Source organism: Actinoplanes sp. NPDC051405 (assembly GCF_055586185.1).
Genome location: NZ_JBVJIR010000006.1, coordinates 132518 through 190188, shown reverse-complemented (window position 1 = coordinate 190188; position 57671 = coordinate 132518). Strand labels below are relative to the sequence as shown.

At 71.9% G+C, this 57671-nt stretch carries 49 protein-coding genes; 26 read left to right on the top strand and 23 right to left on the bottom strand.

The window, feature by feature from the left end; all coding sequences use genetic code 11:
* Window positions 1-505: 505 nt before the first annotated feature.
* Genes ACZ6S4_RS15510 through ACZ6S4_RS15495 form a run of 4 tightly spaced genes read left to right on the top strand, consistent with a single transcriptional unit; the run spans window position 506 to window position 3635 of the window.
* Window positions 506-1525, top strand: a complete 1020-nt coding sequence (locus ACZ6S4_RS15510; RefSeq protein ID WP_465475571.1) for an extracellular solute-binding protein — start codon at window positions 506-508, stop codon at window positions 1523-1525.
* Window positions 1513-1800, top strand: coding sequence for a hypothetical protein (locus ACZ6S4_RS15505; RefSeq protein WP_465475570.1), 288 nt, complete (start codon window positions 1513-1515; stop codon window positions 1798-1800). The genes ACZ6S4_RS15510 and ACZ6S4_RS15505 overlap by 13 nt, the downstream gene beginning before the upstream one ends.
* Window positions 1801-1806: 6 nt before the next feature.
* The gene (locus ACZ6S4_RS15500) at window positions 1807-2775 is read left to right on the top strand and encodes a carbohydrate ABC transporter permease (protein ID WP_465475569.1); all 969 of its coding nucleotides are present in this window, start codon (window positions 1807-1809) and stop codon (window positions 2773-2775) included.
* Complete coding sequence (locus ACZ6S4_RS15495) at window positions 2772-3635, top strand: carbohydrate ABC transporter permease (protein ID WP_465475568.1); 864 nt, start codon at window positions 2772-2774, stop codon at window positions 3633-3635. Before ACZ6S4_RS15500 ends, ACZ6S4_RS15495 begins: the two co-directional genes overlap by 4 nt.
* 31 nt (window positions 3636-3666) lie before the next feature.
* On the opposite strand, the gene ACZ6S4_RS15490 is transcribed toward ACZ6S4_RS15495, so the two are convergent.
* From ACZ6S4_RS15490 to ACZ6S4_RS15480, 3 genes are read right to left on the bottom strand one after another with little or no spacing between them, the layout of a single operon-like run.
* Window positions 3667-4527, bottom strand: a complete 861-nt coding sequence (locus ACZ6S4_RS15490; protein WP_465475567.1) for a CE1 family esterase — start codon at window positions 4525-4527, stop codon at window positions 3667-3669.
* Entirely contained in the window at window positions 4455-4934 is a 480-nt protein-coding gene (locus ACZ6S4_RS15485; protein ID WP_465475566.1) for a hypothetical protein, read from the bottom strand. Before ACZ6S4_RS15485 ends, ACZ6S4_RS15490 begins: the two co-directional genes overlap by 73 nt.
* 31 nt (window positions 4935-4965) lie before the next feature.
* Complete coding sequence (locus ACZ6S4_RS15480) at window positions 4966-6249, bottom strand: extracellular catalytic domain type 1 short-chain-length polyhydroxyalkanoate depolymerase (RefSeq protein WP_465475565.1); 1284 nt, start codon at window positions 6247-6249, stop codon at window positions 4966-4968.
* Window positions 6250-6468: 219 nt separating this feature from the next.
* Here ACZ6S4_RS15480 and ACZ6S4_RS15475 point away from each other — a divergent pair, with 219 nt between their 5' ends.
* Complete coding sequence (locus ACZ6S4_RS15475; protein WP_465475564.1) at window positions 6469-7419, top strand: PaaX family transcriptional regulator; 951 nt, start codon at window positions 6469-6471, stop codon at window positions 7417-7419.
* A 16-nt stretch (window positions 7420-7435) separates the two neighbouring features.
* Here ACZ6S4_RS15475 and ACZ6S4_RS15470 read toward each other — a convergent pair whose 3' ends face one another.
* Window positions 7436-7708, bottom strand: coding sequence for a hypothetical protein (locus ACZ6S4_RS15470; RefSeq protein ID WP_465475563.1), 273 nt, complete (start codon window positions 7706-7708; stop codon window positions 7436-7438).
* Between the two features lie 83 nt (window positions 7709-7791).
* The gene (locus ACZ6S4_RS15465; protein WP_465475562.1) at window positions 7792-7941 is read right to left on the bottom strand and encodes a hypothetical protein; all 150 of its coding nucleotides are present in this window, start codon (window positions 7939-7941) and stop codon (window positions 7792-7794) included.
* A 57-nt stretch (window positions 7942-7998) separates the two neighbouring features.
* Here ACZ6S4_RS15465 and ACZ6S4_RS15460 point away from each other — a divergent pair, with 57 nt between their 5' ends.
* Entirely contained in the window at window positions 7999-8388 is a 390-nt protein-coding gene (locus tag ACZ6S4_RS15460; RefSeq protein WP_465475561.1) for a DUF302 domain-containing protein, read from the top strand.
* 30 nt (window positions 8389-8418) lie between these two features.
* On the opposite strand, the gene ACZ6S4_RS15455 is transcribed toward ACZ6S4_RS15460, so the two are convergent.
* Together ACZ6S4_RS15455 and ACZ6S4_RS15450 are read right to left on the bottom strand one after the other, a co-directional pair.
* The gene (locus ACZ6S4_RS15455; protein ID WP_465475560.1) at window positions 8419-9303 is read right to left on the bottom strand and encodes a fructosamine kinase family protein; all 885 of its coding nucleotides are present in this window, start codon (window positions 9301-9303) and stop codon (window positions 8419-8421) included.
* 44 nt (window positions 9304-9347) lie between these two features.
* On the bottom strand, window positions 9348-9716 hold the full coding sequence (locus ACZ6S4_RS15450) for a cupin domain-containing protein (protein ID WP_465475559.1): 369 nt from the start codon (window positions 9714-9716) through the stop codon (window positions 9348-9350).
* A gap of 85 nt (window positions 9717-9801) precedes the next feature.
* Between ACZ6S4_RS15450 and ACZ6S4_RS15445 the strand changes: the two genes are divergently transcribed.
* From ACZ6S4_RS15445 to ACZ6S4_RS15415, 7 genes are all read left to right on the top strand, one after another.
* Window positions 9802-10800 (top strand): GlxA family transcriptional regulator, encoded by a 999-nt coding sequence (locus ACZ6S4_RS15445; RefSeq protein WP_465475558.1) that lies wholly within the window; start codon window positions 9802-9804, stop codon window positions 10798-10800.
* Window positions 10801-10869: 69 nt separating this feature from the next.
* The gene (locus ACZ6S4_RS15440) at window positions 10870-11745 is read left to right on the top strand and encodes an oxidoreductase (RefSeq protein WP_465475557.1); all 876 of its coding nucleotides are present in this window, start codon (window positions 10870-10872) and stop codon (window positions 11743-11745) included.
* Between the two features lie 52 nt (window positions 11746-11797).
* On the top strand, window positions 11798-12652 hold the full coding sequence (locus ACZ6S4_RS15435; protein WP_465475556.1) for a helix-turn-helix domain-containing protein: 855 nt from the start codon (window positions 11798-11800) through the stop codon (window positions 12650-12652).
* 57 nt (window positions 12653-12709) lie between these two features.
* The gene (locus ACZ6S4_RS15430; protein WP_465475555.1) at window positions 12710-14329 is read left to right on the top strand and encodes a serine/threonine-protein kinase; all 1620 of its coding nucleotides are present in this window, start codon (window positions 12710-12712) and stop codon (window positions 14327-14329) included.
* Window positions 14326-14871 (top strand): hypothetical protein, encoded by a 546-nt coding sequence (locus tag ACZ6S4_RS15425; protein ID WP_465475554.1) that lies wholly within the window; start codon window positions 14326-14328, stop codon window positions 14869-14871. Before ACZ6S4_RS15430 ends, ACZ6S4_RS15425 begins: the two co-directional genes overlap by 4 nt.
* Window positions 14872-15093: 222 nt before the next feature.
* The gene (locus ACZ6S4_RS15420) at window positions 15094-16896 is read left to right on the top strand and encodes an ABC transporter ATP-binding protein (RefSeq protein ID WP_465475553.1); all 1803 of its coding nucleotides are present in this window, start codon (window positions 15094-15096) and stop codon (window positions 16894-16896) included.
* Window positions 16889-18676 carry an ABC transporter ATP-binding protein gene (locus ACZ6S4_RS15415; protein ID WP_465475552.1) on the top strand — a complete coding sequence of 596 codons (1788 nt, stop codon included), beginning with the start codon at window positions 16889-16891 and terminating at the stop codon, window positions 18674-18676. The genes ACZ6S4_RS15420 and ACZ6S4_RS15415 overlap by 8 nt, the downstream gene beginning before the upstream one ends.
* Window positions 18677-18720: 44 nt before the next feature.
* On the opposite strand, the gene ACZ6S4_RS15410 is transcribed toward ACZ6S4_RS15415, so the two are convergent.
* The 14 genes from ACZ6S4_RS15410 to ACZ6S4_RS15345 all read right to left on the bottom strand — a co-directional run bounded on the left by ACZ6S4_RS15410 (window position 18721) and on the right by ACZ6S4_RS15345 (window position 33597).
* Window positions 18721-19983: a glycosyltransferase gene (locus ACZ6S4_RS15410; protein WP_465475551.1), complete on the bottom strand. Its 1263-nt coding sequence runs from the start codon at window positions 19981-19983 to the stop codon at window positions 18721-18723.
* A 29-nt stretch (window positions 19984-20012) separates the two neighbouring features.
* The gene (gene ssuE / locus ACZ6S4_RS15405; RefSeq protein ID WP_465475550.1) at window positions 20013-20573 is read right to left on the bottom strand and encodes an NADPH-dependent FMN reductase; all 561 of its coding nucleotides are present in this window, start codon (window positions 20571-20573) and stop codon (window positions 20013-20015) included.
* 116 nt (window positions 20574-20689) lie between these two features.
* Window positions 20690-22039 (bottom strand): DUF455 family protein, encoded by a 1350-nt coding sequence (locus ACZ6S4_RS15400; protein WP_465475549.1) that lies wholly within the window; start codon window positions 22037-22039, stop codon window positions 20690-20692.
* Between the two features lie 11 nt (window positions 22040-22050).
* Window positions 22051-23007, bottom strand: a complete 957-nt coding sequence (locus ACZ6S4_RS15395; protein ID WP_465475548.1) for a GNAT family N-acetyltransferase — start codon at window positions 23005-23007, stop codon at window positions 22051-22053.
* Entirely contained in the window at window positions 23004-24155 is a 1152-nt protein-coding gene (locus ACZ6S4_RS15390; protein ID WP_465475547.1) for a DegT/DnrJ/EryC1/StrS family aminotransferase, read from the bottom strand. Before ACZ6S4_RS15390 ends, ACZ6S4_RS15395 begins: the two co-directional genes overlap by 4 nt.
* Window positions 24145-24927: a methyltransferase domain-containing protein gene (locus tag ACZ6S4_RS15385; RefSeq protein WP_465475546.1), complete on the bottom strand. Its 783-nt coding sequence runs from the start codon at window positions 24925-24927 to the stop codon at window positions 24145-24147. The genes ACZ6S4_RS15390 and ACZ6S4_RS15385 overlap by 11 nt, the downstream gene beginning before the upstream one ends.
* Window positions 24924-26264, bottom strand: a complete 1341-nt coding sequence (locus ACZ6S4_RS15380) for a hypothetical protein (RefSeq protein ID WP_465475545.1) — start codon at window positions 26262-26264, stop codon at window positions 24924-24926. Before ACZ6S4_RS15380 ends, ACZ6S4_RS15385 begins: the two co-directional genes overlap by 4 nt.
* Window positions 26261-27160, bottom strand: coding sequence for an LLM class flavin-dependent oxidoreductase (locus ACZ6S4_RS15375; RefSeq protein WP_465475544.1), 900 nt, complete (start codon window positions 27158-27160; stop codon window positions 26261-26263). The genes ACZ6S4_RS15380 and ACZ6S4_RS15375 overlap by 4 nt, the downstream gene beginning before the upstream one ends.
* A gap of 2 nt (window positions 27161-27162) precedes the next feature.
* Window positions 27163-27879 (bottom strand): HAD family hydrolase, encoded by a 717-nt coding sequence (locus ACZ6S4_RS15370; RefSeq protein WP_465475543.1) that lies wholly within the window; start codon window positions 27877-27879, stop codon window positions 27163-27165.
* Window positions 27876-28856, bottom strand: coding sequence for a Gfo/Idh/MocA family protein (locus ACZ6S4_RS15365; RefSeq protein ID WP_465475542.1), 981 nt, complete (start codon window positions 28854-28856; stop codon window positions 27876-27878). The genes ACZ6S4_RS15370 and ACZ6S4_RS15365 overlap by 4 nt, the downstream gene beginning before the upstream one ends.
* The gene (locus tag ACZ6S4_RS15360; RefSeq protein ID WP_465475541.1) at window positions 28853-30028 is read right to left on the bottom strand and encodes a DegT/DnrJ/EryC1/StrS family aminotransferase; all 1176 of its coding nucleotides are present in this window, start codon (window positions 30026-30028) and stop codon (window positions 28853-28855) included. Before ACZ6S4_RS15360 ends, ACZ6S4_RS15365 begins: the two co-directional genes overlap by 4 nt.
* Window positions 30025-31245, bottom strand: a complete 1221-nt coding sequence (locus tag ACZ6S4_RS15355; RefSeq protein WP_465475540.1) for a hypothetical protein — start codon at window positions 31243-31245, stop codon at window positions 30025-30027. Before ACZ6S4_RS15355 ends, ACZ6S4_RS15360 begins: the two co-directional genes overlap by 4 nt.
* Window position 31246: 1 nt before the next feature.
* A complete protein-coding gene (locus ACZ6S4_RS15350; RefSeq protein WP_465475539.1) occupies window positions 31247-32521 on the bottom strand; it encodes a DNA polymerase subunit beta in 1275 nt (424 codons plus the stop codon).
* A gap of 848 nt (window positions 32522-33369) precedes the next feature.
* Window positions 33370-33597 (bottom strand): phosphopantetheine-binding protein, encoded by a 228-nt coding sequence (locus ACZ6S4_RS15345; RefSeq protein ID WP_465475538.1) that lies wholly within the window; start codon window positions 33595-33597, stop codon window positions 33370-33372.
* A gap of 177 nt (window positions 33598-33774) precedes the next feature.
* Between ACZ6S4_RS15345 and ACZ6S4_RS15340 the strand changes: the two genes are divergently transcribed.
* The 11 genes from ACZ6S4_RS15340 to ACZ6S4_RS15290 are packed head-to-tail and all read left to right on the top strand — an operon-like array spanning window position 33775 to window position 50540.
* Window positions 33775-35673 carry a hypothetical protein gene (locus tag ACZ6S4_RS15340; protein ID WP_465475537.1) on the top strand — a complete coding sequence of 633 codons (1899 nt, stop codon included), beginning with the start codon at window positions 33775-33777 and terminating at the stop codon, window positions 35671-35673.
* Between the two features lie 40 nt (window positions 35674-35713).
* Window positions 35714-35959 (top strand): phosphopantetheine-binding protein, encoded by a 246-nt coding sequence (locus ACZ6S4_RS15335; protein WP_465475536.1) that lies wholly within the window; start codon window positions 35714-35716, stop codon window positions 35957-35959.
* Window positions 35956-37473: an AMP-binding protein gene (locus ACZ6S4_RS15330; protein ID WP_465475535.1), complete on the top strand. Its 1518-nt coding sequence runs from the start codon at window positions 35956-35958 to the stop codon at window positions 37471-37473. Before ACZ6S4_RS15335 ends, ACZ6S4_RS15330 begins: the two co-directional genes overlap by 4 nt.
* Window positions 37470-38204, top strand: coding sequence for a thioesterase II family protein (locus ACZ6S4_RS15325; protein ID WP_465475534.1), 735 nt, complete (start codon window positions 37470-37472; stop codon window positions 38202-38204). The genes ACZ6S4_RS15330 and ACZ6S4_RS15325 overlap by 4 nt, the downstream gene beginning before the upstream one ends.
* The gene (locus ACZ6S4_RS15320; protein ID WP_465475533.1) at window positions 38191-39249 is read left to right on the top strand and encodes a GNAT family N-acetyltransferase; all 1059 of its coding nucleotides are present in this window, start codon (window positions 38191-38193) and stop codon (window positions 39247-39249) included. The genes ACZ6S4_RS15325 and ACZ6S4_RS15320 overlap by 14 nt, the downstream gene beginning before the upstream one ends.
* Window positions 39246-40532, top strand: coding sequence for an ATP-grasp domain-containing protein (locus ACZ6S4_RS15315; protein ID WP_465475532.1), 1287 nt, complete (start codon window positions 39246-39248; stop codon window positions 40530-40532). The genes ACZ6S4_RS15320 and ACZ6S4_RS15315 overlap by 4 nt, the downstream gene beginning before the upstream one ends.
* Complete coding sequence (locus tag ACZ6S4_RS15310) at window positions 40529-41833, top strand: MFS transporter (protein WP_465475531.1); 1305 nt, start codon at window positions 40529-40531, stop codon at window positions 41831-41833. Before ACZ6S4_RS15315 ends, ACZ6S4_RS15310 begins: the two co-directional genes overlap by 4 nt.
* Window positions 41830-42690, top strand: a complete 861-nt coding sequence (locus ACZ6S4_RS15305; RefSeq protein ID WP_465475530.1) for a class I SAM-dependent methyltransferase — start codon at window positions 41830-41832, stop codon at window positions 42688-42690. Before ACZ6S4_RS15310 ends, ACZ6S4_RS15305 begins: the two co-directional genes overlap by 4 nt.
* A gap of 22 nt (window positions 42691-42712) precedes the next feature.
* A complete protein-coding gene (locus tag ACZ6S4_RS15300) occupies window positions 42713-45844 on the top strand; it encodes an amino acid adenylation domain-containing protein (RefSeq protein ID WP_465475529.1) in 3132 nt (1043 codons plus the stop codon).
* Window positions 45841-47565, top strand: a complete 1725-nt coding sequence (locus ACZ6S4_RS15295; RefSeq protein WP_465475528.1) for a pyridoxal phosphate-dependent decarboxylase family protein — start codon at window positions 45841-45843, stop codon at window positions 47563-47565. Before ACZ6S4_RS15300 ends, ACZ6S4_RS15295 begins: the two co-directional genes overlap by 4 nt.
* Window positions 47566-47582: 17 nt before the next feature.
* Window positions 47583-50540, top strand: coding sequence for an amino acid adenylation domain-containing protein (locus ACZ6S4_RS15290; protein ID WP_465475527.1), 2958 nt, complete (start codon window positions 47583-47585; stop codon window positions 50538-50540).
* Here the strand turns inward: ACZ6S4_RS15290 and ACZ6S4_RS15285 are convergent.
* The gene (locus ACZ6S4_RS15285) at window positions 50527-51855 is read right to left on the bottom strand and encodes a KamA family radical SAM protein (protein WP_465475747.1); all 1329 of its coding nucleotides are present in this window, start codon (window positions 51853-51855) and stop codon (window positions 50527-50529) included. The genes ACZ6S4_RS15290 and ACZ6S4_RS15285 overlap by 14 nt on opposite strands.
* A gap of 330 nt (window positions 51856-52185) precedes the next feature.
* On the opposite strand from ACZ6S4_RS15285, the gene ACZ6S4_RS15280 reads away from it, so the two are divergent.
* Window positions 52186-55167: a glycine--tRNA ligase gene (locus ACZ6S4_RS15280; protein WP_465475526.1), complete on the top strand. Its 2982-nt coding sequence runs from the start codon at window positions 52186-52188 to the stop codon at window positions 55165-55167.
* Between the two features lie 67 nt (window positions 55168-55234).
* Here ACZ6S4_RS15280 and ACZ6S4_RS15275 read toward each other — a convergent pair whose 3' ends face one another.
* Window positions 55235-55939 (bottom strand): GntR family transcriptional regulator, encoded by a 705-nt coding sequence (locus tag ACZ6S4_RS15275; RefSeq protein WP_465475525.1) that lies wholly within the window; start codon window positions 55937-55939, stop codon window positions 55235-55237.
* A gap of 264 nt (window positions 55940-56203) precedes the next feature.
* Here ACZ6S4_RS15275 and ACZ6S4_RS15270 point away from each other — a divergent pair, with 264 nt between their 5' ends.
* Window positions 56204-57568, top strand: a complete 1365-nt coding sequence (locus ACZ6S4_RS15270; protein ID WP_465475524.1) for a ricin-type beta-trefoil lectin domain protein — start codon at window positions 56204-56206, stop codon at window positions 57566-57568.
* Window positions 57569-57671 lie beyond the last annotated feature (103 nt).

The window sequence follows — 57671 nt, the reverse complement described above, 5'->3', positions numbered from 1 at the left end:
CCGGGATACTCGCGGGCCTGAACCAGGTCGTCGAGCCACGCCTGGTCCGCGTCCCGGCGCCTGCTGCGTCGCACTGCCGGCTTCGCCGTCCCCTCCGGGATCGCCGATCCCGATTGGTCGCTTCCTGCTGACCGCCTGCCGGCCCTTTCCGGGACGACTTCAGTATCCGGATCGGCGTAACAGTTATTCAGAACCGGGGAATCGCACTATTCGCACGGGGTCACCGCCCATATCCGGGTGTCCGGCGCAGGCGCGGAACAGCAGGTCAACCGAGTTCTGGAAGTTTCGACAACAAGCCGGTTGTTGTGGCCGGAAGGTTTCGGAGAAGCGTCGGCTGCGCCGCGCGAACCCGGTCCGTGATTGGTCTTGACCGGCTGGATATGAACTCGTAACGTGCCGAATTAGCTTCCGATTTATATCGATCAATCTATGAAAGTTTCGCGGCTGGGTGGCCCGGCCGCCGGTCCACCGTGCGCCGGGAACGGCGTCGAAGGGGGAGTTGACCGTGAGAGATTCCGTACGGTTCAGCCGCAGATCGGTACTCGGACTGGCCGCCGCGGCCTCGGCCGGCACCGTCCTGGCCGGGTGCAGCGGCGACGAGGGCGGGTCGGGCTCGGGCAAGAAGATCCGGTGGTGGCACATCGCCAACGCCGATCCGATGCTGTCGGAGTGGGCCAAGATGGCCCGCCGGTTCGAGGCGACGCATCCCGGCGTCAAGTTCGAGATCACGCCGCTGGAGAACGAGGCGTTCAAGACCAAGCTCACCACCGTCGTGCAGGCCGGTGACCCGCCGGACATCTTCCACACCTGGGGTGGCGGCGTTCTTGCCCAGCAGGCCGACGCGGGCATGGTCAAGGACCTCTCCGCGGACGTCGCCCAGTGGAAGGACACGCTGATCCCGACCGCGCTGGACGCCTACACGATCGAGGGCAAGACGTACGCGTCCGCGGTCGACACGGGCATGGTCGGCTTCTGGTACAACAAGGAGCTCTTCGAGCGGGCCGGGGTGAGCAAGGCGCCGGTCACCTGGGCGGAGTACCTGGAGGCGGTCCGCAAGCTCAAGGCCGCGTCCATCACGCCGATCGCGCTGGCCGGCAAGGAGAAGTGGCCCGGCCACTACTACTGGGCCTACCTGGCCCTGCGGATCGGCGGCTTGGACGCGCTGCGGCAGGCGGCCGTGGACAAGGACTTCGCCAAGCCCGACTTCGTCGCCGCGGGCACCCGCCTGGCCGAGCTCGTCGCGCTGCAACCGTTCCAGACCGGCTACCTGGCCGCGGGCTACTCCACAGCGGACGGACAGGCCGCGACGGTGGGCAACGGCAAGGCGGCCATGGAGCTCATGGGCCAGTGGGCGCCGGTCGTCCAGCGCGACAACTCGGCCGGCAAGAAGGGCCTCGGCGAGCGGCTCGGATTCTTCGCGTTCCCGGCGGTCGACGGTGGCAAGGGCAAGATCACCGACGCGTTCGGCGGCGGTGGCGGCTTCGCCGTGGGCAAGGACGCACCGCCGGAGCGGTGGAGTTCCTGAAATTCATCGCCCAGCCCGAGAACGCCCGCATCGAGGCCAGGACCGCCGGTGTGCTGCCGGTCGTCAAGGCGGCGTCGGACGCCGTCACCGATCCCAACCTCAAGCTGGTGGCCGACACGATGAACCGGGCGACCGGCTTCCAGCTGTACCTGGACCAGGCCTACGCCCCGGCCGTGGGCCAGCAGGTCAACGACAGCGTGGCCGAGCTGCTGGCCGGCAAGTCGTCACCGGATCAGGTGGTCAAGGCCGTCACCACTGCGGCGAAACAGGGCTGAGCGGCGGTGCTCACCGACGAACGCCGGCCCGCGCCGGCTCCGCCGCAGCCGCCGGCCGGGCCCACCCCGCGCCGGCGGCGACCCTGGCCCACCGTGGTGGCGTTCCTGAGCCCCGCCCTGGTGCTGTTCGCCGTGCTGGTGCTCGCGCCGATCGTGATCGCGGCGTACGGCAGCTTCTTCGACTGGAACGGCTTCGGCGCGCCCACCGATTTCGTCGGCCTGGAGAACTTCCGCCGGCTGCTGACCGACGAGATCTTCGCCGGCGACCTGCAGCGGGCGCTGCTGCTGGTGGTGCTTTCCCTGGCCATCCAGCTGCCGTTCTCGCTGGCCCTGGCCATGCTGCTCAACCAGCCGCTGCGGGGCCGGCGCGCCTACCGGATGCTGTTCTTCACCCCGTACGTGTTGTCCGAGGTGGTCACCGCGGTCCTGTTCACGATGATTTTCTCGCCCAATCAGGGCCTGGCCAACCACGTCACCCGGCTGATCGGGCTGGGTGACCTGGGCGCCACCTGGCTGGCCGACCCCGACACCGTGATGTATTCGCTGTTCCTGGTGATCTCGTGGAAGTACTTCGGCTTCCACACGATCCTCTACCTGGCCGGCCGCCAGGGCATCCCGCAGGAGCTGCACGACGCCGCGGCCATCGACGGGGCCGGGCCGTGGCAGGCGTTCCGGCGCATCACCCTGCCGCTGCTGGGACCCACCATCCGGATCAGCGTGTTCCTGTCGATCCTCGGCACCATCCAGCTGTTCGACATGGTCTGGGTGCTCACCGGCGGCGGCCCGATCCGGTCCTCGGAGACCCTCGCCGTGACGATGTTCCAGGAGGGCTTCAAACGGTTCCACGTGGGTTACGCCAGCGCCATCAGCATGGCGATCTTCCTGATCAGCCTCACCTTCGGCCTGCTGTACCAGCGTTTTGTCCTGCGCCGGGACCTCGAGGGCGCGATCACCACGATCGGAGACCAGCGATGACCACGACCGCCGCCACCGGGCGAAGGCCTCGCAACCCACGCCGCGTCGCGCGTGCGGGCGCGCTGCACGTCGTCAGCATTCTCGTGGGCGCCGTCGTGGTGGTGCCGATCGTCTTCGGCGTCCTCGGTGGCTTCAAGGACAACGGCCAGCTGTTCGCCAACCCGTTCGGGCTGCCGGATCCGTGGGTCCCCGGCAACTATCTCGACACCCTCGGCTCGGGAGCCTTCTGGTTGCAGGCGACCAACAGCCTGAGCGTGGCCATCGCCAGCACGGTGCTGGTGGTACTGGTCGGCGCGATGGCCGCGTACATCTTTGCCCGCTATGCCTTCCCGGGCCGGGAGCTGCTGTTCATGCTCTTCGCGATCGGGTTGATGTTCCCGTTCGCCGTGGCGATCCTGCCGTTGTTCGTCCTGCTGCGCGAGATGAACCTGCTGAACAACCCGCTCGGGGTGATCCTGCCGCAGGCGGCTTTCGGCCTGCCGATCACCATCGTCATCCTGCGCAGTTTCTTCCGCACGATCCCGGCCGAGGTCGAGGAGTCCGCGGTGCTCGACGGCTGCGGCCCGTTCCGGTTCTTCTGGCGCATCCTGCTGCCGATGTCCCGGCCCGCCCTGGGCACCGTCTCGGTGCTCGCCGTGGTCGGCAGCTGGAACAACTTCCTGCTCCCGCTGATCGTCTTCAACGACTCGCGGTGGTGGACGCTGCCGCTGGGCGTCCAGCAGTTCCAGTCGCAGTACTCGGCGGACACCGCGCGGATCCTCGCCTACGTCACGCTGGCGATGCTGCCGTCGCTGGTGTGTTACGCGTTCGCCGAACGGCAGCTGATCAGCGGCCTCACGAGCGGGATCGGCAAGGACTGAGGTCCAGGTCACCCTGAACCTCAGCTCCCCGTCAGGCGGTGGTGCAGGCGGAGCCGTTGAGCGCGTACGTGCTCGGGGCTCCGCTGTTGCCGGTGTGGGTGGCCTGGAACCCGAAGCTGACCGACGCTCCGGGGGCCAGGCCCGCGTTGTAGCCGACGTTGGTCGCCGTGACCCGTCCGGACGTGGGCGAGTAGGTGGCGCTCCAGCCGCCGGTGATGGTCTGACCCGCCGGCAGGGTGAAGGCCAGGGCCCAGCCGTTGATGGCGGCGCTGCCGGTGTTCGTGACGGTGATGTTGCTCGTCAGCCCGTTGTTCCAGGCGTTGACGGTGGCGGTGGCCCGGCAGGCGCCGGTCTCGGGCGCCGGGGTGGTCGGTCCGGGCGTCGTGGGTCCGGGCGTCGAGGGCCCGGGCGTCGGGCTCGACGGCGGGGTGGTGTCGCCGAACTGGGTGAAGAACCGCCACACCTCGGCGGAGACCCAGGACGTCGAGGCGTTGCGGTCGGTCGGCAGCGGGACGTGGTCACCGTCGTGCGCGGCCCACTGGACCGGATATCCGGCCCGGCAGCCCGAGTACGCGGTGGTGATGTGCGTTCCGCCGCCCTGTGCCGGCTCCGGTGGGTTCTGCGGGGTGCAGCCGTTGGCGCGTACGAAGGTGTCCCGGATCGACCGGCCCTGGGAGATGTTCAGGACACTGTCGCGGATGCCGTGGATCCCGAAGTAGGCGACCGGCTGGGTGCCCCCGGCGCAGCCGCTGAGCTGGGCGCCGGCGATCGGGGCGACCGCCCGGAACACGGTGGGCCGGGCGCAGGCCAGGGCGTAGCTCATCGCGCCGCCGTAGCTGAAGCCCAGCGCGAACCGCTGCGCCGGGTCGACGCAGAGGTCGTTCTCGACCACCCGCAGGACGTCGTCGACCAGGGTGACGTCACGCCCGCCGGTGTTGGCCCAGCCCGCGTCGAGGCCCTGCGGGCCACGAAGATGGCGCTGGTCTCGGCGCGCTGCTGCAGGCCGTAGAAGCCGTTGCCGACGACGTCGTTGGCGCTGCCGTTGAGCCAGTGCAGCCCGACGACGAGCCGGTACGCCCGGTTGTTGCTGTAGTTGCCCGGCAGCCGCAGGATGTACGAGCGGTTCTGGCCACCGCTCTGGATCGTGTAGGTCCCGTCGCGCAGGGTCGGGGTCTTGCCGCAGCCCGCGGTGGCCGCCGAGGCGGTTCCCCCGGTCAGCCCCACGACTCCCGCGGCGACCAGGATCGTCCCGGCGGTGGCGGCCGCGGCGAGGAGCCGGCGCCATGGTCTCACTGTCATTGCTGTCTCCTGACTGGTGCGTCCGGACGGCTCACGCGACGGTGCAGGGCGTGCCGTTGAGGCTGAACGAGGGTGGCGGGCCGGTGCTGCCGGTGTGGGTGGCCTGGAACCCGACGGTGACCGCGCCGCCGGGGGCGATGGCCGCGTTGTGGCCGACGTTGCGGGCTGTCACCTGGCCGGTGGCGGGGGAGTAGGTGGCGTTCCACCCGGCGGTGATGCTCTGGCCACCGGGCAGGGTGAAGACCAGCGACCAGCCGTCGACGGCGGTCGCGCCGGTGTTGGTGATGGTGATGTTCGCGGTCAGGCCGGTGTTCCAGGCGCTGATCGTGTCGGTGACCCGGCACGCCCCGGTCGCGGGTGGGGTCGACGTCGGCGTCGACGGCGGCGTGGTGAGGCCGAAGAAGGCTATGGCGGCGGCGGCCATCCCGGTGCTGGGCAGGCTGTGCCCGGCACCCTGGATGCTGTACGCCTCGACCTGCACCGTGCCCGTGGCGTCGGCGTAGCGGCGGCGGTTCCAGTTGGCCTGCGGGGTGTCGCTGGACGACGGTGTCTGGCTGAGCCCGAACACGTTGGTCCACTGCTCGATCGACTCCTGGAGCAGGGAGTACGGCACCAGCGTGTCGTTGGTGCCGTGCCAGAGCTGCACCCTCGGACGAGCGCCGGAGTAGCCGGGTGAGGCCTGGCGGACAGCGTCACCCCACTGCTGCGGCGTGCGGTTCATGCTGCCACCCGTGCACTGACCGCCGGGCGGATAGTCGGCCGCGTTGGCGAAGCAGGTGAACGGCACGCCCATGAACGCCGCGCCGGCCTTGAACAGGTCGGGGTAGAGGGCGAGCATGTGCTGGGTCATCATGCCGCCGGACGAGCTGCCGGTGGCGTACACCCGGTTCTGGTCGCCGCCGTACTGCCGGCCGGCGTAGGCCACCATGGACGCGATCGAGACCGGGTCGCTGCCGCCGTTGCGCTGTTTGGCCGCCGCCGACCAGGTGTCGAAGCACTTGCCGAAGCCGGCTTCCTGCATCGCGGAGGGGTAGATCACGATGAAGCCGTACCGGTCGGCCAGCGAGGCGAACTCGCTGCCGGAGTAGAAGCCGGGACCGGAGCCGCCGCAGCCGTGCATGGCCACCACGATCGCCGGGTCGGCCGGGCGCGCGTCCGGGACGTAGATGTGCATGCGCATCCCGCCCGGGTTGCTGCCGAAGCTGGTCACCTCGGTCAACGAGGCCGCGTACGCGGGCCGGGCCGCCGGGACAGCGAGCCCGATGAGGGCCAGCGAGGTCGCGACGGACAGCAAGAGATGTCGTCTGAACTTCATGCCTTGTCACTCCTGGGGAAGGCAGAGCCGGCGCGCGCCGGATCAGCACGGCGCGCAACATCGTCGGAGACGTGCGCGTGACTGCCCTGGGTCACGGCATCTGTCGCGCGGCCCGGCGCGAACCCCGTCGTATGGCAGTTAGCGTGCACCCAGGACCGCAAACTGTCAATCGATGCTGATCAATCGAACGACGTCACCGGATGCCGTTACAGTCGGCGCGTGACAAGTCCGTACGACATCGAGGAGATCTTTCCGGATGACGCCGCGGAGGCGGTGCGGCTGCCCCGCCGGCAGGCGGGCAGCTCGCCGCAGGGGCTGACGGTGACCCTGCTGGCCGACTACACCCTGCGCAACCGGGCCTGGCTCCCGTCGGCGGCCATCGTCGCCCTGCTCGCCGAGGCCGGCGTCAGCCAGGCCGGGGCCCGGACCGCGATCAGCCGGCTCGCCCGGCGCGGCGTGCTGGAAGGCAGCCGGCAGGGACGGCGCAGCTCCTACCGGCTCACGCTGGCCGCCGCCGGCTTCCTGTCCACCGGCGGCAGCGCCATCGTCTCGCCCGTCGTGGCCGAACCGTGGGACGAGCTCTGGACGGTGCTCGCCTTCTCGCTGCCGCGCGACCAGGCGGCGCAACGGCGTGGGCTCCGCACGCAGCTGCGCTGGATGGGCTTCGCCCCGCTGTACGACGGTCTCTGGGTCTCCCCGCGCCGGTTCACCGGGAAGGCCCGGGAGCAGCTCGCCGCGTTCGGTGCCACCATGACTGTCTTCCGGGGCCGGCACCTCGACCTGGCGGCGGATACCGGCCGCTCACCCCTGGACGCGTGGGACACCGCGGCCATCGCCGGCCAGTACGAATCCTTCATCGCGAGGTGGCGGCCGGTGCTTCCCCGCCTGCACGCCGGGCGGATCAGCGGGCCCGAGGCGGTCCAGGCCCGTACCGAGATCATGGACACCTATCGGCGGCTGCCCATCCTCGATCCCGGGCTGCCCAGCCGGCTGCTCCCGCCGGGGTGGCTGCGCGAGCCCGCCCGCGACCTGTTCGTCGCCATCTACGACGGGCTCGCGCCCAACGCCCAGGATCACGTACGGGCGGTCGCCGCGGCCTGCACCGGCGAACCGCTCAGCGGCATCGGCGCTCACACCGTGGCCGAGCTGGCCGCCGGCCTGCCGGCGTGATGCTCGGACGCCTTGATCAGAGCGTCTCGGTGCCGGCCGGTCCGGCCTCACCCGGTCCGGTCTCGGCCGGTGCGCCGCTCTCGCCGCTCGTGCCGTCCTTCCAGGGGCAGTCGTCCTGCGCTGCCACGCCGGCGGCGCCGTCTGCCGCCGGTACGGCCGGACTCACCTCGGCCACGGCCGGCACCGGCGACTCGACGGGTTCCGCGGCCAGGGCGGAGCCGCCCAGCCCCGCCGCGACGACAGCGGCGCCGCCCGCGACGGCCAGTCCGATCACTGTTCTGATGCGCATGTGCCTGACTCCTGACTAATCGGTTCGTGGGACCAGACCAGAAGATCACTCGGGCCCGAAAAACCCGCGAAGAAACGATGCGGTCAGGACAGGACGGACTCCCGCAGCGCGTCCGGGTTGCCCTCGAGCCGGCCGATCCGGGTCCGGTAGGAGCTCACCGAGCACGGCGCGGCGATCCGCCCCGCCCTGGCCGAGCTGACCCGCTGGGCCGGGGACCACCTGCAGAAGGCCATCGCGTCCGGCCGGTGCAGCGGTCCCTGACGCAGCGGTCCTGATACGAAGGAGACGCCATGTCGGCTGCCCTGATCACCGCACGCTCCCGGTCCGACGTCGCGACGACGGTGCGGCAACTGACCGCCGCCCTGCAGCGACGCGGCATCACGTTGTTCGCGACCATCGATCACGGGGCCGGGGCTCGGGGCGTGGGCCTGGAGTTGTCCGACGAGGTGGTGCTGGTGTTCGGCAACCCTGCCGCCGGGACGCCGCTGATGCTGGCCGATCCGCGCGCCGGGATCGACCTGCCGCTGCGCATCCTGGTGTGGTCCGGCGACGACGGGACGCAGGTCGCGTTCCGGGACCCGCAGGCCATGGCCGAGGACTTCGAGCTGGCGGGACAGGCCGAGACGCTGGCCGGGCTCCGCGGTGTGCCGGACGCCTTGGTGGCCGAGGTCAGCGGCTGACCGGCGGACCGCGCCGCGGGTCGCGTCCGGTCAGCTCCGCGTCCGGAACGGGGCAAGAGTCGCCCGGATCTGCTCGGCCGCGCCCCAGTCGTCGTCGAACTGGGCCAGTACGGCCAGGTGCTGTCGCAGCTGGATGATCGGCATCCGGGCCGGCCAGCCGCTGTCGAGTGCGGTCAGCTCGGCGTAACGGGCGAAGAACCGCCCCGCCTCGGCCGGCGGCGAGGTGGACCACACGTGGGCGAGGTCGACCTCGGCCCACATGTAGGACACCGCCGGGTCGATCAGCGCGGGCTGGCCGTCCGCGGTGGACAAGACGTTCTGGGTCCACAGGTCGCCGTGGGTCAGGCAGGCCGGTCGGTCCGGGAGCAGGTCGGGCAGGCGCCGGCACAGCAGCTCCAGCGCCGCCCGGTCGCCCGCGCCGAGGGCCGCGTCGACGCGGGGCTGCCCGAGCCATCGCAGCAGGCGGTGCTCGGCGAAGAAGGCGAAACCGTCCTCGCTCCAGGTGTTGGTCTGCCGGCGGCGGCCCAGCCAGTTGTCGCGGTGCCACCCGAAACGCCCGTGGACGGTGCTCAGGTGCAGGCGGGCCAGCGCATGCGCCAGCTGCTCCCAGAAGTCCTCGTCGCGCGGTCGCGGCCGCAGCATCGACAGCACGAGCAGTTCCCGATCGGCCCGGATCACGTCGGGTGTCGCCACGCCGCCGGGCTCGCGCAGAGCCGTCAGCCCCTCGGCCTCCGCGGCGAAGACGTCGTCGTCCGGTGGGTCGGCGAAGGCCTTGACGAACACCGGCGGCGCGTCCCGGCGGGTCGCGATGCCCGCGAGCGCCGCCAGCCCGCCGGTCACCGGCTCGACCGTGACGACATCGCTGATCCCGGCCCGCTGCAGGCGGTCGAGGAGGAACGTCGCCGAGTGCGTCACGAAAGCTCCTCAGGTCCGCGGTGCCCGTTCGCCAGATCTTAGGGTCAGCTGTCCGGACCGGACGCCGGTGGCCGGCTCCAGGCGGGCTTGCCGCCGGCCTCGGTCGAGGTGACCTCCGGGCCGATGAGCAGGAACCGGGCCTCGCCCACCACCGTCGGGCAGTGCTCGACCCCGCGGGGGATGACCAGCAGGTCACCGGGCCGCAGGAGCACGTCGCCGTCCCGCAGCTGCACGGTGAGCTCGCCGCTGAGCAGCAGGAACGTCTCCTCCTGGTCCTCGTGAGCGTGCCAGGTGGTCGAGCCGGTGCCCTTGGCCACCTTGAACAGGTTCCCGTTCGCCGCCGCGACGACGCGCTGGGACCAGAACTCCGTCAGGCCGGCCGCCTCGTCCGCCACGGTGATCTTCTGCAGCATCGCACTGCTCCTCGCGCTCGCCGGGTCGCCCACGGCTTCGATCATGGCGTCGCGGCCGGGCCGCCGACAGTGCTAGGAATGGCCGATGTCGCAAGAATCCTCACCGCCGGGCGGGCGGCGCCCGCATCGCGTCGCCCTGATCGTGGACGAGCATTCCAACCCGTTCGAGGTGGGCTGCGCGTGCGAGATCTTCGGGGCGCCGCTGCGGCCGGAGATCGGCCGGGAGCTGTACCGGTTGCGGGTCGTGTCACCGCGGCGGCGGACCTCGATGCGCGACGGCCTGTTCGCGGTCAGCGCGCCGGGGACGCTGGCCGACGTGGACGAGGCGGACACGGTGATCGTCCCCAACCGGCCCGATGTCGAGACGCCGTCGCGGGCCGCGGTGCTCGCTGCTGTCGGGCGCGCGTACGAGCGGGGGGCCCGCCTCATCGGGCTGTGCACCGGCGCCTTCACCCTGGCCGAGGCCGGGCTGCTGGACGGGCGCCGGGCGGCGGTGCACTGGCAGCTCGCCGACGAGTTCCGCGAGCGCTTCCCCGCCGTACACCTGGAACCTGACGTCCTGTACGTCGACGACGGTGACCTGCTCACCTCGGCCGGCAGTGCCGCCGCCCTGGATCTCGGGCTGCACGTGGTCCGCCGTGACCACGGCGCCGAGGTGGCCAACCGGGTCAGCCGCCGGCTGGTGTTCGCCGCCTTCCGCGACGGCGGCCAGCGGCAGTTCGTGGACCGTCCGGTGCCGGTGCACGCCGACCGGTCGCTGGCGCCGGTGCTGGCGTGGGCGCGCGAACACCTCGCCGAGCCGCTGGCGGTGGCGGATCTGGCCCGCCAGGCCGGGATGACGGCGGGTTCCCTGCACCGCCACTTCCGCCGGGAGACCGGCACGACGCCGCTGGCCTGGCTGACCGCGGAACGGGTCGCGCTCGCCTGCCGGCTGATCGAGGGCGGGGACGAGCGCTTCGACGTCGTGGCCCGGCGGTCCGGGCTGGGCTCGGCGGCGAACCTGCGCAGCCTGCTGAAGCGGCACGTCGGGCTGAGCCCGGCGGACTATCGCCGGCGGTTTGCCGCACCGCGGACCCCGGCCTGACTGTCCCTGTCACTCCCAGGATCACTGGAGGTCTGCCTGCGGCGCGGACCGGGTCGCACGCTTGACGACATGACAGAGAACACGCTCGGTGGAGTATTCGAGATCAAGAACGGCCCGGCCCTGGTCCGGATGGGCTACGGCGCCATGCAGCTCGCCGGGCCGCGTGTCTGGGGCCCGCCCCGGGACCGCGCGGAGGCAGTGGCGGTGCTGCGGTCCGCGGTCGAGGCGGGCGTCAACCACATCGACACCGCGGACTTCTACGGCCCGCACGTGACCAACGAGATCATCCGTGAGGCGCTGGCGCCGTACGGCGACGACCTGCACATCGTCACCAAGGTCGGCTCGGTGCGCGACGAGAACGGCGGCTGGCCGCACGCCCGCTCGCCGCGGCAGCTGCGCGAACAGGTCGAGTCGAACCTGCGCACTCTCGGCGTCGAGGCGCTGGACGTGGTGAACCTGCGCGTCGGTGGCGGCGCGGACGGGCACTCGCCGGTGCCCGGTTCGCTCGCGGAGCCCTTCGGCGCGCTGGCCGATCTCCGCGACGAGGGCAAGATCCGGCACCTGGGGGTGTCGGTCGTCGACGCCGGGCAGATCCGTGAGGCGCAGTCGATCGCGCCGATCGTGACCGTGCAGAACTGGTACAACATCGCGCACCGCGGGGATGAGGCGATCATCGCCGACCTGCACAGCCAGGGCATCTCCTACGTACCGTTCTGGCCGCTGGGCGGCTTCAACCCGCTGCAGTCGGGCGTGCTGGACACGGTCGCGGCGCGGCTGGGGCAGCCGGCGAAGGCGGTCGCGCTGGCCTGGCTGCTGCACCGGTCGCCCAACATCCTGCTGATTCCGGGTACGTCGTCAGTGGCGCACCTCCGAGAGAACCTCGCCGCCGCGACCCTCTGGCTGGACGCCGGGACCATCGCCGAACTCGACGCCATCGCCGGATGACCGGGGGTCGCAGGACCAGGCACCGGCCCCGGCCGCGGCCTACCGTGAACTCATGAGCGTCGAGTCGAACCCGCTGGGCGACTACCTGCGTGCCCGCCGCGAGCTCGTGACCCCGGAGCAGGCCGGCATTCCCGTGCTGGGCCTGCGGCGGGTGCCGGGGCTGCGCCGGGAGGAGGTCGCGATGCTGGCCGGGATCAGCGCCGACTACTACCTGCGGCTGGAACAGGGCCGCGACCGGAACCCGTCCGTGCAGGTCCTGGAATCGCTCGCCCGGGTGCTGCACCTGGACGACGACGGTACGGCGTACCTGCTCGGTCTGGGGGCGGAGAAGCCCCGCCGCTCGCGGCGCCGCCCGCGGCGCGAGAGCGTCCCCGCCGGCATCGCCAAGCTCGTCGCCACGCTGCCGTTGCCCGCGTTCGTGGAGGGCCGCTACTTCGACGTCCTGGCCGCGAACGCGCTGGCCACCGCGCTGTCGCCGCGGCTGGTGGTGGGCGGCAACCGGCTGCGCGACGTCTTCCTGGAGCCCGCCGAGCGCGAGCTCTACCCGGACTGGGACGCGGACACCGAGCGCCTGGTCGCGGGCTTCCGCGAGTCCGTCGGCACCGACACCGACGACCCCCGCTTCATCGAGCTCGTCGGTGAGGTGTCACTGGCCAGCCCGCGGTTCCGGCAGCTGTGGGGGCGTCACGACGTACGGGTGCGTGAAGGTGCCCCGATGCACCTCGACCACCCGCAGGTGGGTGAGCTGCGCCTGAACCGGGAGAAGCTCGGCATCAGCGGCACCGCCGGCCAGATGCTGGTCATCTACCACCCGGACGCGGGCAGCGACGCGGCCGACAAGCTGGCGCTGCTCGCGTCGGCGGCGCTGACGCCGGCCGGGGTGCCCGGCGCGGCGCGGCCGGGCTGAGCCCGGTGGGACCCGGCGCGGCGGGCGGCTGAAGGGTCTCGATGTATCGTCCTGCCCGTGACTGATCCACTCCTGCCGGGGGATCCGGCCGAGCTGGGCGGCTACCGGCTGCTCGGGCGGCTCGGCCAGGGCGGCATGGGTGCCGTCTACCTCGGGCGGGACGCCGGCGGCCGGCTGGTCGCCGTCAAGATGATCCGGCCCGAGTACGCCAACGACACCGAGTTCCGCGGCCGGTTCCGCAGCGAGGTCAACCGGGCGCGGCAGGTCCCGCCGTTCTGCACGGCCGAGGTGCTCGACGCCGACCCCGACCATCCGACGCCGTACCTGGTGGTCGAGTACGTGGACGGGCCGAGCCTGGCCGAGGTGATCGCCGAGCACGGCCCGCTGCGTGGCGGCAGCCTGCACAGCGTCGCGGTCGGGGTGGCGACAGCGCTGGCCGCGATCCACGGTGCCGGGGTGATCCACCGCGATCTCAAGCCGGCCAACGTGCTGTTCGCGCTGGGCACGCCCAAGGTGATCGACTTCGGCATCGCGCGGGCCTTCGAGGCGACGAGCCAGCACACGCGTACCGATCAGATGGTCGGCACGGTCGCCTACATGGCGCCGGAACGCTTCGACACCGACCATCGGGGCGTGGTCGGCCCGGCCGCCGACGTGTTCGCCTGGGGCGCCGTGGTCGCGTACGCCGGCACCGGCCGGACCCCCTTCCGGGCCGATTCGGCCGCGGCGACCGCGGCCCGGATCCTGACCCAGCCGCCGGAGCTGTCCGGGCTGCCCGAGCCGCTGCGCCGGGTGGTGGCCCGCACGCTGGCCAAGGACCCGGTGGAACGGCCCACCGCGCACGAGCTGCTCGACCTGCTGCTGGACCTGGACGCCGACGAGAAGACCGAGCTGATCCGCCCGGAGCTGCTGGAGGTGGCCACGGCCGCGCAGCGCACCCACCGGATCTCCCGGGGTGGCCCGCGATCGGGCCGGACCCGGCGGATGGTCCTGGCCGGTGCGGCCGTGCTGGCGCTGGCCGCGGCCGGCCTGGTCACCGCTCAGGTGCTGCCCCGGCTGGGCCTGGCCACGAACGTGCAGGCCGGCTCCTCGCTCGGTGACGGTCCGGCTCCCGCGCCGTCCTGGCAGCGGGCCGCGGGCGGCCTGGCCATCGTCGACCGCCTCGACCGGCCCGGCCAGTGGCGGGACACGCGCACCGACCCCGACGGGCGGTGCGTCTTCTCCCAGGGCCGGCTCGAGGCCCGGACCGGGATGTCACCGGTGTACCGCTGCCAAGGACCGTCGGAGACCTTCACCGGGGACCAGGCGATCACCGTCGACGCGGCGATCCTCACCCCGGGGGCGTGCGCGGTGATCTGGTTCCGTATCGCCGGCCCGAAGGCCTACCTGGCGTCGATCTGCGAGACCGAGGTCCGGCTGGGCGTGGACGCCAAGGACGGCGTCACCGACGAGGTGAAGGCCGCGCTCACCGGTACGGCGCTGGGCGGCGCCCGCCCGGTCGAGATCCTCGTACGCGACGAGCAGGCCACCGTCTCGGTCGCGGGTGCGGCGCTGCTCACCACCCGGCTCGACCAGGCGCCCCTCGCGTCCGGCCGGGTCACGTTCGGCGTCATCGACGACGTCATCAGCGGCGACGGCCGGGCCGCGTTCGCCCACGCGGAGGTCGTGAAACTGTGAAGCGCGAACTGCTCGCCGTGCTGCTGGTGTTCGTGGCCGGCGGGTGCGGCACCAACACGCCGGATGTCTCAGCCTCGCCTCCGCCGGTGCCCGCTTCTTCGGCGGCGACGGCGAGCAGGAAGCCCGTGCCGCAGCCCCGGTTCGCCGATCTCACCCAGGGCAGCACCACGTCGGTGGTCAAGCTGCACGGGTACGACCCGGAGAACGCGTCCGCCGTCGTGGAGCCGATCATCTTCATGACCGGCGACGCGTACTGCCGCGCCTTCAAGATCAAGCGTACGGACGGCCGGTGCGTGCATGCGGAGTACGTGACCGAGGAGAGCCACACCAAGGTCACCGTCCCGATCGCGGCGGCGGTGAAGTACTACACGTGGGAGGACTCCAACGGGGACGTGTGCATCGACGCTCCCGAGAAGGGCGGGACGTGCCCCATGACCCAGCGGGAGTTCGCCGGGTGGTTCAAGCTGAACGAGGAGGCCATGGTCGCCGTCGCCACTGAGGACGGCGCGGTCACCCGGATGGCTGTCGTCTACACACCCTGACCGCCCGGCCGGGGACCGCGATCCCGGTCGCCGCGCGCGCATTCGGCGGTGGCGCAGATCCTCGGGTATCGATATCATTTCTCGATGTCCACGGGGGAGAAACGCGTCGAAAACATGGGCACAACACCTTTGTTGCGCCATGAACTCGTCAACGGAATGCGGGAGCGCGGCGCGCAGCGATGGCATTTGTTGCGGTTGTTGCCGGCCGCGGGAATTCCGCTGGTGAGCGCCGCATTCATCGTGCAGGTGCTGTCCGGTGCCGCACCGATTCTTTTTCTGCTCACCACCGCGCAGGTGGTCGCGGATGTGCCCGATGCGGTCAGTGGTGGAGTCGATTCGCCCGCATGGCGGACATTGCGGGCCGATCTCGTGATCGCGGGGATCTACTTCCTCAGCACCCAGATCCTGGTCCCGGTGCAGTACCTGCTCGGTGAATCGCTGCGCCGCCGCATCGACCGGCAGATCCGGGATCGGCTGATGGCGGCCTCCCTGGGGGTGCCCGGCCTCGCGCTGCTGGAGGACCGGGAGCTGGCCGACCAGGCCGCCGACTCCCTGGACATGATGAAAGTGGCGATGTGGACGCCGGGTGCGGCCTGCGCCGGTTATGTCGCGCTGATCAGCCGCTATCTGCAGGTGGTCCTGGCCGCCGAGGTCGTCGCCGCCGTCTTCAGCTGGTGGGCCGGGCTCGCGCTGCTGGCCTCGGCCCTGGTGATCCGTTTCGGGTACCGGCTCGGCCTCGCGGTGTTCAGCCGGTTGTTCCGGACGGAGACCGCCGCGCGGCGCCGGCAGCTCTACTTCCGTGACCTGATGATGAAGCCCGGCGCGGCCAAGGAGATCCGGATCTTCGGGATGCTCCGGTGGATCACCGAGCGCTTCACCTCGTCGGCGATGATCAGTTCGAGAATCGTGTGGAGCGAGCGGCGCCGGGTGTTCTACGGCCCGTACATCGTCTACACGCTGGTGTCGCTGGTCCTGCTCGCCGGGGTCATGGCGGCGGCCGGGCGCGCCTTCGCCACCGGCCTGATCGGGCTGGGCGCCTTCATCATCGTCATGCAGGCCGGGCTGTCGGCCATCCGGATCGGCGGCTTCGTGGCCGAGGCCGACACGCAGACCGAGCTGGGCGGAGTGGCATTCCGGGCGGTCCGGCGCTTCGAGGCGGCGGCCGCGGCGAACCGCTCGGTGACCGGCGCGGAGCCACCACGGCCGAGCCGTTCCGGCCGCCCTCCGGGCGAGCGGGTGCGGCAGATCCGCTTCGAGAACGTCACGTTCCGCTACACGCCGGACGGGCCTGCGGTGCTCGACGGGCTCGACCTGACCATCGAGATCGGCGGATCGACGGCGATCGTCGGGCTCAACGGTGCCGGCAAATCCACCTTGGTCAAGCTGCTCGCGCGGCTCTACGAACCCGTCGGCGGCCGGATCACCGCCGACGGGGCCGACATCCGCACCTTCGACGTCCGGCGGTGGCAGCAGGAGATCGCCGGCGTTTTCCAGGACTTCGTGCGCTTCGATCTGCCGGTGCGGGACAACGTCTGGCTGACCGCCGGCGGTGGCCGCGCCGACGACGAGATCTGGGCGGCATTGCGTAAAGCCGGTGCCGAGGAAATCGTCCGGGAACTGCCCCTGGGACTCGATACGCCGCTGTCCCGGCAATACTCGGACGGCACCGATCTGTCCGGCGGGCAATGGCAGCGCATCGCGATGGCGCGGGCCCATTTCGCGGTCGGCCGCGGTGCTCGGATCATGGTGCTGGACGAGCCCACCGCGAGCCTCGACGTGCGCGCCGAAGTCGCATTCTTCGACCGTTTCCTGGAGATGACCCGCGGTGTCACGAGCATTGTCATCTCGCATCGGTTCTCCACGGTCAGGCGCGCGGACCGGATCGCCGTTCTCGAGCACGGCAAAGTGATCGAGTACGGCGACCACACCGCCCTGATGGCGCAGCGGGGCCGCTACGCCCAGCTTTTCCAGATCCAGGCCGCGCGTTTCGACGCGGACGAGCTGGACGGAGTCGAATATGCGTGACGTGCTCCGCGGCATCGGTGCGGTGCTGCGCTCGTCGTGGCACGTCGGTCCGGCCCGGCTGCTGATCTCCGTCGTCCTGATGCTCGTCGGTGCGGTGAGCCTGCCGCTGGTCGCGGTCTTCCTCGGGATGGCGGTCGACGCGACGCTCGACCACGACACCCGCCGGGCGATCGTCGCCGCGGCCCTGGTCGCCGTCGTCGCCCTGGCCGCGCTGACCATGGAACACTTCGCGCACATCTTCTTCTTCGAGCTGGCGGACCTGCATCTGATGCGGGTCGAGCAGGAGATCGGCGAGCTCGCCCACGGCACGGTCGGGCTCGAGCATCTCGAGCGCCGTGACTACGCCGACCGTCTCGAGTTGCTGCGCAAGGAGTCCGGCGCGATCGGGGAAGGGGTGCAGACCGTGCTGGCGGCGGGCACGTTGCTGGTGCAGATCGTCCTGACCGGCGCCCTGCTCGCCTATCTGCAGCCGTGGCTGCTCCTGCTTCCGCTGTTCGCCGTGCCGCCGCTGATCGCCGGGCGGTGGGCGGAGACCCTGCAGCAACGGGCCGAACTGGCCACGGCGCAGCAGAAGCGGCTCGGCGCGCAGTTCCTGGATCTGTCGGTCCACCCGGGTGCCGCCAAGGAGATCCGGGTCTTCGGGATGCAGCAGGCGCTGCGGCGCCGGCAGTGGGAGACGTCCAAGCAGGTCGATGAGCGACTCGCTCGTGCGGAGCTGCGGGGCACGCTGGTGCGGATCGGTGGCCAGATCCTCTACGCCGTGGGTTACCTCGGCGCCGTGATCCTGGTGGTCCGCGCGGCGCTCAGCGGTGACCGCAGCGTCGGTGAGGTGGTCCTCGCCATCACCCTGGCGGTGCAGACCAACGCCCAGGCCGCCGGAGCCGTGGCGCTGGCCCAGTCGTTGCAGCGCAACGCCAAGGCCATGGCGCTCGTGCGGTGGCTCCGGGAGGCCGCGAGCAGCCCGGTCGCCGCGACGGCCGGGCGCCGGCCCCCCGGACACACGCTGCGCGCCGGTATCGATCTGGAGAACGTGGGGTTCCGCTACCCCGCGACCGATCGTGAAGTGCTCAGCGGCGTCACGATGCGGATCCCGGCCGGTGCGGTGGTCGCGGTGGTGGGTGACAACGGCGCCGGCAAGTCCACCCTGGTGAAGTTGCTCTGCCGGTTCTACGAGCCGTCCACCGGGTGCATCCGGGTCGACGGTGTCGACCTGCGCAGCATCGACGTGGACCGCTGGCGGGAACGCATCGCCGCCGGCTTCCAGGACTTCGTCCGGCTGGACGCACAGGTCCAGGAAAGTATCGGGGTGGGAGACCTGTACCGCGTCGACGACCGGGCGGCCGTCCGGGCCGCGGTCGACCGGGCGGATGCCGCAGCGGTGATCGACCGGCTGCCGCACGGCTTGGAGTCCCATGTCGGCAAGGCGTACGAGGACGGCGCGGAGCTCTCCGGAGGCCAGTGGCAGCGGATCGCCCTGAGCCGGGCCATGATGCGTGACGAACCGTTGCTGATGGTGCTCGACGAGCCGACGTCCGCCCTCGACCCGCTCGCCGAGCACTCGCTGTTCGAGCGGTACGCCGCCTCGGCCCGGGAGGTCGGCCGGCGCACCGGTGGCATCACTGTGCTGGTTTCGCACCGCTTCTCGACCGTACGGATGGCCGATCTCATCCTGGTGGTCTCCGGCGGCCGGATCGCGGAGTCCGGCAGCCATCAGGAACTGATGAGCCACGACGGCATCTACCGTGAGCTCTACGGCATGCAGGCCGCCGCGTACAAGTAGCGACCGCATCGGCTCCAGGCGCCGGCCGGGCCTGGAGCCGGACGTCACGACAACGCGGGATCCACGGCGACGATCCCGCCGAACGACGGCGCCACGACCCGCCGGCCGAGCCGCTGAGCCTCGGCCAGCACGAAACCGCCCCACCGCTCGCGCAGTCCGTCCAGGCGCGAGGTGACGATCACCAGGTCGAAGGCCGCGTCAGGGAGCGTGGTGCGCAGCCCGATCGCGCGGACGGCCGTGACGGGATGGCGCAGGCCGGCAGTCGAGGCGGCGTCGAGCCGGGCCCGGTCCACGTCGACGACTGTGATCTGGGCCGGGCTGTCCTTCCACGCCGGCGGGAGGGCCGTGCCGGCACCGATCACCGCGACCCGTCCGGAACCGGGTAGCAGCGGGGTGTGTTCGTCGAGCTCGGCCGTGATGTCGTGACCCTCGGTCGCGGCCAGCCGGTCGCGGAGCAGCAGCCACTCGTCGTGGAAGGTGTCCTCGGCCCAGTCCTGGATGATGGCCCAGAACAGCTCCGTCTGCGGCTCCGGGCTCTTGGCGTGGAAGATCAGCGCGTTGCGGCGGCAGCTCTCCCAGTTGCTGTCCCGGTGCCGCACATGCGGCGATTCGATGCTCCATCCCTCAGCGGAGAAGATCAGCTCGCAGCCGTGACGCTGCAGCCGGTGCGCGAGGCTGACATCCTCCACGCCCCAGCCGCGGTAGTCCTCGTCGAACCCGCCGACGGCCCGGAACGCGTCCGCCGGCAGGGACACGTTCGCGGTCCAGCAGAAATACCAGGCCATGCCCTCGCGGTCGAGGTCGTGGCCGAGCTTCTCGATCTCCGGCAGCCGGACGTCGGTGAAGTTCGCGGTGCCGGTGAACCGGGCGACGATCTCCTCCGCCGCCGGGCGCATGTCGGCGACGGTGAGCGGCGAATCGAGATGGTCGTTGTTGTAGAGGTAGCCGATCACCACAGCGGGGCCGGCCGCCGCGGCGTGCCGGCGCTGATGTTCCGCGAGCCAGCCGGGAGCTGCCACGACCCCCGTGTCGAGAAACGCCAGAACAGGAGCACCGGCCTGGGCGGCACCCAGGTTGCGGGCCGCCGCCGCACGGAAGCCCAGGTCTTCCTGGAAGCAGTAGCGCAGTGCGAGCCGGTCGGTGAACGACTTCGCGACCTCGGCGGTGTCGTCGGACGAACCGTCGTCGGCGACGATCACCTCGAAGCGTTCCGGGCCCAGCGTCTGCCGGGTCAGGCTCTCCAGAGTCAGCCGGAGCAGCTCGGCACGGTTGTAGGTGGGTATGACGACGGAAACCAGTGGTGCCATGGGAAAGGATCCTCCGAACGCTTCGATGATCAGATCGGGAACAGCTCGGTCGCGTACCGGTCCGCCGCCCGCATCGTGTGCACGAACGCGGCCACGGATGACCGCAACGACGGTTCCGCCGTCGCGAGCAGGGCGGGCCCGGATCCCCGGTCGGCGAAGTCGTCCTCGTGGGCGAAGTGCCCACGCACGACGTTTCTCGCGTCGAGGGCGACGAGCACGGGACGCAACGCGTAGTCGATCGCCAGCAGATGGCCCCGGCTGCCACCGGTGGCGAGCGGCAGCACTGTCTTGCCGGAGAAGCCGCCCTGGGGCAGCAGGTCCAGCATGGACTTGAGCGCACCACTGTAGGCGGCCTTGTACACCGGCGTGCCGACGACGACACCGCGGGCACCTGCCACCGCCGTCAGGAAGCGGATGGCGTCCGGATGCGATGTCCGGGTGTGCAGCAGCACCTCGGCGGGCAGGTCGCCGGCGGCTATCGTCGTCACACCGAGCCCCTCGGCCTCGAGCAGCGATGCGACGTGATCCAGCAGGGCGCGGGTGCGGGAGTACGACTGCGCGGAGCCGCACATGACAACTACCTCGGACAAGGGGACCTCCATTACCCACCGCCGCGGACGCCCCGGCCGGGACCGGTCCGCCCGCGGTCGCGGACGTACCTGATGGACCCGGCCGGGGCGTCGGCGAGCAGCGTCGGTCGGATCGCTCAGCGGGGTGCCGGCCGCCCGGCGGCCGACTGGATCAGAGCCCGGACCTCACGCTCGGAGAAGCCGGCCATCGCGCGCAGCGGGCCGTCGATCGGGGTCGACCGCGAGGACTCCAGGTAGTCGACATCGCGCAGCGCGCGCTCGCCGAGGCCCAGATTCAGGGCGCCGGTGTTGAAGCGTTCGATGGCGGCCACGGTGGCCTGCTCCACCGCCTCGTCGTCGTCACCGACCAGCACGCGGAGCCACTTGTTGGAGTACGCCGCGTGCCGGACCTCGTCGGACAGGGCGTGGTCGAACATGGTGGCGACCGAATGGAACCCGGCGTCGTGCAGCTTCGGCACGATGTAGTTGAAGGTCTCGATCGCTTCGGCCTCGCCGGTGCGCGACAGGATGATGAGGCGGTACTGCAGACCCTCGGTCATCATGAGCTCGTAGTAGTCCGGATCCTCGAACGGGATGTCCCGGTAGTCGACGCCGAGGTTGTCGAACTCGTCGAACAGCATCAGGGTGTGCCGCATCTCGTCGTGCGCGTGCCGGGCCATGTCCCGGTAGAACTCCAGCGGGAGGTCGTCGAACTCGGCGATGTTGCGCAGCGGGACGTCCATTGCCACGAACTCGATCTGCAGGCCGTGCCGCAGGAACGACGCGACCTGGGCCGGGGTCTCCACCGGCGGCAGGCCGGCCTCGATGGCGTCGTTGGCCGGCTTCGGCGGGCGCGGCTTGACGAAGGTCGCCCACTCCGGGTAAGCCCGGCGCGGGCAGGGCACCACCGGCAGGGCGAAAGCACCGGACGGGTGCACCGGCTCGCCCTGGGCGACCGGGGAGCCGAGCAGCGTCCCGGCGGCCACGCCGAGGGGGGCGCCCGGCTCGGTGGCCGGATGCGCCTGGGCGAACTCGCGCAGCTGCACCAGGTCCGCGGTCAGCTGCGCGAAGATCGCCGCGTCATGGGCGGTGGCGATGGTGTTCGCGCCGTCGCGGCAGGCCGCGTAGAACGCGTGTGTCTCGTCGATGAACTCGCGCAGGAACCGGGCGGCGTCCGCCCAGTTCGGCGCGGCGGCCAGGGCGTTGCCGGCCGCCACGACAGCGTCGCCGGGACGGCCGAGCAGCTTGGGCGGGCAGCGCAGCTCCGCCATCCGGATCGCGATCGACTGGCAGTGCTCCAGGAAGACGTAGACCGCGCGCATCACCAGCCACTTGTCGTCGAGCGGCACGATGGCCGGTGCCTGGCCGGCCAGGCACCGGGCGACGGTGAGATTCGCATGGTAGAGCCCGCGGTACAACGCGCTCAGCTCGTCGACTCCGTACGCGGAGATCGCGGTGGCGCTGGGTGTCGCTTGATCGACGGTCACTTGTTTCTCCTTCATTCAGATTTGCCGGCCCGAAGCCGCTGGAAGGTGTCGGGTGGGAGCTCACCGGGCCGGGCGAGCCGCTCGATGGCGCCGTTGCTGCGCCACAACTGCAGGTACGGCTGCTGACGGGCACCGAAGGCCCGGAACATGGGCTCGACGCGGGGCAGCATCGAGCCCTCGAAGTCGAACGCGACGCCGAGTTCGGCCGCCAACCGGATCGCGTGCCACAGCAACAGCGCGATCGCACCGGGCACGCGCGGTTCGGTGTCGCTGCCGGCAAGCAGGTAGTACATCGACCGGGAGTCCCAGACCACGACGATCGCGGCCCGGGCCACCCCGTCGTGGTCCTCGGCCACGAAGGTCCGGGCCGACCCGGCCGCGGCACCGCGCTCGATCACCCGGCGCACGGTCTCCAGCGACCACGGCACGTCCATGCTCTGCCGGGCGAACGTGGCGCGGTGCAACGGCAGGAATTCCTCGGCGGTGCCGTCGCCACGGACGGCCAGCTGCGTGCCGGCCCGGCGGATCTGGGTCCGGACGTCGGTGAGCATCGTGGCCCAGATCCGCTCCGGCGAGCTGGTGTCGTCGATCCGGTACGTCAGCCGGGCCCCGGTGCGAAAGCCGCTCCAGTGCATCGCCAGCCAGTTCCACCGCGAGTAGTGCAGGTTCTGCACGAAGAGGTCGTGCTCGGGCAGGCCGGCGAGCAGGTCGTCCAACAGGCGATGCTCCGTGCCGAGTTCCTTGGGGTAGGAGCCGGTGGCTTCCCGCAGCCACGGACCGAGGGTCTGGGTCAGCTCGGGCATGCACAGCACCCTGACGCCCTCGACGGTGGCCGACGTGTACGCCCAGCGCGCCACGGTGGTCCCGTTGCGGCGCACCTCCGCGGCCCGCCACCGGTCCTCAGCGACGATGTCCAGCCACCAGGGCTCCTCGAACAGGCAGTTGGAGGTCCACGAACCCGGGCTCATGCGGCGGCCCCCAGGGTCGCGGCCATCAGCCGGACGGCGGTGGGCGCAACGCGTTGATGGATCGGCACGTCCACCGAGCGCCGGGCATAGCTCGTGGCCCGGGGACGCAGCTCGCCCGTCGGACCGTCCGGCACGGGCCGCGCCCAGTTGAAGGGACCGACCCGTAGTCCCTGCGCCTGCAGCTCGGCGGCGACCCGATCGGCGACGGCCGGGCCGGGGAGCAGGACCTTCTGCTTCAGCCAGGCCGGCTCGCCGTCCTCGGGCACCGGCCAGGTGACGAGACCGGAAGCGGCGAGCAGCGCGGCGTTCGTGTTCCGGGCCCGGCGTACGGCTTCGTAGCGCTCGAGCTGCCACAGCCCGAGCCGGGCGCGCAGCGGGCCGATCGCGGCCGGTGCCGGGCTGTCCGCCGAGCGGCGGTAGAGCCGCTGCCGTTGCCGTGCATCGGTCGTGGCCCCCGCGGGGACGATCAGGGCCCGTCGCTCCCGCAGGAAGGCGAGCAGGGCGGTCAACAGTCGCCTGTCGGTGGCGCTGTCGCCGGTCCGGCCCTCGACTGTGGTCCCGTCCCGGGTCACGAGGAGCCCGCCACCGCCGAGTGAGAGTGGCTTGTCGTAGCCGAAGCTGAAGACGGCGGCGTCGCCGAAGGCCCCGGCTGCCCGTCCCCCGAGGGTGGCGCCCAAGGTCTGGCTGCAGTCCTCGACGAGTTTGACGCCGTGCCCGCGGCACCATTCGACCAAGGGCCGAACCTCCGCCGGTGCACCGAACAGATGAGGCACCACCAGCGCGGCCACCCGGGCGGGCGGCATCCGCAACACCACGTCCGGGTCGAACGCGCCGAACGAGGTGCCCGCGTCGACCGTGACCGGCACCAGGCCTGCCGAGCTCACCGCCTCGGCGACCGCGACGCAGTTGAAGGCGCTGATCAGCACGTGATCCCGCGAGCCGGGCCGCGCCATCCTGGCCAGGTATGCCCGCAGTGCCTCCCGGGCACTGACCATCGGGGTGGCGGTGCCCTCGAGACCGATCTGCTCCACCAGGCGCCGGGCGAAGATGTCCGGCTCGGCGGTCGCGCCGGTGGCGATCAGCTCCGCGACGACGTCCGGAGCCCAGAACTCCTCGACGGTGTCGATGCCGGCGGGGTCAGGAGCCACTGCGCCCCCACACCGCGATCGTCAGATGGTTGAGGAACGGCGTGGGTGTCGAGGCGAGGACGTGCAGCGCCGTGTCGAGCTGCCGCTGCGTCAGCAGACCGGTGCCCACCAGCCGGTCGGCGACCTCGGCGACCGAGAGCCGGTAGGACTCGGCCTGCGGGCTGGACCAGGAGGGCAGGAACCGGGCGTGGGCGGCGCCGTCGATCTGCCGCAGGCCGCACGCCGCCAGGGTGACGGGCAGAGTGCGGCCCAGGTAGGAGTCGCCGCCGGCATCGTCGAAGACCTGGTCGAAGGCGGTCCGCAGGGCCTGGACGTCGGGATGCGCGGGCAGCCCGAGCCAGGCGGTGGCCGGATCCGAGGTCTCCAGGACCAGGGCGCCGCCCGGCGCGAGCAGCGCCGCCATGACAGCGACGGCGCCCGGCACGTCCGGCACGTGTTCGAGCACGTAGCGGGCGTGGATCAGGTCGTAGCCCGGCGGCAGCGACGGGCCGGTGAGGATGTCGTGCTGGACGACGTCGACATTGCCGGGCAGGCCCGCCGCCCGCAGGTGGCGGACGTCCAGGTCGGTGGCGGTCACGCGGCCTTGCGGGCCGACCCGGGCGCCGAGCCAGCGGGCGATCGACCCCGCGCCGGCGCCCACCTCGAGCACCCGCATCCCCGGGCGCACACCCACCCGGTCCAGCGTGGTGATCGTGCCCTGGTCGAGCAGGGACTCCAGAGCCGACAGCCGGGTCTGCTCGACCTCGCCGCCGGCGAAGACGTACGTGCTCACGCGGTGCTCCCCATTCTTTCGCGGTGCAGGTACCGCTGGATCCGGGCCTCGTTCTTGTTGTGGATGTCCGCGCCGGTGCCGCCCGACGGCAGCGGTGTCATGAGCCCCCGTACCTCGCGCAGCAGCCGCCGCGGGTCCGGGAAGCCGTTCGTGTGCAGGTAGGGCGCCAGATTCGGTGCGGGGTAGCGGGTGATCACGGCACCGAGCACCGTGGTCCCCGGCAGGGCGCGCACCGCGCGGTCGAGGGTCCGGCCGGTCATCACGTTGTCGTCGAAGATCACCGCGTGCCGCGCCGGCGGAACCCCGGGGCCGGCCGGGACGGTCAGCGCCGGGCCGCGAATGTCACCGTCGCCCTCCTGGTACAGCGAGAGGCGCAGCAGCCGCAGGCCGGCCGGGACGCCCCGGTGCCGCAGTGACTCGCGACCCAGCAAGGTCAGCTCGGTCCCGCCGGCGACCAGGCCGACGCACTCGATCGCGGTACCGATCTCCGCGGGGACCAGGTGTCCGAGACCGAGCTCCGCGGCGGCCGCGTTCTCGAGCAGGTCGTCGCTGTGCCGTTCGCGCAACAGCCGTCCGGCCAGGCGGTCGTCAGCCAGCGCCGCGGTGAGCCCGAGACTCTTGTCGGCCTCGGCCAGCACCTGGTCCGCCCGGCCGAGTGCGGCGGTCAGCTCGGCCATGGTGTCGCCGTCGCCGCTGAGGTAGGCGAGGTGCTGGCGCAGATGGGCGGCGGTGCCGGCCAGGACCCGCTGCGTCACCGGGTATCGCGCCGTCCCGGCGTCGTTCTCCAGCAGGTACGCGGCCGTGCTGAGATGCAGCAGCAGCCCGCGGACCATGTCCTGCACGGCCGCCACCAGCTTGAAGGTCGTCAGCGAGCCCCGATCGGCCACCAGCGCGGGCGCCGCGTCAGCGGCCTCCGCCAGGAACCGCCGGTACCGCGGCACCCAGCCCGTCGGTTTCTCGCCCATCGCCATCGCGTACGGGAACCAGTACAACCCGCCGCGCAACACCACAGCCGTGTCCGTGCGCACCCGCCGCTGCCACGCGTGCGGTGTCCCGTCGTCCAGCCGGAAGAGCCGCCGCGCCGCCGGCCCGGTGGTTTCCCAGCTGCGCAGCCGGACCGCGCCGCTGAACGGGTCGAAGACGTCGCGCAGTTCGAGGTCGGGATGAGCCGTTCCGGTGGCGGCCCGCGCGGCCCGGCGGATCCGGTCCGTCACCAGCATCAGGTGCCGCCGTGCCCCGGCCTCGGCCCGGCGCGCCACCGAGCCGAGCTCACCGAGGTGCGCGTCGAGCTCCGAGCCGGGCAGCGAGTACCGGCTCAGGGTGGCCGGGCCGGTCATACCGTGGACACCAGGGCGGGAACGACCTCCGCGCAGAACCGCTCCATCGACGGCACGTCGTCGACGTACACCTGGAAGTGCCGGACGCCGAGCTCGATCAGCGGATGCAGGGCCTCGGTGACCATCTCCGGGTGCGGGCCCAGGATGCGCGGATCGCCGTAGCGCATCTCGCCCGGGCGGAAGTCCTCCGCCCGGACCGGGAGGTGCACCTCGGTGCCGGCGGTCAGCTGGATCTCGGAGAGGTCACGGCCGATCTCGGCACAGTGCGCACGCAGGATCTCGTACGGCTTGCGGTACGCCTCCAACGGCGCGTCCCAGTTCCAGATGTCGGCGTGGCGGGCGACCAGACGCAGCGCGCGCGGGCCGTTGGTGCCCACCATGATCTTGATGGGCCGCGCCGGCCGGGGTACGCAGTACGCGTCGGTGACCGAGTAGTGCTTACCGGCGAACGTGGCCGGCTGCTCGCCCCACATCGCCCGGAGGACGAGAATCGCTTCCTCGAGCTGCTCCAGACGTTCGCGTGGCGGCGGGAATTCGTAGCCGTACGCCGCGTACTCCTCGGCGAGCCAGCCGGCGCCGATGCCCATGACATAGCGGCCACCGGTGAGGTAGGACAACGTGGCGGCCATCTTGGCGACCAGCGCGGGGTTGCGGTAGTTCTGTCCGAGCACGAAGTGGCCGACGGTGAGCCGTGGATACAGCGCGGCGAGATAGGCGAGCCTGGTCCAGGACTCCAGGATCAGCTGTTCCTTCTCCTGGAAGTGGTCGGCGACCCACACGTGGGTGACCGGCTCGCACCGGGTGGCGATGTCGAGCAGCCGCCGGTGGTGATCGAGGGCGTGACCGCCCGCGGGATCGGCGTGACCCAGATGAACACCGAATGTCAGGGAGTGCATGTCTATCGGTCCCCCGGGGAGGCAAGGGCGCCGGCCAGCTCGGGCAGATCGGCGACGTGGAGATGGGCAGGGCAGTCACGGCAGGAGCCGAGCGGATCCAGGTGCACAGCCGTCATCCCGGCGGCCACCGCTCCTCGCACGTCGGCGTGGACCGTGTCGCCGATGTGCAGGGCCTGCTCGGCGGGGATGCGCAGGGCGGTGAGCGCTGCTTCGAAGATCGCCGGGTCAGGCTTGTCGGTGCCGAACTCGCCGGAGTCCACAACCACGCCGATCTCGACGCCCGGCCCGGGGCCGGCCTGACACATCCGTACCGGCTCGTCCGCGAGCAGCCGGGCGATGACGCCGGTGCTGTTGGAGATGATGCCCAGGCCCAGGCCGCGGCGGGCGAAGGCACCGAGCACCTCGCGGGCACCGGCCGGCACCCGGATCCAGCGGTCCGGGGACAGCGCCTCGTCGAATCGCGGCATCGCCTCGGCGAGGTGCCGCCCGGGCAGACCGCAGGCGGTGAGGTGGGTGCTCAGGTAGGTGTCCCAGAGCGGTTCCGGGGCGGAGTCGACGGCGGCGACGGCGTGGTAGTGCGCACGGTCCACGACCGTCGCCGACGGCAGCAGACCCCAGGGGGCGAGGGCCTCGTGCACCGCCTCGACCGCGGGCAGGACCAGGACACCCCCGGCGTCGAACGTGACGGCGCGGACGGCGCTGAACCGGGCGCTGCTCACGGCGCCGGATGTTCGTCGAGTGCGACCCGCAGGGCCGGTCGCATGTCGGCCAGTGCGGGGGAGTCCGAGGCCGCGCCGCGTACGGCCGCCGCCACGTTACGGGTGACCTCCGCGTACAGGAAGGAGTCGAGCTCCTCGTGCGCCGGGGCGGCGTCGTCCACCGAGCCGACCCACGTGCGCTCGAACCGGAAACCCTGGGCGTGGATCAGGCCTCCCTCGGTGACGATGATGAGCGATTCGTGGTTCTCACCGACCGGTCCGGCCGTGGCGACGTGCAGCGAGCCGATCGGGTTGTCCGGATGGGCCAGCGGTCCGGACACGACCAGGATGTCGTCGTCCCGCTCCACCTCGGTGAAGACCGTCCCGCCGGTGCTGGTCCAGCTGCGCCACGGTCCGACGAGCCATTGCACGAGGTCCAGGTGGTGATAGGCCTGGTTCATCAACGGGCCGCCGCCGTCGGCCCGCCGTTTGCGCCACGCGTTCTGCGCGTAGTAGCCGGCGTCACGCGGCCAGACGACGGTGACCGCGATGGAGACGATGCGGCCGAAACCGCCGTTCAGGAGCTTCTCCCGCACGTCCCGCAGGGCGGGGTGATGCCGGTACTGGACGATCGGGAAGACCCGGGCGGTCGAGGACGACTCGTGCTCGAGGAGGAGGTCGAGGTCTTCGACGGTGCGGACCGGCGGCTTCTCCAGCACGACGTGGATCCCCCGCGCCAGCAGCCGCTGGGCGCTCGCGAGGTGGTCCGACGGCGGCGTCGCCACCGTGACGACCTCCGGCCGGGTCGCGGCGACCAGCTCGTCGACCGAGCCGAACGCCGGCACCGTGGACCGGGCGGACCACTCGTCGCGGCGGGACTCGTCGGCGTCACAGACCGCGACCAGCTCGACCCCTTCGGCGGCGGTCGCGGCCCGGGTGTGCGGCATCCCGCCCCAGCCCAGTCCGACAACGGCCCAGCGCACCGGCGACGTGGTCATCGGCCCAGCCCCTGGTCGCGCAGAGCCCGCGCGGCTGCCGCGCCGAGGGCGGCGGCCTCCTCCAGCCGGCCGGCCGAGGGGAGGGCGGCGTGCAACAGCCGCGGCGCCATCGCCTCGGTGACGGGCAGCGAGGGAGGTGCGTCGCCCGGCCGCCCGGCGAACAATGTGGCTTGGTGCAGCGGGTGGAAGTACTCGGGCTTGCTCGGGAGACCGGCATCGCTCAGCGCCTTGCCCACGTCCGCGACCGGGACGCCCTCCGGCAGGATCAGACGCAGGGCTGTCCTGCCGCCGTGCCGTACTCCTGACTGGAAGCCGACCGCGGTCACGGTGCAGCTCTCGAGCACCGGCGCGAGCATCGTCCGGATCAGCCGGTCCTGGTGGGCCAGGACGCCGGTCAGCGTCGGCAGGTACGAGGCGGCGAGCGCGGCGTTGAGCGGGCTGATCCGCGATTTGAGCCCCAGCCCGGTGCCGGCGAACTCGTCGTCCGGTGCCAGCCGTTCGTAGTGCCCGACGGCCAGGCTGCGCCGGTGGAGCCCGGGGTCACCGGTGACCAGCAGCCCGCCCTCGCCGGCCGGCAGCGCCTTCTGCGCCTGCATGCTGAAGACGCCGAGATCGCCGATGGTGCCGAGGAAGGCGCCGTCCACGGTGGTACCGAAGACGTGCGACGCGTCCTCGATGACCCGGATACCGCGGGGACGGGCCCAGGCGACGATCTCCCGGATCGGCGCGGCGGCTCCCCAGAGGTGCGGTACGACGACGGCCCGGGTGCGTGCGGTCACCCGGCGGTCGAGTTCTCGCGGTTCGAGGGTCAGGTTCGTCGGTTCGATGTCGCAGAAGACCGGCACACCGCCGAGCCACCGGACCGGCGAGACGGATGCCCACCACGTGTAGGAGGGACAGATGACTTCGTCGCCGGGCTCGACGCCGGCCGCGTACAACGCCGACAGCATCGCCGCTGTGCCGCTGGAGTGGGCGACGACGTGGGCACAGCCGAGGTGTTCGCGGACGCCGCTCTCCAGCGCGGCCGTGGCGCCGAACGGCAGCGACAGGTCACCGGTGGCCAGGCAGGCACTGACCGCGTCGTGCTGGGCCGGACCGACCGGCGGCCAGGCGAAGGTCAGCGGGACGGCACCGACGTCCGGGGTACGCGCGGCGGAGGCTTGGACGGTCATCGTGCTCCTTCGTTCAGGGTTTCGGAGACCGCCGCCGCGATGACGGCCGCGCCGTCGAACCCGCCGGTCAGTTCGGTGATCCGGGAACGCTGCCGGTGCGCCAGATCGGCCGCGCCGGCCGGATCGGACAGCAGGCCGACGCAGTCCGCCATGTCCTTGCGCAAGCTGTCGAGCAGCGGCCCACCGGTCCTGAGCAGCTCGCTGTACGCGTCCGTCAGGTGCGCGATGAACGCGGCCGGGTCGGACTCCTCGACCCCGAGGCGGGAGGCGGCCAGCACCGCGGGATAGAGCGCCGGGTCGGCGCCGCTGAGCAGCCGGTGATTGGGCAGATGACCGCCATGCTGCTCCGGCAGGAAGCCGACTGCCACGCCGGCGGCGGCGGCCTCCAACGCCATGGTGAGGCCGGCCGGTGCGAGCACGTAGCGGGCGCCGGCCAAGGCCGAGCGCAGAGCGTCGTGGCGCAGCGAAGGGCGGGCGTTCCCGGTCGTCCCCGCCGCCACGGCGGGGTGGCTGAGGGCTCCGGCACCGGGACCGGGCGCACCGGGTACGCCGTCGAGCAGCCGCTGGACGATCTCGGCGTAGACGCCCGCCGAACGGACCGTGCCGACGTGCGAGACACCACCGCTGAGGCTGATCAGCCCGCCGGAACGCTGCTCCGGCGGCAGCCCCGGCTCGACGTCGACGATGGCGCCGACGTAGCGGACCCGCTCGCCGAAGACCGTCATCCGCTCCGCCGGCTCGCCCAGGCGCTGCAGGAAGACGCGGTCGGACCAGAGGTAGGCCATCGGCACCATCCGGTGCCAGTCGATGTCGACCAGCGCGGCGGCCAGCTCGGCGGCCGGCATCCGCACCATGGCGTCCGCCTCGCGGGCGAGGTCGTCGATGTCGTCCGCGGACCAGCGCCAGAACCAGTGCAGGCTGTCGACGTAGGTCGAGGGCACTCCGCAGCGGCGGGCCAGCAGGGCTGCCAGCGGGTCCATGGCATTGAGCAGATGATCCGCCCGCAGCGGGTGGTCGAGGATGGCCAGCGGGGAATCCAGGTCCACGGCCCGGTCGTAGTGCTCGGCGTTCAGCTCGGCGAAGACCTGTGCCGTGCCGGTGCCGATCGCGACCCGGCGAGCCGGCACGTTGCGGGCCACGGCCAGCAGCTTGGCGGCCGGGCCATAGCCCCAGGCCTCGGCGGTGCAGGCCAGCACCGGCAGGTCCGGTGTCGCCACGTCAGCCCACCACGGACAACGGGGCGGCCTGGACCGGCTCGCCGTGCAGCGTCCCGCCCATCCGCTCGCCCGCCGCGAGGCCCATCATCATCGCCTGGATGACACCCTGCGCGTAGCCCGCGGCGTCACCGATGACGAAAAGATTGGGCAGCACTGTCTGGCTGTAGGCGTCGAGCGGCACCCGGTTCCAGAGGAACTCCACCTCCAGCCCGATGACCACCACCTCGTCGAGCAGATCCTCGAACCGGGCGGCGTCGCCGGCGACCTCGAGGATCGGCTGCATGAGGTCGCGGAAGCCGAGCGTGATCGCGGCGTGCTGCTCGTCGTTCAGCAGCCGGTGCACCGGGGCGGTGGACAGGTCCAGGACAGACGGCTCGAACGGCAGGGCCCCGGCCAGATCGGTCCACGACATCGCCTCGTCGCCCCGGTCGATGAAGGTGCGCAGCCGCTGCGCCACCGGGCGCCCACCGGAGAGCTCCCGGTACGCGCCGAAGATCCGCTCCTGGAAGGCGGCCTGGTCGGCGGTTCCCTGGTCCGGGAGCTGGCACATCAGGCCGAAGTTGGCCGACAGCTCGCGGTCGCCCGCCGGCACCCGGTCCAGGGTCTCGTGGCCGTCGAGCGTGATGACCGGCGTGCCGAACGCGGTCTGGTAGTTGGTGTACTTGACCCGGCCGCCGTTCGAGCCGCCGCAGAAACAGAAACTCTTGGTCTTGCGGGTCCGGTCGCGTTGCGAGACCTTCAGGTCGGGATGCCCGAGGCCGACCTGTTCCAGCAGGGAGGCCCGCATCTCGAAGCGGACCCCGATGGAGGGCGTCGGTGCCTCGGTCGCCACTCCCAGGGACTCGAGCACCTGCTGGGTGCTGACGAGCCCGCGCCGGCCGGTGGCCAGCATGAGCGCGCGCGACTCGAGGGTGGATCGGCGGCGCCCGCCACGGCTGGTCACCTCGATCGTGTAACCGTGCTCAGCGGCGGTCACCGCGGTCACCGAGGAGTCGAGCATGATCTCGACGTGGCCGGCCAGGTCGGCGTACAGGCCGTCGATGACGCCGGTCAGGTTGCTCTCCCCGACCGTGGCCACCGGGTACGGGCGGATGTCCATACCGTGGCGGGCGAACGTGGCGTCCATGCGCGAGGGGATTTCCTGACCGCGCAGCTCGACCGGGGCGTTCAGATGCCGGGTGAGCAGGTCGAACGCCTTGTCCGACAAACGCACCGCGCGGTCCTGGCCGAGTAGGTCACCGAGCCGGCGCCCGGACGGGAACTTACTCAGTTTCACCCCGTCGCCGTAGTGCATACAGCCGCCGAAACCACTGATCACATTGCACATGCCGCCGCACCCGCGGCACTGCCGGCCGTTGTCCACCGGGCACGGCCGGCGGCTCTGCCGATGGCCCGCTTCGATCAGGGCGATGCGCGCCTGTGGATGGTGCTCACGGACGCTCAGCGCTGCGGCGATTCCGCCCGGCCCGGCACCCACGATAACGACGTCAAACGGCATGGAAGTGATTCCCCCGAGGTGTGGAAAAGGCGCGCAGCAGCCATCCGAAGAATGATGCGGCCGCGCTCGTGTCGACGGCATTCCAAGGATTACTCGAATGAATACTGAGCACGGTGAGACGACACCTTCGCGAGTGGATGCGAGGTGTTCACCGGAATAATTCATCGTACGGCGGCGATCTTTCGCGCCGGCGTCGGCAGCCTGCTAGTAGGCCGCCAGCACAGCTGGAAGCCTGGTCAAAGACAACACTAGTCGTTCTCCCCGTTAGTCCGGACGGCCAGTACGAAGTGGATCAACTGTCCGGTGCTTGACGGCAACCATACAGGATCTGGTCTATGTCGGTAGCCCTCTGTGGTTCCGGAACCTGGCTCGTTCGAGAATCGACCGTCGACCACTGTGGATAACCGAAAGTAATGACGGTACGGTCCGGAATATGCGGCTCGAGAAGAGCATGGAGTGGTAGGTTCCGAACGGCTCGGCGGTCCGGTCACCCGGGCTGGTGCGGGCGCCGTGCCGAGTGCCCGGTGGTGTGTGTCTGTGAGCGCCGGCGACGGGCTGAGGACCCGGGTGCGGCCGGTCCTGCGAGGCGTGCGGATCGGGCCGCGCGGGCCGGCCGCCCCGAATGATCACCGTTGGGCGGCGACGATCCGATCCGAGAGCTCCGCGACCGTGGGGGCGAGCAGGAAGTGGCGCAACGAGATCTCCACGCCCAGTTCGGTCCGGACGCGGGTCAGGACGGCGACTGCCCGGGCGGAGTCGCCGCCGAGGTCGAAGAAGTCGGCATCGGGGTCGATCCGGTCGACGTGCAGCACGTCGGTCCAGATCCGGGTGATCGTCGCGGTGACCGTCGGCACGGGACCTCCGGGTGCTCAGGCGTCGGGAACGCGCGCAGGCTAGCACGATCGGGAGAAACCCCTTCCAAACGTCATCATCTATATTAAAAGTTATTTATGTCACAGGCTGCGGGGTGGCTCGTCCCCCGGACATGGATCAAACTCGACCAGCCACGCAACACGGGGAGCAATGATCGCGTGACTGAGACATCAGAAGCTGCTGAGCACTTTGTCCACGTCTGTGCGGACGCAGCGGAATTCATCGCCGCAGCCGAGTGCTGGCAGCCGGGAGATCCGTTTCCCGTCCTGCCCGGGACGTCGGCTGAGCGCTCTGTCCGGCTGGCCGCGCAGAGCCCGCCGGGTCCGCTGGTGGAGGCCCGTCCCGGCGTTGTTCTGTCGACCGGGACAGCGGTCAGTCGCGCGGCGGCGTCCATGCTGGCGGCGGCCACGGTCCGGCCGCACCGGCACCTGGATCCGGGGGAGCTGCTGACCGAGGTCCGCGGGGAGCCGGGTCCGGTGGCGGTGGTCGGCACGGCCGCCGCCATCGCGGCCGTCGGTGACTGGCCCGGCGCGTACAACCCGCGGTGCGGAGTCCTGGTCGGACGCACCGAGGCCTCGCTCGTCGCGCTGATCCTGCGGACGTTGCGGCCGGGTGCCGGAGTGGACCTCGACGACGAGCTCTTCACCATTTCCAACCCGTTCCTGCCCGGCGGCCTGCTCGCCGACGCGGTCGAGCTGGATGAGATCCGCGCTCTGACGCGGCGTCGTCCTCAACTCGTCGTGCTGCGCGCGCACGGCCGCGAATGCAGCGCGGGCCTGCCGGACTCGGTGATCTGCGGCCGGTCCGACGACGAGATGCCCGGGCCGCTGTCCGCGTCGCGACCTCTGCCCGACCCGGCAGGCACCCGGACGCCGGCCTGCCGGCACGGTGAGGGCTGCTACCGCGCCGACCTCGGCGCCGAACGCCGGATCCGCGCGGCCGACCTCAACGGTGTGCTGTTCTTCGTGCAGAGCTGCTCGGCCGTCGCCGCGGGGGCCCAGGCCTATCCCGCCGAGGTGGGCGTCGGGACCGGCTTCCTGGAGGGCACCGCGGTCGCCGTCATCGGTGGGCTCGGGCAACACCGGACCGAGCCCACCGCGGTTGCGGCGCTGCGATCCCTGCTGGCGGCGCGGCTACCGCTCGGCGAGGTCGTCGCGACGCTGAACGAGAGTGGCCCCGGGCACGACGGGGGCCTGCTGACGTACGGGCTGCTGGGTGATCCCGGCCTGCGGCTCCCGGTCACGGCGGCGGATCCGCAGACCGTACCCGGCCGGGCCGAGCGCGAGCTCGAGCAGCACGCCTGGCCCGTCCTGCGCCGGCTGCACGAGGTCGCCGGTCGCTGCGAGCGGCTCTCCTGGCTCGGTGTCCCGCTGCTCGCCGACGGCCTCGCACCGATCAGCGCCGCACTGCGCACCGCCGCCGGCCTGCGCACCCTGGACCGGGCCGGCTTCGACAAGATCGTGGCCGGTGCCGAGCCGGCCATCCGGGACCTGCAGCTCGCGGCGGTGACCGCGCTGGTCGAGGCGGTGGCCCGGACCGGGACGGACTTCCTCGGCGACGCCGATGTCGCCTTCCGGCTGGAGAGCCGGTCCCCGGCACCGTGCCCGAGCTGCCGCACCGACCGGGCGGACGAGGTGATCCTCCGGCACCGCGCGGAGCCCGCACTCGCGCTGACCAGTCTCAACTGCCGGCGCTGCGGTGACGTCTGGTGGTCGACCGAGACACCGGCGAACCGCACCCTGGCGATCGCCGGAGCGATGGACTTCGATGTACGCCGGCCCGGCCCGGCCCGCCTGCGCCGCACCTTCACCAACTCGGGAGCCACCGCGGTCGCCGGCGCGATCGGTTTCGGCTTCGCGTCGACCCCGGGCGGCCGGCCGCCGGCGCCGGCGCCGCCGGTACAGGTGGCCGAGATTCCCGCGGGCGGTTCGTGGACCTTCGACGCCGAGTGCGACCTCGCCGAGCGGGCACCGCGCGCCGACGTCCACGCGGGACTGATCGTGGCGCTGGTCGACGGGTGCCTCATCACGGCACCGGCCGTCATGCGCCTGAGCTGACAGCCGGCGACGCATCGACAACGAGAACGGAGCTGTGCCGATGATGGACAACGATGTGGTGGAGCGTTCGGTGCACGACGCCTGGCACCAGGTGCTGGACGTGGGACCCGGCGACGACGGCGGTGACTTCTTCGAGCTCGGCGGCAATTCGCTGCTCGCGGTCACGATGGTCGAGCGGATCGAGGGCGAGCTGGACGTCCAGCTCGACCTCGAGCACTTCTTCTTCAACAGCACGCTGCCCGCGCTCGTCGAGCATGTCCGGGCGCGGACGGCGGAGGTGCCATGAGCGCTCCGACCCTCGTCGAGATCTTCGCGGCGGCGGCGGGGCGCCACGCGGCCCGGCCGGCGATCACCGCGGGCGGCCGGACCGCCAGTTATGCCGAGCTCTGGTCGGCGGCCGGTGGCATCGCCGAGCGGCTCCGGCAGGTGCGCGGCACCGGGCCCGGACCGATCGGCCTGTGGGCCGAGAAGTCGGTCAGCACCTATGCCGCCTACCTGGGCGTGCTGCGGGCCGGCGGGTGGGTGGTGCCCCTCTCCGCGCGGACGCCACCGAGCCGGACCGCCGCGATCGTGCGTGAAGCCGGCATCCGGGACATCGTCGGTCCGGGCCCGGTCGACGCCCCGCTCGCCGAGGTGCTGGAGGCCACGGGCAGCGTGAGCCACCTCGACGTGAGCACCGTCGCGCCCCGGGACCCGGCGGCGCGGCCGGGGCAGCCGGGTGACCTCGCCTACGTGCTCTACACCTCGGGTTCCACGGGTCAGCCCAAGGGCGTCCCGGTGACGCACGCCCAGACTGTGAGCTACGTGCGGCACGTGACCGGCCGGTACGAGCTCTCCCCGGCGAGCCGGGTCGCGCAGGCCGCCGAGCTGACCTTCGACACCTCGACCTTCGACATCTTCGCGGCGTGGGCGTCCGGAGCGCACGCCGTGGCCCCGGCCGGCCGGCAGTGGCTCAGCCCGGTGCGTTTCCTGCGCGACAGCGCCGTGACGCACCTGCTCACCGTGCCGTCGTCGATCCTGCTCGCCGTGCGGAGCCGGACCCTGCTGCCCGGCAGCCTTCCCGGGCTGCGCTGGAGCCTGTTCGCCGGTGAACAACTCAGCGCCGAACGCGCTGCCGCGTGGGCCGCGGCCGCCTCCGGCGGCATCGTGGAGAACCTGTACGGACCCACTGAGCTCACCGTGACCTGCACCGAGTTCCGGCTGCCGGCCGAGCAGCGCGACTGGCCGGCCACGCCGAACGGCTCTGTGCCGATCGGCTCGCCCTATCCCGGGATGGAAGCACTGATCATCGGCGGCGACGGCCGACCGGCCGCTGAAGGAGAACTCTGCATGCGCGGGCCGCAGCGCTTCGACGGTTACCTGCGTCCGGAGCAGAACGCCGGCCGGTTCTACGCGGGCGGCACCGCGGGACCGATGACGGCGGTGACCGGCGCCCCGGGCCCGTCGGACTGGTACCGCACCGGAGACCGGGTCACCGTGCTGGACGGTCAGCTGGTGCACCTCGGCCGGCTGGACCGGCAGGTCAAGGTCCGCGGATACCGCATCGAGCTGGAGGACGTCGAGATCGCCCTGCGGGCCCACCGTGCGGTGGACGAGGCGCACGTCCTGGTGCACGACGCCCAGCTGCACGCATGTCACGTGGGAGACGAGGAGAGCGCCGCCGCGCTGCGTGCCTTCCTGCGCACCCGGCTGCCCGACTACATGGTTCCCGTCGCCTTCCACCGTTTCGACGAGTTCCCGCTGACCACGGCCCGCAAGCTGGACGTCGCCGAACTCCGCCGGCTGGTCACGGCCGGATGAGCACCCCGAAGTGGCTGCGCGTGGCGCACCCGGTCGATCAGCCGGCGCTCGTGGTGTACGCCGTGGGCCCGGCCGGCACCGGGGCCGCGTACTGGCAGGACGTGAGTGCGACCCGGCCGCCGGAGTGGGAGCTGCGGGCGGTACGCCTGCCCGGCCGCGAGTCACGCTTCGGCGAGGAGCCGTACCGGGCGATGACCGAGCTGGTCCGCGGGACCGCGCCCGTGCTCGCCGCCGAGGTGGGCCGGACGGCCACCCCGTATGCCTTGCTGGGCGTCTGCTCGGGCGCGGCGATCGCCGCCGAGCTGGCGTCGGCGCTGACAGCGCTCGGTCTCGCTCCGGCGGCGGTGATCGCTGTCAACCGCCCGGCCCTGGAGTACCCGGCCGGTGCCGAACGGTGGCACCGGTTGCCGGCTGAGGAGCTTCGGGCGGTCCTGCGCGCGGAACAGGCCGTCCCGGCATCGATCGCGGAGAGCGCCCGGATGTTCGAGGTGTTCGAGCCGACGATCCGCGCCGACTTCGAACTGGCCGAGACCTATCGCCCCGCGCCCGGTGTCCGGCTGTCCTGCGATGTGCTGCTCGCGGCGGCCACGGCACCCGAACCGGCCGGGTGGGCGGCGCAGACCAGGGGCGAGGTCCGTCCGTGCGTGATCGACGGTATCGCCGGTGCGGCGGTGGCGGATGCCGTGGCGATGGGCCGCAGCCTCGGGCGGATCTGGGATGCCCGTGTCTGAGTTCGCGACAGCCGGATCGGCCACCGTCACCGCGGTGCCGGCCGCCGAGGCCGGGCCGATGCTGCGGGGCGGGCGGTGGCACGTCGCCTCGGCCGCCCTGCATCCGGACGTGCTGACCTCGGCGGCGGTCCAGGCCCGGTGGGAGACCCAGCTGCTCGTCGCACGGGTCGCCGGCCGGGTCGCCGGTGTGCTGGCACTGCAACGATCCCGCACCGAGCAGGCAGCGCGGGCGCTCATCGCTCCGCTGGCCGGCTCCGGCGTCCCGCTCGACCCGGACACCGATGCCGCGGAGCACGTACTGCTCGGCGGTGGACCCGATCTCGTCTGCGGTGTCGCGACCGACGCGGGGCTCGGTGCCGCGCAGGCGACCGAGGTCCGCCGGCTGCTGATCCACGAGGGTCACCGCTGGGCCGCGCACCGCGGACTGCGGCCTCTCGCCCTGTACGTCCGGGCCGTCGATCTGGACGCCTTCACTCTCGGCGGTGTGCTGCCCGCCCATCCCCACTCGCAGCTGTCCGTGCTGCCGGTACCGTCCACGTTCGCCGATTACCTCACCGCGCTGAGCAGCGGACGCCGGCGGATGGTGCGGCGTGACCTGGCCCGCCTCGCGGCCGGCCCGCTGGTCAGCGACATCACGCCGGCCGAGGTGGTGGTCGCGGAGGCGGCACCACTGGTGGCCCAGGTCAACGCCCGGCACGGCGTGCCCGATCACCCCCGGCTGGCCCGGGTGCGGCTGGCCGGCTGGGCGGGCCAGCCGGTCGGCCGGCGGCTGGCGTGCACGGTACGCCGGGACGGGACCCTGGTCGCGGTCGCGTTCCTGCTGCGGTGCGGTGACGCGGTGGAGGTGCACGAGGTCGGGCTGGCCGCCGGTGACGAGCACCGGCACGACGCGTACGTCGAGGCCCTCATCTTCGGCCCGTTGCGCCATGCCATCGCCTGCGGCGCCCGCGAGCTCGTGCTCGGCCTGGCCTCGGAGGAACCGAAGCGGTTGCGCGGCGCCACGCTCGTCCCGGTCTCGGCGATCGTCAGCGGTCCGGTCCCGTGACGCGGAACCAGCTGCCCCGGATCGGGATCTGCCATCGGCCGGAGGGCGCCGCCAACCTGCGCGAGATCATGGCCGCCGCGCGGCAGCTCTGCACGGTGGTGCTGCTCGTGCGGGCGGACGTCGCCGCCCGGCATCCGGATCTGCTCACGCTGGGCCGCCGCCTGTTCGAACTCCGGATCGTCGGTGCCGACGAGGCGGCCGCCATCGAGGGTCTCGGGCTGACCGGGGTGATCACGTTCCACGACGACGAGGTCGACCTGGCCGATCGGCTGGACGCCCGGGTCCGCGGCGGAGCGCCGCCGGCGGAGTCGCCCTGGGACAAGCTGGTGCAGCGCCGCCGGCTCGGCGCCGCCGGCCTGACCCGGGTACGGGCCTGGCCGGTCGACTCGGCCGACGAGTTCATCGGCCACTGGCAGTCGGCCGGCGAGTCCTGCGTACTCAAGCCCCGGCGTGCCGCCGGTGGCCGGGGGGTGGCCTTCATCGACGACGACGCCGCCGCCCGGCGTCAGCTCCGGCTGCGCACCGGCTGGGACTCGCTGCTGCTGGAGACCCGGATCGCCGGCCGGCCCCACCCTGGTGCCGCGCCCTGGCTCGGCGGCATGGTCTCGGTGGAGAGCGCGACTTCCGGGGCCGGCCCGGTGCATCTCGGCACCCTCGACAAACTGCCGGTCAGCGTCGTGCCGGAGGCCGGGCCCGGCGGCGCGGACGCGGTCAGCGTGCAGGGGGACATCCTCCCGTCCGCACTCCCGGAGCCGTTGCTGGCCGCGGCCCACGAGCTGGTCTCGGCAGCCCTGGCGGCGCTGGGGGTGACCCGCCGGATCACGCACGCGGAGCTGCACCTGACGTCGTACGGGTTCGACATCGTGGAGGTCAACGGGCGACTCGCCGGGCACACCGCGCGACTGTTCCGGCTGGCCGGCGGCCTCGACCCGGTCCGGATCGCGCTGGCTCTCGCCGCCGGGTCCGCGGCGCCACCGGAGCATCCGCTCTCCGGTGCCGCGGCGGGGCTGTTCCCGGCGTTCCGGCACCGGGACGGCGCTGTCCGGTCGGTGGTGGAGCGGCGCGCGCTGCGCGAACTCTCCGGAGTGGCCGGGGTGGAGGAGGTCGCGCTCGCCCACCGGGCCCGCGCCACGCACGGCTTCCGGATGACCAACCTGACGGTCCGGGGCCCCGACCGGCAGACCCTGGACCAGCACATCACCGAGGTTCTGGACGGCATCGACCGGCTCTTCGCCGCGGACGGCGGCGTCGACGTCGGCACGCGAGGAGAGAGGCACCGATGACTGCGCCGGCCCTGCGAGGACGCCTGCGGGAGGCGGCGGCACCGTTGCACCAGCGGCGCTTCCGGCTCCAGCTCACCTCCTACTCGATCTCGATGATCGGCACCATGTCGAGCCCGGTCGCGCTGACGTTCGGCCTGCTGCACGTGACCGGCTCCGGGGCGGCGGTCGGACTGGCCCTCGGGGCCCAGACCATCGCCCTCGCCGTGTGCCTGCTGTACGGCGGGGTATGGGCCGACCGGTTACCCCGGCATCTGATGATGGCCGCCGCGGACGGGGTACGGGCCGCGATCCAGCTCTCCGTCGGGTTCATGCTGGTCTCCGGCGAGGTGAACCTGCCGGTGCTCATCGCGCTGGAGGTCGTCTACGGAGTGGCCGAGGCCTCGCACCTGCCCGCGGCCGTCGGGCTGACCACGCTGACCGTGGGCAAGAGCGAGCTGCAGAGCGCGAACGCACTGCTGTCCCTGGTCCGCAGCATCGCCCTGATCGCCGGTCCGCTGGTGGCGGGCGTGCTGGTCGGGCCCGGTGCGGCCGGCTGGGTGCTGGTCGGTGACGGCTTCACCTTCCTGCTCAGCGGGCTGCTCATCGCGCGGCTGCGGCTACCGCGGACGGTCCGGGCCCAGCGCTCGACCGTGCACGCCGAGCTCGCCGGTGGCTTCCACCTGGTCCGCCGGGCGCCGTGGATCTGGTCGAGCATCGTCGCCTTCATGGTCACCCACGTCGCGATCGCCAGCTACCTCATCATCGGGCCGGTGCTGCTGGCGGCGAACGGACACGGGTCGTCCTCATGGGCGGTGCTCTTCGCCTGCCTCGGCGTCGGCAGCCTGATCGGTGACGCAGTGGCACTCACCCTGCGGGTGCGGCGCCCTCTGGTCGCCGCCCGGATCAGCGAGCTGATCATCGCCGGTTCCCTGGTCGCGATGGCGTTCCGGGCGCCGGTGCCGCTCCAGGCGCTGCTGCTCGTCCTGGCCAGCGCCGGGCTCTCCTACGCCGACGCGCTGTGGCTGACCGCCCTGCAACGCCGGGTGCCCGCCGACTCGCTGTCGAAGATCTCGGCATACGACTGGATGGGCTCCGTCGTGCTGCGCCCGCTCGGGTACGGGCTGGGCGCGGCGTACGCGACCGACAGCCGCGGCCCGGTCCTGCTGGTCGTCGTGGCCGCGCTCGTCGTGGCCAGCCGGGTGCTCAGCCTCTCCTTCGCCGACGTCCGGGCCGAGCTGCCACCGGTCGCCGAAGTGCCGGAGCCACCCGACGCCGATCTGCAGGCAGCGTCCACCGGCGACTCCTCCCGGCCCGCCGCATGAGCGCCGAGACGCCGGCCACCGGCAACCTTGCCCTGCAGGCGACGTACGACGAGGTGGGCCCGCAGCCGTTCTTCCGCTGTCAGGCCGCTCTGGACTACCGCATCCCGGTGCTGGCCGCCGAGGCGATCCGCGCCTTCTTGCAGTCGCGGAGCCCGGAGCCGACGACGGTCCTCGACATCGGCTGCTCGTACGGAATCAGCGCGTCCGTCCTGCGCCGAGGCCTGACCCTGGACGCCGTCTACCGGTACTTCGCGACGGGTACGCACTCAGCGGCGCACGACCGAAGCTGGTTCGAGCAGTGGCCGAGGGACGAGCGCCTGCGCTGGCTCGGCCTCGACGTGGCGCCGAACGCGGTCGGCTATGCCCGCGACGCCGGTCTGCTCGATCGGGGCTTCGTCGCGGACCTGGAGGAGCGTGACCCGCCCGGCGAGCTGCGTAGCGCCCTGCCGTCGGTCGACCTGCTCCTGGGCACCGGCATCTTCAGCTACGTCACCGGACGCACCTTCGACCGGTTGCTCAGCTCCGGGTGCCGCCCGGGGCCCTGGATCCTGTCGTTCCCGTTGCGGCTCAGCGACCTGACCCCGTTCCGGGACGTCTTCGCGGCCCACGGGATGCGCACCGAGCGGCTCAACGACGAGCCGTTGCTGCAACAGCGGCTCGTCTCGGACGGCGAGCACCGGCTGATCGCCACTCATCCGGACGGGCGTGCCGCCACGGTCACCCGCGGGCCGGACACCTACTACCTGTCGGACTGCTTCGTGTCCTTTCCGGACGACGCCGCGCCCGGCACCGGGCGGATGCTGGCCGCATTGCGCGGTGCGATCGCCCGGGCGCCGGAATTCGGGCTGTCCCGTTGATCTCTCATGCCTGGGGGAAAGCATGGTCAAGCGCATCGACGACCTCATCACACAGCGGTTCCACGCGGCCGCGGACGCGCCGGCGGTCCGCGCCGGCGAGGTCCGGCTGACCTACCGGGAGCTGGAGCTCGAGTCACGACGGGTCGCGGCCGCCATCGCCGCGGCCGCGGGCCCGGCCACGCCGGTGCGGACCGTGGCCGTGGTGATGGGCAGATCGGCCGAGTTCGTGGTCGGTGTGGTCGCCGTCCTGCGCCTCGGGGCGACCTATTGCCCGATCGACCCCGCCGAGCCGGAGAAGCGCGCACAGGCGATGCTCGCGGGCGCCGAGCCGGACGTGATCCTGTGCGGCCCTGACGCCGTGCCCTGGCTGGACACGCGGACGACACCGGCAGTCGGCGTGCGCATCGGTGCGCCGGCGCCCGCCGCGGAGCTGCCGGCCGGCGATGACCCTCGGGATGCCGCGTACCTGCTGTTCACCTCCGGCTCGACCGGCCGGCCGAAGGGCGTGCTGGGCGGGCACGAGGGAATCCTCGCCCGGCTCGACTGGATGAACGAGCACTTCCCGCTCTCGGCCGGCGACACCTTCGTCCTCAAGACGGCACCCACCTTCGTGGACTCCGTCTGGGACATCCTGCATCCGCTGTCCACGGGCCGGGAACTGGTGGTTCTGCCCGAGCCGGAGGTGAGCGACGCCGACGTGTTCGTGCGCCGGCTCCGCGAGGAAGGCGTGACGCGGCTGTCCATCGTGCCCTCGCACCTGGACGTCCTCGTGCGTGCCTTCCCGGATCTCGGCCGGCAGCTGCCCGCGCTGCGGCTGCTGGACGTGACGGGTGAGGCCTTCGGCGCGGACCTGCTCGGCCGTACGCTGGCCGCTCTCGACGAGCACGTCGTCGTCCTCAACCGGTACGGCCTGACCGAAGCCCCGTCAGTGCTCTGCTTCGATGCCCGCGGACACCGTGGCGACCTGCACGGGGATCAGGTCTCGGTGGGCACGCCGATCACCGGCTCGCATGCCTGGCTGCTGGCCGGCGACCGGCTCGTCGCGGCGCTGCCCGGCCGGCGCGGTGAGTTGTGCCTCGGCGGTGCCCAGCTCGCGCTGGGCTACCTCGATCGTGAGCTGACCCGGCAGCGGTTCCGGCGGCTGCCGGACGAGCACGGCACCGGCCGGCTGGTGTACCGCACGGGCGACCTGGTGGCCGTGGCGGACGACGGGGCGCTGACGTTCACCGGTCGCGAGGACTGGCAGGTGCAGATCGCCGGCAAACGGGTGGACCTGCAGGAGGTCGAGACCGTGTTACGCCGTCAACCCGGCGTCACGGCCGCGGTGGTGACGGCCCCGGCCGGGCCGTACGGGACGATCCTCGCCTGCGCGTTCACCGCGGACCGGGCGACAGCTCCCGACGAGATGCGCACAGCGCTGTCGACTGAGCTTCCCGCCCACATGATCCCGGCCGTGCTGCGCCGGGTGACGTCGCTTCCGGTGCTGCCGAGCGGCAAGGTGGACCGGCCGGCCGTCGCCGACCTGCTGTCGCGGCCGGCGTCCGTCGCCGGGGGCGAACTGACGGATCTGCTGGCGCGCATGCTCCCGGGCGTCGCGTTCCGGCCCGGTGACCACCTGGTCAGCCTGGGCCTGGACTCCCTCGCCGCGATGCGTCTCGTCGTCGACCTGCGCCGGACGTGGCAGATCGAGATCTCCCCGGCGACCGTGCTTGGCAGCACGGTGGCAGAACTGACGGAGATGGTGTCCGGTCCGCGGGCCGAGCGGGCACGGTCCCCGCGGCCGGAGATCGGGCGCGACCCCGACCCGGTCGCTCCGATGGCCCGTCAGCAGGAGCTGTTCTTCCGCATCGATGAACAACTCGGCGCGCACCGGCACACCTACCACGACCTCTGGACGGTACGGCTGACGGGTGAGCTCGAGCCGGACGCGTTGCTGGAGGCCGGGCACCGGCTGGCCGAGCTGTTCCCGGTCTTCCGGACCCGGCTGAGCCGCCGGTCGGGTGTCGCCCGCCAGGAGGTCATGGAGAAGGGGGACGTCGACGCCACACTGCACGACCTTTCCGGCCTGACGGCCACCGACGCCGAGGTCCGCACGCGCGACCTGGTCCGCGCCGCCTACGTCGAGCCTTTCGACCTCGCGGCGGCCGAGACCCTGCGCCTGCGGCTGATCCGGTACGGCCCGGGCGACCACCTGCTGGCGCTGGCGACCCACCACGTCACCAACGACGCCTGGTCCGGCCGTTTGCTGAACAGGACGCTCAGCGGCGCCTACCAGGAGTTGACCGGCCGGAGCCCGGAACCGCCCGAGGCCGAGGACGCCTCGTACGCGGACTACGCGCGCTGGCAGCACGAATGGCTGGGCACGCCCCCGGCGCAGCAGGAGCTCGGGTACTGGGAACGGACGCTGGCCGGCGTCGGGGCGACCGTGCCGTTGCTCACCGCACCGGGAGAACCGGACGCGGGGGAGTACGACGGCGCGGTCGTGCACCGGCAGTTGCCGGCCGGGCTGCGCCGGGCCGTCCGGGCCCGGGCCGCTGAACTCGGCGTGGGCGAGTTCGCGTTCCACCTGGCCGCGTACGCCGCGGTGCTGGCCGGCGGGACGATCGCCGGGGACGACGTCGTCATCGGCAGCCCGTCGGCGTTGCGGCACCACGACAAGCTCGTCGCCACGGTCGGCCTGTTCGCCAACATGCTCGTCTACCGCGTCGCGGTGACGCCGTCGGCGACCGTCGGCGAGTACGTCCGCGCCACGAACGAGCTGGGCCTGGCCGGGCTGCGCCACCAGGAGGCGCCGTTCCTGGACGTGCTGGGGCGGCTGGGACTCGCCGGCGCCGGGCCACATCCGGTCACCGATGTCACCTTCGCGATGCCCGGCGGCCATGAGCGGGTCGGCGCCGGTATCCGGATCCCGCGGGTCACGGTGCGGCCGGTGGAGCTGTCCGGCCTGCCGATGATGGCGAAGTTCGACCTCTCACTGTTCGCGCACACGACGGACGAGCCCGGCCGGCTGGTCGCGGTGTACCGGCGGGCGCGGTGGCAGCGCCATGCGGTGCGGGCGCTGCTCGACCGCCACGTGGAGATGCTGCAGCGGTTCGCCGCGGGGCCCGGGGAAACGCTCGCCGGGCTCCTCCGGCCGGAAGGGACGACACGATGACCGGCGATGCCGACTTCAGCGGCGAGTGGAACGCGGCGGCGATGGGGGAGTTCCTCGCCGGCAACACGTTGCGGCCCGACGAGTCGAACTTCCCGGATCTGGTGGACCGGATCCGGTGGCTGGGCGACCGGCTGGCCACCGCGGGCCACTCCCGGCCCGGCCGGCGCGCCATCGGCGGCCGGTTCGACTACGCCGAGGAGCTCGACCGGGTCCCGTTCCCCGACGTGCCGCAGAGCTTCGAGCAGGCGGCCGGACGGAGCCTGGAGGCCTTCGAGGGCGCGATCCGTTGGCACCATCCCCATGCCCTGTTCAACATCACCCCGTCACCGCTGCTCGACACCGTGGCGCTGACCGCGGTGACCGCCCTGCACAATCCCAACGCCCTCTGGGACACCACCTCCGGCAAGTTCCTGCTGCTGGAGCGGCGCGTCATCGCGTATCTCGGCCGGCTCGCCGGCTGGCCCGAGCAGGCCGGTGGGCTCTTCACCTTCGGCGGCAAGGCGACCCTCATGTACGCCGTGAAGTCGGGACTCAACCGCTGCGACCCGCAGGCGCCCAGAACCGGCCTGCGCGGCGGATACACGGTGCTGACCTCGGCGAACTCCCACTTCTCGGTGGAGAGTGTCTGCAACTACCTCGGCCTGGGGCATGACGCGTGCAAGCGGGTGCCGGTCGACTCCTCCGGAGCGATCCGGATCGACGCCCTGGAGGACGCCTTCCGCGAGGCGATGGACCGCGGCGACCGCATCGCCTGCGTCGTGCTCAGCGGCGGCGGCACGATGAACCTGCGGGTCGACCCCGTTGTCGCCGCCCGTGACGTCGTGCGGCGCCTGAGCGCCCGGTACGGCCTGGACTACGTGCCGCACATCCATCTCGACTCGGTGATCAGCTGGGCCTGGCTGACCTTCGATCAGGACTCGCCGGAGCTGACCGATCACCGCGTCCCGTGGGCGGTCCGGGCCCAGCTGGCGTCGGCCGTCGCGGCGATCCACGAGGTCCGCGCGGCGGATTCCTTCGGCGCGGACTTCCACAAGACCGGGCTCAGCCCGTACTCGTCGAGCTGTTACGTCGCCCGCGACGGCCAGGCGCTGATGGATCTGGACCGGCTGCCCGGCGACTCGACGGCGCCGGAGACGCATTACGGCGACATCTCGAACTTCGACCGCACCTTCGAGAATTCCCGCAGCTGCACCGGCATCGTGTCGGCCTACCAGGTGCTGCACCGTCTGGGCACGCGCGGGCTGCGGTGGTACCTGCTGCATCTGCTCATCTCGGTGGAGCGCCTGCGCGAGGCCATCCGGGAGCTGTGCGGCACCACGTTCGAGGTGCTCAACCAGGACACCCTCGGTTTCGAGGTGGTCGTCCATCTCGACCTCGAGGGCACCGGCGAACGGCTGAAGGATGTGGAGCACGCCGACGAGGCGCGTCGCGAACGGTACGCGCGCAGGGCCGCGGAGTTCCGCGAATGGCTGATGCACAGCGACTACTGCAACGCCAACGCCGTGCCGTTCATCGGCTACGTCGCCAGCTATACCGACCATCGTCATCCCGCCGGGCTGCCCGCGTTCCTGCTCTATCCGACCTCGGTCGAGCTCGGGCCGGAGGCCGTGGCCGACGTGCTGAGCGCGCTCGAGGCGGCGATCAGGCAGTTCCGCGCGGAAGCCGGACGGCGGACGACCGCACCGATCGCCTGGGCGTCCCGTCCGCACCCACCGAAGTAGCCGGAGGAATGACATCCGTGTCCCGCACCCTCAGCGCCCTGTTCGACCGGGCCGTCCGTGATCCGGCCACGATCGCCGTGAGCGACCGGGACGGCGACCTCAGCTATGGCGACCTCACCGAGCTGGCGACGCGGGTCGGTCAGCACCTGCGGGCCGCCGGTCTGCGCCCGGGCGAGGTCGTGGGCGTCCGGCTCGCCCATTCCCGTCACCTGGTGGCCGCGGTCCTCGGCATCTGGCAGGCGGGCTGCGTGTACCTGCCGCTGGACCCGGAGTACCCGGAACCCCGGCTCGCCTACATGGCGGCCGACGGTGGCGCCGCCGCCGTCGTCGAGGCCGGCGACACCACCGGCGAGTGGGCGGGCGCCCGGCGGCTCGGCATCGGCCGGCTCACCGCCGCGGTGGTGGCTGAGCCGGCGGTCGCCCCGGTCAGGCCCACCGGTCCCGCCTACCTGATGTACACCTCCGGGTCGACGGGTCAGCCCAAGGGCGTCACGGTCAGCCACCGCAGCCTCGATGCGTTCCTGCTGGCGATGCGGGCGGTCCTCGGCACCGGCCCCGGTGACACCTGGCTCGCCGCCACCAGCATCTCCTTCGACCCGTCCCTGCTCGAGCTCCTGCTCCCGCTCATGTGCGGGGCCCGGGTCCGCACCCTGGGCGCCGGTGGCCACCTGAGCGGGGTCCGGCCCGGCGCGACGGTGTCGCACGTGCAGGGCACGCCGACGAAGCTGCGGATGATGGCGGCGACCACGGCCGGTCGTGCGCTGCTGGCCGGCGCCCGGGTGGTCATGAGCGGGGGTGAGCCGCTCAGACCCGCGCTCGTCGGCGCCCTGCGTTCCTGCTCGCGGGCGCGGCTGCTCAACCTCTACGGTCCGACCGAGGCGACGATCTGGGTCACCGTGGGCGTCGTACCTGACGAGCTGCCGCCGGGCCTGCTCGGCGTCGGCACCGTGCTGCCGGGATCCGCCGTACGCATCCTCGGCCCGCAGCTGCGGCCGGTGCCGCCGGGTGACGTCGGAGAGGTGTGCATCTTCGGCGAGCAGCTTGCCCTCGGCTACCGCAACCGTCCCGAGCTGACCGCCGATCGCTTCCCCCGGGTGGACGGGGAACGGTGTTACCGCACCGGCGACCTCGGCTATCTGGGCGCCGACGGGACGTTGTTCATCCTCGGCCGGGAGGACAACCAGACCAAGATCGCCGGTCACCGGGTCGAGCTCGACGAGGTCGAACGGCTGCTGGAGAGCACGCCGGAGGTGTCGCAGGCGGCGGTCGGCGTCGTCGACCACCTCGACCAGGGGCCGGAACTGGTCGCCTTCGTGCTGCCCCGGGCCGGTGCCGAACCGGCCGGCCTCGAACGCCGGATCCGGAGCCGGCTCGAGGCCCAGGTGCCCGGCCATCTCGTCCCGGGCCGCCTGGTCGCGGTGTCGGAACTACCCGTGAACGGTGCCGGCAAGGTCGACAAGCAGGCGCTCCTCGCCGTGCTGGCGGACCGGACGCCACGCGTGGGCGGGACCGGGGTCACGGCGGCCGCGGTGGCCGCGGCCTGGGCCACTGTGCTCGGGTCGCCCGCGCCCAGCCACGACACCGACTTCATGGCCGCCGGCGGCACCTCGATGCGGCTGCTGGCCCTGACCCGGGAACTGGCCCGGCTGACCCCGGGCCGGTTCACGCTCGACGATCTGTTGCGCCGTCCGACCGTACGAGGCATGACGCAGGCCCTGGCGCTCGCCGCTCAGCCCGTCGCGCCGGTGGCGTATCCGCACCTGACCCAGCTCACCGCGGCGCAGCGGTGCTACCGGTGGTCGTGCATGCCGGCGCACGGTTCGAACAGCAACGTCGGCGTCCGGGTCCCGGCCGGGGGCGCCGGGCCGCAAGCCGTCCGAGCAGCGCTGGCGCAGGCCTTGGCCACCTTCGACGCGCTGCGGTACAGGTTCGCCGAGACGCCCGGCGGTGGCCTCGAGCCGGTGCTGCCGGACGAGCCCGCCGCGGTACGGCTCACCGTCGCGGACGGCCGGACGCAGCATCACGACATGCTCACCGCTCTGCTGGCCGAGGAGACCGATCCGTCCGCGGGACCGTTGATCCGGGCTCACCTGAGCCCCGCGGCGGACGAGCTGACCGTTGTGCTGCACCACCTCGTCGCCGACGGGCGCAGCGCCGACGTGCTGGCCTCCTGGCTGCACTCCGCATTGACCACGGGTACGGAAGCGGACCGTCCGGACCGGGCCGGATACGAGGAGTACGCCGCATGGGAGCGCGCGTGGCGTGACAGCGACCCGTATCACGACAACCTCCGTTTCTGGGACCACCGGTTCGCGGCAGTCCGGGCTCCCACGCACGTCGCGGCCGAGCGCAGGCTGCCCGCCACGTCGGCTCCGGGGCGGGCACGTCTGATCGCACTGCCGCCGGAGGCCGCCGAGTCGCTCCGGCAGGCGGCGCGCCGAGCCCGGGCCACACCGGCCACGGTGCTGCTCACGCTGTGGGCCGACGCGGTGACCGAAGTGCTCGGGATCGAGGCGCCACTGATCCTCGTGCCGGTGCACGGCCGCGACGAGCCGCGCTTCGTCGACGCCGTCGGCATGTTCGCGCGGCTGGCCGTCGTGCAGCCGCTGCCCGGCACCGGGGCCGCCGCCTTCGCGGACGTCAGCGCCCAGCTCGCGGACGCTACGCGGCTGCGGCCGTACTTCCTGGACGACCTGCGGATCGCCGGGCTGTCCGCGGACCGCCGTGACCGGTTCCCCGTCTCCTCGGTCATGTTCAACGAGGGGATCGCCGCCGAGTTGCCGGCCGGGGTGTCGGACCCGGCGGCACCTGCGCACCGTTCGCTGGGCCGGCATGTCCGCTTCGATGTGCAGGCGATCCTGCGGGAGCCGGCCGGTCACCCGACGCTCGACCTGGTGTACCGGCCGGACGTGCTCGATGCGGGGACGGTGGACGTCCTGGGTGCGGCCGTGCTGGACCGTCTCAAGCGGCTGTGACCGGCACCCCGCGGCCCGACTCGACCGCGGCCCGCAGGTCCGCCGGGGTCGAGTCGGTGAGCTCCAGCTCGTCCAGCCAGGCCGCGGTGTCGGAGTACCGGGCCTGGAACGGCCGGCCGACCAGAGACTGGTCCCGCGCCTGCAGGAAGCGCAGTTGCAGGACCGGTGCACCGGCGGCCTCGGTGACACCGTCCACGACGACCTTGCCCGGGGTGGCCGACATGACCGGTCCGCGGACGGTCCGGGCCAGGCCGGGCAGGCCGCGGTACGCCTCCGCGAAGATCTTGACCGCCCGGGCCAGCGGCACCTTGAAGTATTCGTGCGGGCCGGTGTCGCGTTCGACGAACATGTAATAGGGCACCGCCCCGGCGGCCAGCTCGGCACGCCAGAGCCGGTCCCAGACGGTGGCGGAGTCGTTCACCTTGGCGATGAGCGGGGCCTGGCAGTAGACGAGCGCGCCGGTCTGCCGGATCCGCGCGATGGCGGTCCGGGCGATCGGCGGGGCGAGCTCCCGGTCGTGGCTGAAGTGCGCCATCACGGCCAGCGTCCGGCCCGTCGCGGTGATCTGCTCGAACAGCCGGAGCAGGTCGTCGGCGTCGGCGTCGGTCACGAAACGCTGCGGCCAATAGGCCGGCGCCTTGGTGCCGAACCGGATCGTGCGGATGCTGTCCACCGCCAGCAACGGCTCGACGTGGCTGCGCAGTCGCTCGGTGGACATCACCATCGGGTCACCGCCGGTGATGAGGACGTCGCTGACCTCCGGGTGCCTGCGCAGATAGGCGACGAGCTCGCCCGGGTGGGGCGCGGCGAAGCGCAGGTCGGCGTCTCCGATGAACTGGGCCCAACGGAAGCAGTACGTGCAATAGGAATGGCAGCTCTGGCCCTGGCCGGGAAAATAAAGAACGGTGCTTCGGTACTTGTGCTGCATGCCGGCCAGGGCGCCGCCGTCCTGGATCGGCACATTCAACTCGCGCTGTCCGGCGGGGTGCGGATTCAAACTTTCGCGTATGTGGTCGACCACCGTCCGAAGCGCACCGCCGGCACCTCGGGCGCGGGCCGCGGCAAGGCGGTGCTCATCGTGGCGCGTGAGCATTCCGGCCTGCGGGAAAACGAGCCGGAAAATCGGATCGTCGGGCACGCGGTGCCAGTCGATCAACTCGGACAGGACGTATTCGTTCACCCGGAACGGCAGGACCAGCGAGATGTTGCGAATCGTTTCGCGCAGATCAGGCGCGAGGCCGTACCGGTCGGAGATGGTGTCGATGTCGCGGGAGCCGAGGGCACGGAAACGGGAAGGACCCATCGTGGCGGTCATCCGGCCGCGGACAAAGAGAGTGGCCGGAGCGAAAGCTGCCGGCCGTTGTGGTAAAACGTATTCATCAGTTTCCCCCATGTATTGCCGACGGGAGCGTTCCGATGACCCCCGTCGACGGCGAACTTTACCGCACACTCCACGGCGAGCGCAACGGACCATTGCGACACGTCTATATGTGCGTCTGTACCCGCCGATGACACGCACAAAAGAAGCGGCCGACGGTGACCCGGCAAATGTGCGGGCCCGGCCCTAAGCGGGGATGGCGGCACCCGGACGATTCCGGGCTTCCCAAGCCGCTAAGCTGGCTAACTGTTGCCATCGGACTGGAGTATGTTGATGTTGACCATGCAAGACGCACTGGCGCGACTGGCCGAGTACTGGGCGAGCCAGGGCTGCCTCACCGTCCAGCCGATGAACACCGAGGTCGGCGCGGGCACGTGGAACGGGGCGACCTTCCTGCGGTCGCTCGGCCCCGAGCCCTGGCGGGTGGCCTACGTGGAGCCCTCGGTCCGGCCGGACGACTCCCGCTACGGTGACAATCCCAACCGGCTGCAGACGCACACCCAGTTCCAGGTCGTGCTCAAGCCGGAGCCCCGGGACGCGCAGGAGCTCTACCTGGCCAGCCTGAGTGCCCTCGGCATCGACGTCACCGCGCACGACGTGCGCTTCGTCGAGGACAACTGGACCTCTCCGGCACTGGGCATGTGGGGGCTCGGCTGGGAGGTCTGGCTCGACGGCCTGGAGATCACCCAGTTCACCTACTTCCAGCAGGCCGGTGGCATCAACCTCGACCAGCCCGCGGTCGAGATCACCTACGGCATCGAGCGCATCATCATGGCGCTGCAGGGGGCCACCCATTTCAAGGACATCGAGTACGCCCCGGGCATCCGCTACGGCGAGATGATCGGTCAGGCCGAGTACGAGATGTCCCGGTACTACCTCGACGACGCCGACGTGGAGACCAACCGCGCGCTGCTCGAGCTCTACCTGGGCGAGGCGCAGCGGATGCTCGACGTCGGGCTGCCCATCCCGGCCCACACCTACCTGCTGAAATGCTCGCAGGCGTTCAACGTGCTCGACGCTCGTGGCGCGGTGTCCACGGCGGACCGGGCGAACGAGTTCGGCCGGATGCGGCGGCTCTCCCGCGGGATCGCCGAGCTGTGGATGAGCCGCCGCGCCGAGCTGGAGTATCCGCTGGGCACGGTCCCGGCCGCGACACCGGCCGGGCCGGCACCGGCGGTGCAGACCGAGCAGAGCGCGCCGCGCCGGCTGGTGCTCGAGGTCGGCTGTGAGGAGCTGCCGCCCGCGGAGGCGCCGGCTGCCGCGGCGGCGCTCGGTCGTGAGCTGCAGGCCCGGCTCGACGCCTCCAGGCTGGCGCACGGCGCGATGACGGTGCTGGCCACCCCCCGCCGGTTGGTGGTGGTGGTCGATGACGTCGCCGCTCGCGAGGTGGACTCCACCCGTACGGTCAAGGGCCCGAAGCTGGCCGCGGCGTTCGACGCCGCCGGCGAGCCGACCGGCGCCGCCAAGGGTTTCGCCCGCTCGCAAGGCACCGAGGTCGCGGCCCTGGACCGCATTGAGATCGACGGGGTGACCTACCTGGCGGTCACCCGGCACGAAACCGGCTCCCCCGCGCTCGAGGTGCTGGCGAAGGCGACCGCTGGGGCGGTGGGCACGCTGCGCTCGGCCAAGAACATGCGGTGGAGCGACCCGGCGCTGACGTTCAGCCGGCCGATCCGCTGGCTGCTCGCCCTCTGGGGCGACGACGTGGTGCCGATGACCGCCTCGACGCTCGCGGCCGGACGCGAGACCCGGGTGCACCGCAACGCGGAGACGCCCGTCGTCCCGGTGGCCTCGGCGGAGGAGTACCTCGACGTGCTCGCGGCGGCGGGCATCGTCGCCGATGCGGCCGCGCGTCGCCGGACCGTCGTCGACGGAGCCGAGCGACTGGCCGCCACGGTCGCCGGCACGGTGGACGTGTCCGGCGAGGAGCGCCTCATCGACCAGATCACGTATCTGGTCGAGCAGCCGACGCCCCTGCTGGGCTCCTTCGAGGAGCGTTACCTGGAGCTGCCCGAGGCGGTGCTCACGACGGTCATGCGCAAGCACCAGCGCTACCTGCCCGTGCGAGGCGCCGAGGGCAAGCTGCTGCCGTACTTCGTGGCGGTCGCCAACGGCTCGATCGACGTTGATCTGGTGCGCAGCGGCAACGAGGCTGTCCTGCGCGCCCGGTACGAGGACGCCGCGTTCTTCTACCGCGCGGACCGCAACGTCGCGATCGTCGACCTGCGGGACCGGCTCGAGAAGCTCACCTTCACCGACGAGCTCGGCTCGATGGGCGACCGGGCCCGCCGGGTGGGCGCGCTCGGCGTACGGCTCGCCGAGCAGCTCACGATGAGCGACGACGACCGCAAGACGCTGGCGCAGGCGGCCGGCCTGGTCAAGTTCGATCAGGGCTCGCAGCTGGTCACCGAGCTCACCAGCCTGGCCGGGATCATGGCCGAGGACTACGCCCGGCACGGCGGGGAGTCCGAGGCGGTGGCCGTCGCGATCGCCGAGACCGAGCGGCCCCGCAGCGCGGGGGACACCCTGCCGGTGTCGCTGCCCGGCGCCATCCTCGCTGTCGCCGACCGGCTCGACCTGATCGCCGGCCTGGCCGCGACGGTGGGGCTGCCCACCGGTTCCAGCGACCCGTTCGCCGTGCGGCGGGCTGTGCTGGGTGCGCTCGCGGTGCTCCGCTCCCAGCCGGCGCTGGCCGGGGTGGACCTGCGGGCGGCGCTGGCTCTGGCGGCCGAGCGCCAGCCGGTACCGGTCGAGCCGAAGGTGATCGACGACGCCGTGGAGTTCTTCGTCCGCCGGTACGAGCAGACCCTGATCGAGGCGGGGGTGCCGACCGACCTGGCTCGCGCGGTGACCGTGCGCGCCACCAGCCCGGGTCTCGCGGACCGGACGCTGGCGCAGCTCACCGCGGCGGTGCGGGACGAGGAGTTCCAGGCGTTGGCGGCGGCCATCGGCCGGTGCAGCCGGATCGTCCCGGCCGGGCACCCGGCGGGTTACGACCCGGCCGCGCTGGTCGAGCCGGCGGAACTGCGGCTGCACGAGGCTCTGTCGCAGGTGCGCGTCGACCCCACCGGTGACCTCGACGCGTTCCGCCGCGGCGCGGGCGTCCTGGTGGCGCAGATCAACACCTTCTTCGACGAGGTGTTCGTCATGGCGGAGGAGCCGGCGTTGCGGGCGGCTCGCCTGGGCCTGCTGGCTTCGGTCCGCGATCTCGGTGCGGGCGTCATCGACTGGACACAGCTGCGGAGCTGACGACTCTCGCCGAGCGGCGAAATTCCACTGCGGCCTCCCTCGCGATGCGGGGGAGGCCGCTGCTTTGTCAGCCCGAGTCCGGTCCGAGCTTCAGGTGGCTGGTGATCTGGTAGCGGTCCCCGCGGTAGATCGAGCGCGTGAACTCGATGACCCGGCTTGCGCCGTCGCGGGTCGTCCGTTCGAAGAGCAGAGCCGGTGAGTACAGCGGCACCCCCAGCAGCCGGGCCTCGCCCGCGTCGGTGACCGTCGGCGCGATCGTCTGCACCGCATCCGTCGGATCCACCTGGTGGCGCTCGCGCAGCAGCCGGTACAGCGATCCGGAGACGAAGTCGTCGGCGGCGATGCCGGGGACCAGCGCCGCGGGCAGCCTGATCTCTTCCAGGGCCATCGGCTCGCCGTCGACGATTCGCCGGCGCTTCACATAGAGCAGGTCGTCGCCGGGGGAGACGTGCAACCGCTGGCCGAGCCGGGCGCCCGCCGACTCGGTGCGGAATTCCAGCACCTCGCTGAGCCAGTCGCCGTCGGCCGGCGGGACGGGCAGGCCTGATGCCGCCGGGATCTCCTGGGAGATCTTCTGTGGACTGGTGAACGTGCCCCGCCCGTGCTGGCGGACCAGCAGGCCGTCACGGGCCAGGTCGTCGATGGCGGCCCGTACGGTCGGCCGCGAGACGCCGAGGTGTTCGCACAGGGAGCGCTCCGAGGGCATCGGGTCGCCGGGGGCGCGGGTGTCGATCAGCTCGCGCAGTCTGTCCCGTACCTCAGCACGCCGCACCGCGTCCCCCACAGAAGTTGTCCAGTGGTCTGCCTCGCACAGTGTCGCGGTTCAGTGCGTGTCCTGTCGAGTAGGTACCGACGTGCAATGAGGAAACCGGCACGTGCAGGTATTGACGTGGACCACTGGCATGGACGACGGTACTCGGGCGGTCGATTGATTGACCACTGGTCAGTTCGGTGGGAAGTCACCGGCCGCGCAGTATCCCGGCGGGCACCCCCATCAGGCCCGCCGGTGCCTCTCACCCGAAGGAGCCCACCCCCCATGGGTCTGACGTCAACCCGCAAGGTCGCCATCGGTGCGACCATCGCCGCGACCGCCGCGGCCCTCACCGGCATCGGCATCGCCGCCGCGCCGAGCAGCAGTGCCGCGGCCGGCTGCGGCGTGCTCTTCGACGACTTCACCTACGCCTCGCGCACCGACGCGGCGCTGGGCCAGCGCGGCTGGAGCATCCGGAGCAACTCCGGCGGCCCCGGCGTGGCCGGAGCCCGGTGGCTCGCCGACAACGTCTCCTTCCCCACCGTCGACGGGCAGAAGGTCGCCCAGCTCAAGGCGGTCACCGACGGCACCGCCGGCGGCACGTCGCACGCCGAGTTCTCGCAGAGCAACCGGCGGTTCTTCGAGGGCACCTACCTGGCCCGGATCAAGTTCTCCGACGCCCCGGCGAGCGGCTCCGACGGCGACCACGTGAACCAGACGTTCTACACGATCTCCCCGCTGGCCGCGCCGATGGATCCGACCTACTCCGAGCTGGACTTCTCCGAGTACCTGCCGAACGGCGGGTGGGGCGAGGCGGGCCCGATCAACTACCAGACCTCCTGGTACACGTACGTCGCCGACCCCTGGTACGCCGACAACCAGCACAGCCAGCAGGCCCGCAGCATCAACGGCTGGCACGACGTGATGGCGACCGTCTCCGGTGGACACGTGAAGTACTACATCGACGGCGCGCTGGTCGGTGACCACTCGGGCAAGGTCTACCCGCGGCAGAACATGTCGATCGACTTCAACCAGTGGTTCATCGACCTGGCCGGGCACGCCGGTGGCACCAGCACCTGGCTGCAGTCGGTCGACTACGTCTACCACGCCAAGAAGCAGGTGCTGAGCCCGGCGCAGGCCACCGCGGCGATCAACGGCTACCGGTCGGCGGGCACCGCGCACGCCGACAACGTCGTCAGCACCAACGACTGCGACCCCGGCGTACCCCCGACGACCAACCCGCCGACCACCAACCCGCCGGCCACCGGCGCCACGATGCTGCAGTCGAACTTCAGCGGCCGCTGCATCGACATCCCGGGCGGTGTGGCCAACGCCGGCGCGCTCCTGCAGACGTGGGAGTGCAACGGCAGTGACGCGCAGAAGTGGTCGTTCCAGTCCGACGGCACCCTGCGCGCGATGGGCAAGTGCATGGACCCGGCCGGTGGCGCCCTGGCCAACGGCACCCGCGTCCAGCTGGCCGACTGCAACGCCAACCCGGTGCAGCGGTTCACCCTCACCTCCGCCCGAACTCTGGTGAACGTCTCGTCCGGCCGGTGCGTGGACATCAAGGACTGGGTCGGCAGCAACGGCGCCGCCCTCCAGCTCTGGGACTGCGCCGCCACCGCCAACCAGATCTGGGGCAAGCTCTGATCCGATCCACCCCGGTGCGGGGGGGGGGGGGGGGGGGGGGCGGGGGGGGGGGCCTTTCCCTGCCGGCGGTGGGGTGGGGGAGGGGTCACCACGAACCCAACCT

Bases quoted from the DNA above. Each gene is read 5' to 3' on its own strand.
- ACZ6S4_RS15495 (WP_465475568.1), top strand. From the start codon at position 2,772: ATGACCACGACCGCCGCCACCGGGCGAAGGCCTCGCAACCCACGCCGC.
- ACZ6S4_RS15485 (WP_465475566.1), bottom strand. From the start codon at position 4,934: ATGACAGTGAGACCATGGCGCCGGCTCCTCGCCGCGGCCGCCACCGCC.
- ACZ6S4_RS15480 (WP_465475565.1), bottom strand. From the start codon at position 6,249: ATGAAGTTCAGACGACATCTCTTGCTGTCCGTCGCGACCTCGCTGGCC.
- ACZ6S4_RS15470 (WP_465475563.1), bottom strand. From the start codon at position 7,708: ATGCGCATCAGAACAGTGATCGGACTGGCCGTCGCGGGCGGCGCCGCT.
- ACZ6S4_RS15465 (WP_465475562.1), bottom strand. From the start codon at position 7,941: ATGGCCTTCTGCAGGTGGTCCCCGGCCCAGCGGGTCAGCTCGGCCAGG.
- ACZ6S4_RS15460 (WP_465475561.1), top strand. From the start codon at position 7,999: ATGTCGGCTGCCCTGATCACCGCACGCTCCCGGTCCGACGTCGCGACG.
- ACZ6S4_RS15450 (WP_465475559.1), bottom strand. From the start codon at position 9,716: ATGCTGCAGAAGATCACCGTGGCGGACGAGGCGGCCGGCCTGACGGAG.
- ACZ6S4_RS15445 (WP_465475558.1), top strand. From the start codon at position 9,802: ATGTCGCAAGAATCCTCACCGCCGGGCGGGCGGCGCCCGCATCGCGTC.
- ACZ6S4_RS15440 (WP_465475557.1), top strand. From the start codon at position 10,870: ATGACAGAGAACACGCTCGGTGGAGTATTCGAGATCAAGAACGGCCCG.
- ACZ6S4_RS15435 (WP_465475556.1), top strand. From the start codon at position 11,798: ATGAGCGTCGAGTCGAACCCGCTGGGCGACTACCTGCGTGCCCGCCGC.
- ACZ6S4_RS15415 (WP_465475552.1), top strand. From the start codon at position 16,889: ATGCGTGACGTGCTCCGCGGCATCGGTGCGGTGCTGCGCTCGTCGTGG.
- ACZ6S4_RS15410 (WP_465475551.1), bottom strand. From the start codon at position 19,983: ATGGCACCACTGGTTTCCGTCGTCATACCCACCTACAACCGTGCCGAG.
- ACZ6S4_RS15395 (WP_465475548.1), bottom strand. From the start codon at position 23,007: ATGAGCCCGGGTTCGTGGACCTCCAACTGCCTGTTCGAGGAGCCCTGG.
- ACZ6S4_RS15380 (WP_465475545.1), bottom strand. From the start codon at position 26,264: ATGACCGGCCCGGCCACCCTGAGCCGGTACTCGCTGCCCGGCTCGGAG.
- ACZ6S4_RS15375 (WP_465475544.1), bottom strand. From the start codon at position 27,160: ATGCACTCCCTGACATTCGGTGTTCATCTGGGTCACGCCGATCCCGCG.
- ACZ6S4_RS15365 (WP_465475542.1), bottom strand. From the start codon at position 28,856: ATGACCACGTCGCCGGTGCGCTGGGCCGTTGTCGGACTGGGCTGGGGC.
- ACZ6S4_RS15360 (WP_465475541.1), bottom strand. From the start codon at position 30,028: ATGACCGTCCAAGCCTCCGCCGCGCGTACCCCGGACGTCGGTGCCGTC.
- ACZ6S4_RS15335 (WP_465475536.1), top strand. From the start codon at position 35,714: ATGATGGACAACGATGTGGTGGAGCGTTCGGTGCACGACGCCTGGCAC.
- ACZ6S4_RS15330 (WP_465475535.1), top strand. From the start codon at position 35,956: ATGAGCGCTCCGACCCTCGTCGAGATCTTCGCGGCGGCGGCGGGGCGC.
- ACZ6S4_RS15325 (WP_465475534.1), top strand. From the start codon at position 37,470: ATGAGCACCCCGAAGTGGCTGCGCGTGGCGCACCCGGTCGATCAGCCG.
- ACZ6S4_RS15320 (WP_465475533.1), top strand. From the start codon at position 38,191: ATGCCCGTGTCTGAGTTCGCGACAGCCGGATCGGCCACCGTCACCGCG.
- ACZ6S4_RS15310 (WP_465475531.1), top strand. From the start codon at position 40,529: ATGACTGCGCCGGCCCTGCGAGGACGCCTGCGGGAGGCGGCGGCACCG.
- ACZ6S4_RS15305 (WP_465475530.1), top strand. From the start codon at position 41,830: ATGAGCGCCGAGACGCCGGCCACCGGCAACCTTGCCCTGCAGGCGACG.
- ACZ6S4_RS15300 (WP_465475529.1), top strand. From the start codon at position 42,713: ATGGTCAAGCGCATCGACGACCTCATCACACAGCGGTTCCACGCGGCC.
- ACZ6S4_RS15295 (WP_465475528.1), top strand. From the start codon at position 45,841: ATGACCGGCGATGCCGACTTCAGCGGCGAGTGGAACGCGGCGGCGATG.
- ACZ6S4_RS15285 (WP_465475747.1), bottom strand. From the start codon at position 51,855: ATGACCGCCACGATGGGTCCTTCCCGTTTCCGTGCCCTCGGCTCCCGC.
- ACZ6S4_RS15280 (WP_465475526.1), top strand. From the start codon at position 52,186: ATGTTGATGTTGACCATGCAAGACGCACTGGCGCGACTGGCCGAGTAC.
- ACZ6S4_RS15270 (WP_465475524.1), top strand. From the start codon at position 56,204: ATGGGTCTGACGTCAACCCGCAAGGTCGCCATCGGTGCGACCATCGCC.